This is a genomic window from Nocardia brasiliensis IFM 10847, assembly GCF_000710915.1.
GTDB classification, from domain to species: domain Bacteria; phylum Actinomycetota; class Actinomycetes; order Mycobacteriales; family Mycobacteriaceae; genus Nocardia; species Nocardia brasiliensis_A.
In genome coordinates, this window is the sequence record NZ_BAUA01000009.1 from 1 (window position 1) to 57,671 (window position 57,671).

At 67.5% G+C, this 57,671-nt stretch carries 42 protein-coding genes (1 of these 42 running past the window's edge); 10 read left to right on the top strand and 32 right to left on the bottom strand.

The window, feature by feature from the left end:
* The 3 genes from NBRGI_RS43310 to NBRGI_RS02000 all read right to left on the bottom strand — a co-directional run.
* A partial coding sequence (locus NBRGI_RS43310; RefSeq protein ID WP_036557075.1) for a WXG100-like domain-containing protein occupies positions 1-8,166 on the bottom strand: 8,166 nt, incomplete at its 3' end.
* Between the two features lie 23 nt (positions 8,167-8,189).
* Positions 8,190-8,513: a hypothetical protein gene (locus NBRGI_RS01995; RefSeq protein WP_014981734.1), complete on the bottom strand. Its 324-nt coding sequence runs from the start codon at positions 8,511-8,513 to the stop codon at positions 8,190-8,192.
* Between the two features lie 452 nt (positions 8,514-8,965).
* Positions 8,966-9,742, bottom strand: coding sequence for a MerR family transcriptional regulator (locus tag NBRGI_RS02000; RefSeq protein WP_029892533.1), 777 nt, complete (start codon positions 9,740-9,742; stop codon positions 8,966-8,968).
* 281 nt (positions 9,743-10,023) lie between these two features.
* Between NBRGI_RS02000 and NBRGI_RS02005 the strand changes: the two genes are divergently transcribed.
* From NBRGI_RS02005 to NBRGI_RS02035, 7 genes are all read left to right on the top strand, one after another.
* A complete protein-coding gene (locus NBRGI_RS02005; protein WP_029892534.1) occupies positions 10,024-11,595 on the top strand; it encodes an amino acid permease in 1,572 nt (523 codons plus the stop codon).
* Between the two features lie 101 nt (positions 11,596-11,696).
* Positions 11,697-14,018 carry a serine/threonine-protein kinase gene (locus tag NBRGI_RS02010; RefSeq protein ID WP_029892535.1) on the top strand — a complete coding sequence of 774 codons (2,322 nt, stop codon included), beginning with the start codon at positions 11,697-11,699 and terminating at the stop codon, positions 14,016-14,018.
* A 56-nt stretch (positions 14,019-14,074) separates the two neighbouring features.
* On the top strand, positions 14,075-14,518 hold the full coding sequence (gene dtd, locus NBRGI_RS02015; protein WP_029892536.1) for a D-aminoacyl-tRNA deacylase: 444 nt from the start codon (positions 14,075-14,077) through the stop codon (positions 14,516-14,518).
* 244 nt (positions 14,519-14,762) lie between these two features.
* Complete coding sequence (locus NBRGI_RS02020) at positions 14,763-16,286, top strand: hypothetical protein (protein ID WP_029892537.1); 1,524 nt, start codon at positions 14,763-14,765, stop codon at positions 16,284-16,286.
* 214 nt (positions 16,287-16,500) lie between these two features.
* The gene (locus tag NBRGI_RS02025; RefSeq protein WP_029892538.1) at positions 16,501-16,959 is read left to right on the top strand and encodes a hypothetical protein; all 459 of its coding nucleotides are present in this window, start codon (positions 16,501-16,503) and stop codon (positions 16,957-16,959) included.
* The gene (locus NBRGI_RS02030) at positions 16,956-17,384 is read left to right on the top strand and encodes a DUF4254 domain-containing protein (protein ID WP_029892539.1); all 429 of its coding nucleotides are present in this window, start codon (positions 16,956-16,958) and stop codon (positions 17,382-17,384) included. Before NBRGI_RS02025 ends, NBRGI_RS02030 begins: the two co-directional genes overlap by 4 nt.
* Before the next feature lie 41 nt (positions 17,385-17,425).
* Positions 17,426-18,217, top strand: a complete 792-nt coding sequence (locus NBRGI_RS02035; RefSeq protein ID WP_029892540.1) for a class I SAM-dependent methyltransferase — start codon at positions 17,426-17,428, stop codon at positions 18,215-18,217.
* A gap of 556 nt (positions 18,218-18,773) precedes the next feature.
* On the opposite strand, the gene map is transcribed toward NBRGI_RS02035, so the two are convergent.
* The 9 genes from map to rpsH all read right to left on the bottom strand — a co-directional run bounded on the left by map (position 18,774) and on the right by rpsH (position 24,349).
* Positions 18,774-19,571, bottom strand: a complete 798-nt coding sequence (gene map, locus NBRGI_RS02040; protein WP_029892541.1) for a type I methionyl aminopeptidase — start codon at positions 19,569-19,571, stop codon at positions 18,774-18,776.
* Positions 19,572-19,621: 50 nt separating this feature from the next.
* Positions 19,622-20,167 (bottom strand): adenylate kinase, encoded by a 546-nt coding sequence (locus NBRGI_RS02045; RefSeq protein ID WP_029892542.1) that lies wholly within the window; start codon positions 20,165-20,167, stop codon positions 19,622-19,624.
* Positions 20,164-21,486: a preprotein translocase subunit SecY gene (secY, locus tag NBRGI_RS02050; protein WP_014981723.1), complete on the bottom strand. Its 1,323-nt coding sequence runs from the start codon at positions 21,484-21,486 to the stop codon at positions 20,164-20,166. The genes NBRGI_RS02045 and secY overlap by 4 nt, the downstream gene beginning before the upstream one ends.
* A 181-nt stretch (positions 21,487-21,667) precedes the next feature.
* On the bottom strand, positions 21,668-22,111 hold the full coding sequence (rplO, locus tag NBRGI_RS02055) for a 50S ribosomal protein L15 (protein WP_014981722.1): 444 nt from the start codon (positions 22,109-22,111) through the stop codon (positions 21,668-21,670).
* 1 nt (position 22,112) lies between these two features.
* The gene (rpmD, locus tag NBRGI_RS02060; RefSeq protein ID WP_029892543.1) at positions 22,113-22,292 is read right to left on the bottom strand and encodes a 50S ribosomal protein L30; all 180 of its coding nucleotides are present in this window, start codon (positions 22,290-22,292) and stop codon (positions 22,113-22,115) included.
* The gene (gene rpsE / locus NBRGI_RS02065; protein WP_014981720.1) at positions 22,293-22,958 is read right to left on the bottom strand and encodes a 30S ribosomal protein S5; all 666 of its coding nucleotides are present in this window, start codon (positions 22,956-22,958) and stop codon (positions 22,293-22,295) included.
* Between the two features lie 28 nt (positions 22,959-22,986).
* Complete coding sequence (rplR, locus tag NBRGI_RS02070; protein ID WP_014981719.1) at positions 22,987-23,394, bottom strand: 50S ribosomal protein L18; 408 nt, start codon at positions 23,392-23,394, stop codon at positions 22,987-22,989.
* Between the two features lie 2 nt (positions 23,395-23,396).
* Positions 23,397-23,936: a 50S ribosomal protein L6 gene (gene rplF, locus NBRGI_RS02075; protein ID WP_014981718.1), complete on the bottom strand. Its 540-nt coding sequence runs from the start codon at positions 23,934-23,936 to the stop codon at positions 23,397-23,399.
* Positions 23,937-23,950: 14 nt separating this feature from the next.
* Entirely contained in the window at positions 23,951-24,349 is a 399-nt protein-coding gene (gene rpsH / locus NBRGI_RS02080) for a 30S ribosomal protein S8 (RefSeq protein ID WP_014981717.1), read from the bottom strand.
* Between the two features lie 585 nt (positions 24,350-24,934).
* Between rpsH and NBRGI_RS02085 the strand changes: the two genes are divergently transcribed.
* On the top strand, positions 24,935-25,141 hold the full coding sequence (locus NBRGI_RS02085; protein ID WP_014981716.1) for a hypothetical protein: 207 nt from the start codon (positions 24,935-24,937) through the stop codon (positions 25,139-25,141).
* A 578-nt stretch (positions 25,142-25,719) separates the two neighbouring features.
* On the opposite strand, the gene NBRGI_RS48900 is transcribed toward NBRGI_RS02085, so the two are convergent.
* The 7 genes from NBRGI_RS48900 to rplN form a co-directional block, all read right to left on the bottom strand.
* Positions 25,720-26,073 (bottom strand): DUF6086 family protein, encoded by a 354-nt coding sequence (locus NBRGI_RS48900; RefSeq protein ID WP_029892544.1) that lies wholly within the window; start codon positions 26,071-26,073, stop codon positions 25,720-25,722.
* 77 nt (positions 26,074-26,150) lie between these two features.
* Positions 26,151-26,471 (bottom strand): hypothetical protein, encoded by a 321-nt coding sequence (locus NBRGI_RS02095; protein WP_063726216.1) that lies wholly within the window; start codon positions 26,469-26,471, stop codon positions 26,151-26,153.
* Positions 26,472-26,530: 59 nt separating this feature from the next.
* A complete protein-coding gene (locus tag NBRGI_RS46025) occupies positions 26,531-26,932 on the bottom strand; it encodes a hypothetical protein (RefSeq protein WP_235210822.1) in 402 nt (133 codons plus the stop codon).
* Between the two features lie 63 nt (positions 26,933-26,995).
* The gene (locus tag NBRGI_RS02100) at positions 26,996-27,181 is read right to left on the bottom strand and encodes a type Z 30S ribosomal protein S14 (RefSeq protein ID WP_014981705.1); all 186 of its coding nucleotides are present in this window, start codon (positions 27,179-27,181) and stop codon (positions 26,996-26,998) included.
* Positions 27,182-27,185: 4 nt separating this feature from the next.
* Positions 27,186-27,752, bottom strand: coding sequence for a 50S ribosomal protein L5 (gene rplE / locus NBRGI_RS02105; RefSeq protein WP_014981704.1), 567 nt, complete (start codon positions 27,750-27,752; stop codon positions 27,186-27,188).
* Position 27,753: 1 nt separating this feature from the next.
* Positions 27,754-28,071: a 50S ribosomal protein L24 gene (rplX, locus tag NBRGI_RS02110; protein WP_014981703.1), complete on the bottom strand. Its 318-nt coding sequence runs from the start codon at positions 28,069-28,071 to the stop codon at positions 27,754-27,756.
* 2 nt (positions 28,072-28,073) lie between these two features.
* Complete coding sequence (gene rplN, locus NBRGI_RS02115; RefSeq protein WP_014981702.1) at positions 28,074-28,442, bottom strand: 50S ribosomal protein L14; 369 nt, start codon at positions 28,440-28,442, stop codon at positions 28,074-28,076.
* A gap of 325 nt (positions 28,443-28,767) precedes the next feature.
* On the opposite strand from rplN, the gene NBRGI_RS02120 reads away from it, so the two are divergent.
* Positions 28,768-30,825, top strand: a complete 2,058-nt coding sequence (locus NBRGI_RS02120) for a M13 family metallopeptidase (RefSeq protein ID WP_029892546.1) — start codon at positions 28,768-28,770, stop codon at positions 30,823-30,825.
* Positions 30,826-30,920: 95 nt separating this feature from the next.
* Entirely contained in the window at positions 30,921-32,960 is a 2,040-nt protein-coding gene (locus tag NBRGI_RS02125; protein ID WP_029892547.1) for a M13 family metallopeptidase, read from the top strand.
* Here NBRGI_RS02125 and NBRGI_RS02130 read toward each other — a convergent pair.
* From NBRGI_RS02130 to NBRGI_RS02190, 13 genes are all read right to left on the bottom strand, one after another.
* Entirely contained in the window at positions 32,950-34,098 is a 1,149-nt protein-coding gene (locus NBRGI_RS02130; protein ID WP_029892548.1) for an MAB_1171c family putative transporter, read from the bottom strand. The genes NBRGI_RS02125 and NBRGI_RS02130 overlap by 11 nt on opposite strands.
* 87 nt (positions 34,099-34,185) lie before the next feature.
* On the bottom strand, positions 34,186-35,964 hold the full coding sequence (locus tag NBRGI_RS02135) for an MFS transporter (protein WP_029892549.1): 1,779 nt from the start codon (positions 35,962-35,964) through the stop codon (positions 34,186-34,188).
* Between the two features lie 106 nt (positions 35,965-36,070).
* Positions 36,071-37,168 carry an MAB_1171c family putative transporter gene (locus NBRGI_RS02140; protein ID WP_148310648.1) on the bottom strand — a complete coding sequence of 366 codons (1,098 nt, stop codon included), beginning with the start codon at positions 37,166-37,168 and terminating at the stop codon, positions 36,071-36,073.
* Entirely contained in the window at positions 37,165-38,241 is a 1,077-nt protein-coding gene (locus tag NBRGI_RS02145; protein ID WP_029892551.1) for an MAB_1171c family putative transporter, read from the bottom strand. Before NBRGI_RS02145 ends, NBRGI_RS02140 begins: the two co-directional genes overlap by 4 nt.
* Before the next feature lie 82 nt (positions 38,242-38,323).
* Entirely contained in the window at positions 38,324-39,088 is a 765-nt protein-coding gene (locus NBRGI_RS02150; RefSeq protein WP_029892552.1) for an ABC transporter permease, read from the bottom strand.
* Positions 39,085-39,855, bottom strand: coding sequence for an ABC transporter permease (locus tag NBRGI_RS02155; RefSeq protein WP_029892553.1), 771 nt, complete (start codon positions 39,853-39,855; stop codon positions 39,085-39,087). The genes NBRGI_RS02150 and NBRGI_RS02155 overlap by 4 nt, the downstream gene beginning before the upstream one ends.
* Entirely contained in the window at positions 39,852-40,835 is a 984-nt protein-coding gene (locus tag NBRGI_RS02160; RefSeq protein WP_051727433.1) for a daunorubicin/doxorubicin resistance ABC transporter ATP-binding protein DrrA, read from the bottom strand. Before NBRGI_RS02160 ends, NBRGI_RS02155 begins: the two co-directional genes overlap by 4 nt.
* 116 nt (positions 40,836-40,951) lie before the next feature.
* Positions 40,952-44,071 (bottom strand): nocobactin polyketide synthase NbtC, encoded by a 3,120-nt coding sequence (gene nbtC / locus NBRGI_RS02165; protein ID WP_036557086.1) that lies wholly within the window; start codon positions 44,069-44,071, stop codon positions 40,952-40,954.
* Complete coding sequence (locus NBRGI_RS02170) at positions 44,064-45,392, bottom strand: polyketide synthase (RefSeq protein ID WP_029892556.1); 1,329 nt, start codon at positions 45,390-45,392, stop codon at positions 44,064-44,066. The genes nbtC and NBRGI_RS02170 overlap by 8 nt, the downstream gene beginning before the upstream one ends.
* Positions 45,389-46,153, bottom strand: a complete 765-nt coding sequence (locus NBRGI_RS02175; RefSeq protein WP_029892557.1) for a thioesterase II family protein — start codon at positions 46,151-46,153, stop codon at positions 45,389-45,391. Before NBRGI_RS02175 ends, NBRGI_RS02170 begins: the two co-directional genes overlap by 4 nt.
* 36 nt (positions 46,154-46,189) lie before the next feature.
* The gene (locus tag NBRGI_RS02180) at positions 46,190-52,330 is read right to left on the bottom strand and encodes a non-ribosomal peptide synthetase (RefSeq protein ID WP_029892558.1); all 6,141 of its coding nucleotides are present in this window, start codon (positions 52,328-52,330) and stop codon (positions 46,190-46,192) included.
* A 53-nt stretch (positions 52,331-52,383) separates the two neighbouring features.
* Positions 52,384-55,830: a non-ribosomal peptide synthetase gene (locus NBRGI_RS02185; protein ID WP_029892559.1), complete on the bottom strand. Its 3,447-nt coding sequence runs from the start codon at positions 55,828-55,830 to the stop codon at positions 52,384-52,386.
* A 158-nt stretch (positions 55,831-55,988) separates the two neighbouring features.
* Positions 55,989-57,671 carry the end of a non-ribosomal peptide synthetase gene (locus NBRGI_RS02190; protein WP_029892560.1) on the bottom strand. It continues 2,637 nt past the right edge of the window, so 1,683 of the gene's 4,320 nt are visible here — the last part of the coding sequence; its start codon lies off the right edge, out of view; the stop codon is at positions 55,989-55,991.

Here is a 57,671-nt window from a genome sequence, read left to right on the forward strand (position 1 = left end):
CGGGACCGGCAGGCTCGGTGGGACAGGAATCTGCGGCGGCGTCGGCAAGTTCGGGGGTGTCGGGGTTTCCGGCGGCACGGGCACGGTTGGTGGCGTGGGCGGCCGCGGAGGGACCGGAGGCGGGGGCGGCAGGGGTGCCGGAGGGCACGAGGGAGTGGGCGGGTGCGGGGTGGTGGGCGGGTGCGGAGTGACCGGTGGGGTCGGGGGTTGGGGCGGGGTGGGTGGGGTCGGAGGTTGGGGGTCCGGGACGGGCCAAGGGAGTGGGGCGGAGTGCAGGGGTTCAGGGAAGTCGAACTCGTAGTCCCTGGGTGGGTGTGGGATGTGCGAGCGCAGTGCGCGGCCCGGCAACTGTGGGATTCGAGACGAATCGTCTTCAGAGGTACGAACTTTCGGCGGATCGTCATCGTCGCCGTGGTTCGTGCGCGACTCCGTGCCCGGCTGCGGCGCGTGCTCGTCCGGCACCCTCGGCGTTCGCGTCTGCGGCGCACCCGTTTCCATCGAGTCGGTCCCGTCCGAAATCTCTTCGTTTCGGCCCGGACGCACCGACGGATCACGACCGTTCGGCGACTCGCCACCGGTTGCGGCTTCGCTGGCAGCCCGTGGATCACCGTCCGGCAGTGGCACCGGAGCGGTCCGATCCCGGCCCGCCGACCGCCCCTCGCTCGCGCCGGGTCTCGCAGGTGGCTCGATCCCGGGGCCGGTATCGCGCTGCTCGAGTTCGGCGAACCTGTCGGCTATTTCGCGGTGGGCGGCGTCCAGGTGGTCCATCAGTCGCTGATGTTCGGACTGGGCTGCGAGGTCGGTGCGAACGCGGTCGAGCCGGTCGAGGGTGTGGCGCAGCTGGGCGTCGGCTGCTGCGGCGTGGCGGCGGTACGCCTCGTCCACCTTGACCAATTCTCGCGAGAGTGCGTCATCGATCCGTGCGCCCGGATCGGCCGAATCAGGTTCGAGCGCAGCCTCATGCGCATCCAGCGATTCGTTCAGCTCGCGACCGACCCGGTCGAGCCGGTCGAGGACCCGCTGCAACTCGGCGTCGGCTTCCTCGGCGTGCCGCCGATACGACTCGTCGAGCGCGGCCAGCTCACGCGCCAACGCTTCATCGATCCGCGTGCGCGGATCGACCGAATCCGCCCGAGCGTCAGGCACACCCAATTCACGGCCGATCTGCTCGAGGCGGTCGAGCACCTGCCGGAGTTCGGTGTCGGCCCATTCGGCATGCCGTCGATACGCTTCGTCGACCTTCGCCAGCTCCCGTGCCAGCGCCGCGTCGATTCGCGAAACCGGTTCGGCCGGATCGGCTTCCGGCGTGTGGTCAGGCGTTTGCAGCGGCTCGTTCAGCTCGCGCCCGACCTGCTCGAGCCGATCGAGCACCCGCTGCAACTCCGCGTCGGCTTCCTCGGCATGTCGCCGATACGACTCGTCGAGCGCGGCCACCTCACGCGCCAACGCTTCATCGATGCGCGACGATCGTTCCGGCGCGTTCTCGGTCGGCGTCTCCGAAACCGGTTGCCGCCCCGGATCTACCGGCGACTCCTTCACGGACGGCGGGCTGCCCGTTTCGGGCGACGATCCGTCCCGGATGGGTGCCGTGCGATCAATCTCACCCTCTGCCAGGGGTTCTGAACTCTTGTCCGTCCGTGCAGGATCGGCACCGTCGCGATCGACAACCGCGTCGAACCGCGCCGCGATATCGCGCCTGTGCTGCGCCAACTCGTCCATCAAGCGCTGGTGTTCGCGCCGCGCCCACTCCTCGTTGTGTCGAAGCGCTCCGTCCAACGCCTCGGTCTCGCGACGCAGCACTTCCTCGATGAACGACCGCGGTTGTTCCGGAGCGCGTTGCGTCCCCGCGGCGCCCGAAGCACGCTCCCGCGCAGAACTATCCGAGTTGTGCGTCGGTTCGGCGGAAGTCGGCCGATCGGGCGAGACCGGCGGCACCTGCGCACCGCCGGAACTCGGCCGGCGGGGCGGCGGGTCGGTGGCGGGCAGCGCGGTCGTGGGCGGATCCCCATCAGGCCCATCGAGCGGCGTGCCGGGCCCCTCGCCCGGCCGGCCGCGCTGCGCACCACCCGAAAGCTGTTCCGGCGCAGCATAGAACTCGTCGGCCAACGCGGCGAGGTCGCGGATCTGTGCCGCCCGCTGGCGGACCTCGTCGCGCATCTTCGCGATTTCGGCGGCCAGTTCTTGCGGGTTGAGCCCCTCGTGCTTTTCGATCTTGCCGTCGCGGTAGGCCTCGTACACCTTGCGGAAGGTGGCATCGTCGGCGTCGGCGAGGTCCACGCCGACCAGCCGGGCCCAGTCCCGGTTGGGATCGGGCCGGTCACTGGAGTTGTCACTGTCGCGATTCGAGGTGCCGTCGCCGTCCTGCCGACCGGGATGATCGGCGAGTGTCTGACCGAAGTCGAGCGGATCACCCGACTGCATCGCCTCGCGGATGATGTCGCGCAGCGCGTGGATCGCCTCGGGATCGTGGATGGGCGGCTCACCGGTGACGCGCGGGTCGGCGGAGAGGTCACCGCGCGGCACGTCGGAGTAGGGGTCGATCCGGATCAGGGCGCCCGCGTACTCGGTGAGTGCGTTCTTCAGCAGATCCTGTTTGCCGTCCCGCTCTAGCTGCGCAAACAACTTTCGGAGTTTCTTCGGATCGAGGCTGTTCGAGTCCAGGCCGTGCACCAACCGGCCCGCATCGTTCTTCCGGTATTTCGGCGGGAACAGCTCGGACGGCTCGACCCCGAGCCGCTTCGCCAGCTGGTCGCGTGCCGCGACGAAAGCGGCGGGGTCCAGATCACGCAGTTGCTTGGCATACGCCACGAGGTCGGCTACCTGCTGTGCGCGCAACGCATTTCGGAACGAGCTGTCGGTCAGCGCGTCGGCGAGGCGTTGCGGGCTCAGCTCGGCTTCGGGAATGCCGAGGCGGGTGGCCAATTGGCTGCGCGCGTCGCTGATGTCGTTGAACGAGGCGATATCGTTCATCGACTGCGCGAAGTCGGCCAGCGCTTCGATCTGTCCGGCACGAACGGCGTTGTCCAGCCTCAGATCCGAGATCGTCCGTGCCAGCCGGTCCGGATGCAAGGCGTCGGGTTGCAGACCGAGTGTCCTTGCCACGTCCACCAGATCCGCGAGGATCTCCGGGCGCGGCCGGGGGTGGGCTTCCGGCGCGTCCCCGCCAGCCGGCTCGGTGCGGGGTGCGGCGGTGTCGTCGACCACCACCGGCCGCCACTGACCGTCGCTGTCGCGCAACAGGGTTACCGCCAGATCGCGGCCGTCGACGCGTTCCCGGTGGTGGTAGACATCGGGGGTGCCGACCGGTTCCAGATGGATGCGGCCGTTTCGATCGGTCCGGGCCTTATGGAAATCGACCTGCACCTCACCGCGATTCACCGCCTGCGCGAGGTCGGGATGCTCGGCGAGCACCCTGGCCAGCGCGGTTGCACGGTCCTGTGGCCCGTCGATGACCACGAGCCGATCGGGCACACCCTCGCCGACCGGAATCCGCACGACCTGGTCGCCGAACGGCTGTCCGACTGGCGGCTGTTCGTCGGACGCGGGATACAGCCGGATCTCGGCGGCATCGGCGAACTCCGCCAGCCGGTCGGCGCGCGCCTGGTTCGCGGCCCGCAGTTCTTCGATCCGCTGGATGGTCACGGAGTCGATGTCGAGCCCGAACATCTGCGCCCAGGTGGACAATTCATCGCGGAGCTGATCGCGGCGCAGCGCATGTTCGAAGTAGGCCCGCGGTCCCTGATCACGGCCGAGTTCGTCGTCGTCCGGCCCGATATCGCCCCACTCTTTGAGCGGGTCCGCGCCGTTGCCGACAGGGGTGTAGTTCTGCACACCCGGCATGCCGTCGAAAGCCGCGTTGATCTCCTTGAGGAAGCGGCCCATCGGGTTCTCGTCGAAGAAGCTGACTTCGTCGGAGTATGGAATGGGCTGACCGGCAGGGTCGGGTTCCCCGTGCCGGGTGGGGCGGCGATCGCCGCCGTCCTCGTCGAATTCGTCGTCATCCCAGTAGAAGTCGGCGTCGTCATCGTCGCGCTTGCGCGCATCCGGTCCTTCGAGTTCACCCGGCGGCCGGTTCCGATTCTCGCCAGCCTCCAGCGGAGGCCGCGAATCCTGGCCTGCCACATCCTCTCTGGTGTACGGCCGGGTCTGTTCCTCGTTGAAACGCCGATAAGCGTCCGCGAGGCCTTCGACTGCCGCGGCCTCGCGCAGGGTGCGGTATTCCTGCTCGTCGATCGTTCGGCGCACCGTCGCCGGATCGTCGTCGGGAAGCTCGAAGCCCAAACGATCTGCCATGTCCGACAGCGATTCGTCGGCGGGCGGCGGGCCGTCCGGCTCGGCTATGGGCTCCGGCGCCGGCGGTTGCTGCGCCAGCAGCTCGGCCTCGGCTTCGGAGATCAGACCCAGCCGTGCCATATCGTCGACGATCCGGCGACGTTGTTGCGCATCGGAGACGGTGAGCGCGTCGGTCAAGACCGCCCTGGCTTCGTCGGCCGACATCCGGCGGACCTCGAACAGGTCGGTCACGGTCTCGCGCACCAGGTCCGGGTCCGCGTCACTGACCCAGAACCGGTATTCCTCGCCATCCGCCGTGCGCGGCGGCACGAAATCGCCTGCCACATCGCGCTCACGTCCCGACAGCTGACCGAGGAGCGGGACGAGCTCGCGGTTCTTCCACATCGTCGCCCCCTCTTTCAGGATGCGAGCGACGTTGGGCGCGTTGCCCGCTCCCGGCTCGGGAGCGGGCCCCATCGTCGGGACGTCCGGGTTGGCCGGCGTGTGCGGCGCGGGGGCAGGCGGCGGATCGAACAGGTCCGGTGCGCTGGCAACCCCGTCACGCAGCGCGGTCTGCCCGCGACCGTCCTCGCCCGAGCCGGACGGATACTTCGGATTGTCGCCTTCGTAGCCGCGCACATGGGTCCGGTCCCGAAAGCGCTCCCACGCACGGCGAACCGCCGACTTCTTCTCGACCTCGCCCGAGCTCTCGCGGCGGGCGGGCGCCGCACCGTCGGCGGCAGGCACTGCACGCCAACGATCTTCGCCGTCCGGGCGCAACGCCAACGGCACTTGCTCGCCGTCGATATCGACCGTGTGCGGGCGGGCATCGTCGGCGAGCACGATCTCGTCCGGTTCGAGTACCGGCGAGTCATCGGAATCGTTGTCGCGGTGCGCATTCGGCTTCGCCTGCTCGCCCGGATCGTCTGGGGAGGCCGACGGCGGCAGTTCGCTCGGCGGCTTCTTCCCGCCACCGTTCGAGCTCGAAGCAGGTTCGACCGGGTCACTGTCGGGTGCGGGCGGACGATCGCCGACATCTACGGCGTGCAGTTCCGGAGCAGTGGGCACCGCGTCGGACTCGCCGTGCTGCTGCGGAATTCCGTTCTCGTCGAACAGGATCGTGCGAATGAGCGCAACGGGATGGTCGCCGTCCGGCAGGATCGGCGGGAAATCGTGCTCGAGCCCCGCCGTGAGATCGCGGACGACGATCGTCCCGTTCTCTTTGACCAGCACGTAGGCGTGTGCACCGACGTTGTGCTCGTCGACCGTGCCATAGACGTCCACCACCAGCGCGGCCACCCCGTCGGGCCGCTCGATCGGGTTGCCGTCGGCGTCGCGCAGCACGCTGCCGTCCGGCCCGGTCTCGTAAAGCAGAGCGTCGCGAATCACGTTGTGGTTCTCGACGTCTCGCAGCGGCGCACCGGCGGCTCGCTCGATTTCCGGCTGGGACACACCATCCAGACCGATTTCTCTGGTCGGCACCTCGATCACCGGGCTACCGGTGAGCTCCCGGATCAGTTCGAGGCTGCGGACCGCGCAGTCGCGTGGATGCTCGGCCGCCGGCTGTTCCGGACGCGACGCGGCCGGCTCGTCGGCGATGTGCCGGCCGGTATCGGTGGGCGCGGCTCGATCCGCGCGCGGTGTCGGGGCCGTCTCCGCACCGGCTGCGGCGGCCAGCGGCAACAGTCCTGCCGCGTCGAACGGATCACCACTGTCACCTCGCGCAAGGGGGGCGTTCTCCGAGACCGGTACCGCGCCATCGGTTTGCTGCCGGACCGAGGTGGAACCGTCCGCGACCGCGTGCCCCCGTGGCACAGGCTCGCCACTCGAGCCCGACTGCACGCCCGACCGGTGATCGTTGCCCCGCGCGGAACCATCGGCCAGGCCCGACCTGCGCTCACCGCCGGTACTTTCGCCACGGACCTCACCCGCGCGCGGACGATCAGTAGACGCACGTGCCTCGCCCGACGCTCTGCCGTCCGCGGCGCCGGCGCGCGGCTCCACCCCCGTACGCGGCTGTTCGACGCGCGGCGCCTCCGCACCCGCCTGCGGCCGGACGTCGCCGGCTATCGGCCGCAGCGGACTGGAAGGCCCGGGGCTACCACGGGTTTCACCTCCCGCAACGGTGCCGCTCGAACCCTGTTGCGCCGGAGCAGCACTCGGATGAGTAGCAGACATATGCGCGGGCGCGGTGGTGACCGGACCGCCGTCGGCCGGGCCGGTATGCGTCGTAACCGGGTCGTGGCCGGTAGCGGTGGCGTCGACGCGACCGTCGGAGGAGTGCGCTGCGTCCTGCGTCGCCGACCCAGCCCGCTGATCGGTGGCACCATTCGAATCGCCCTGCGCGGCCACGCGGTCAGCGTTCGCACTGCCACCTTCGGTAGGTCGCCCGGTGCTGCCGTCACCGGTCCGGGCCGCGGCGTCACCAGCCCGGCTCTCCGATGCCGCCTCGCTGTTCGCGCTCCGAGCAGAATCGCCCGATCGGCCCGCGGAATCGCGCGACGCCCCGCTGTCACTGTCCCTCGATGCTCCACTATCGCTTTCACCCGAAGCGCCGCGATCGCTTTCGCCCGAAGCGCTTCGGCCGCCTTCGCCAGACGTTCTGCCGTCACCCGCAGAACCCCGCTCTGCCCCGTCGCTACCGTGCTGCCGACCGGCGTCCGCACCGGCTGCGCGGCCTTGCCCCTCAGCTCCCGCAGGACGTGTCGCACTGCCGTCACCAGCGGACCGATTGCCATCACCAGCCGCTCTGCTGCCGTCACCTGCCGCAGCCCTACCGTCACCGGCCCCGGCGCGACTACCATCACCTGCCCCGTCAGGCCGATATCCGACGCGCACACCGTCGGTCGACTGCGTACCGCCGGGACCATTGACCGCATCGGCGAAGCGTGTCCCGAAATCCGGCCTGCCGAACATCTCCGGCCGCATACTCCCCCAAGCATGCTGTGCTCCAACCTTGTTCACAGCCGACATGGCACCGTTGGAAGCGCCTGCGGTGAACATCCGCCAGTCGACCTGGGTGTTCTTCAGGTTGTTCCAGGCGTCGCCCCATCCGTTCTTCGCGGCATCGATCCCGAACTGGGTGCCGGTCGCCGCGACGAAACCCGCGCCCGCGCCGACGAGACCCGCTGCGGGACCGGTGATCGCGGCGCGCATCCACGGCTTCATCTCCGCGCTCAGCTTGTTGCCGAGCCAGTCGCCGAACGGGCCCGCCGCGGCGCCGCCCGCGGCCGAGCTCACCGCGGTGACCGCGACCTGTTCCCAGTTGATGTTCTTGCGGTGCCCTTGGTCGACCTGCCACTGCTGGACGCCCAGCTCCTGCAAGGTACCGAGCATCGTGTCGATCGCGACATGCCGCAGCATGAATTTCGCGAACTTGGACGCGACGAGTTTGCCGACGTGCCGGATGATCGCGGCGACAACCCGCTGACCGATGATCCGCACGGCCACCCGGGTGAGCCCGATCGCGGCCGCCTCGACCGCGGGCGCGGTCGGCGGAAACAGCCATGCCGCAGCGAGTTCGGCCGCCAGCAGGCCCAGCGAGGACCAGTACATCAGTTTGGCGTACTCGATCTCGGTGCCGACGCTGTTGGCGGATTCGCCGATCTGATCGAACAGCGTGGCCAGCTTCTCCAGCGACTGATCCTTCTCCGACCCGTCGCCGGAGCGCATGCTGTCGAAGCCCTTGATCATCTCTTCGACGCCCTCGCCGACCGGATACGCGGTCAGCGAGGCACTTTTCGCGGCGTCGATGTCACCGAGGATGGTGCGCAACTCCGCCGCGGCGGTGTGCCAGTCCTGGGCCAGGGCCCACATCTGGTCCTCGTTGCCCTCGGGCCACTCCATGCCGACTATCGGCTCGAGCCATTCGAGCCAGCCGGGCAGTTCAATCATTGTGGGCTATACGCCAATTGGGCTCAGTTGAAGCCGTCGCGGTTGCCGTTTTCCATCTTCTCGAGCAGCTTGGCGCTCTTGGTCTGGCCGGAGGAGAAGTTGTCGAGCGAGCCCGCGATATTCGTCGCACCGGTGATCATGTTGTCGCGCGAGGAGGTGTAGCCACCGGCGCCGTCCGGTCCGTTCGCGAAGTTACGACCGAGTGTGTCGTTGCCCCAAGGGTTTCCGCGTGCGTTGAGAGAAGCCTGCAACGTGTGCAGTACCGCGTTGATCCGGTCCCGCGCGTCCCCGGTCTTCTTCGCAGCCTTGAAGAACAGATCCGAGTCGTATTGGACTTTGTCCGCCACCCGCGTTCCCTCCGCGCATGTGCGGTCGCCCGCACGTCAGCTCCTACGGATTCGACGATGACAGCCGATAGCAACTCGCCTGTTGCTCGGAAATGAACGGAAAGTGCCACGACAGTTACAGACAACGGGCGGGTACACCTGATCGTCTGCCATGCGAAATGTGCTATACGCGTTGATGTTCGGCGACAGGGCGGGCACGCATGCGAATCGGCCGCCGAAGACCGGTCAGCCCCGAGTGGGAGCGCCGGTGTCCCCTGCTTCCCCTCATCGGTGTTCGCACCAGGGGACACGGCGGCCACCCAGAGCCGACGGTAAGGCCCCGGGGACATGCGCAGAGATTGGCGTCGCTTTGGGCATGTCCCCAGGTCCTGAGACGACGTTACATCGGATAATGCGCCGCTGTCTAGCGGTAAGATTTGAACAGTGTCATCTCACCGCTTCGACCAGGGGCTTCACCGTCCGGACAATTCGTCGCCCAGTTCCGGAATATCCCGCTCCAGATACCGCGCGATGAATCGGCCTACGAGATCCGCAGCCGCTTGACCAGGAAGTATCCGGGCATCGGCAACCCGCTCGGCGAGCTCGTTCCGATCCGCCACAGTGCGCCCGGACTGCCGGAACGCCTGCCACGCGGTCCGCTCGAAGGTGTCGGCGAATCGACGGGCGATGCGGTCGCAATCCCCCTGCAACCGCTCGACCTCATCGAGCGCCTGCACCGGCGTCGCGCCCGCCGAGCACAGCTGCTCGACGATCCGGAGCAGCGGACGGTCGGCCACTCGATAGGTGGCGGCGTCGAGCGGCTCATACAGACCGGCCGCGACCACCCGGGCGAAGCCGTTCGGCACGTCCCGATACAGGTCGGCGAGTTCGGTTGCGGCAATTAATGTTTCGTCGACGTCGGCGGTCGGCGCCGCCGGATCGGGCAGCGCGGCGGGCACGCCCGGGTGCGCGTGCGGCTCCTGATCCGGCACCCCGAGCACGTCGCCGAGATCGTCCCCGCGATCCCAGGCTTCGAGCAGTTCTCGGATGCCGTTCAGCTTGATCCCGCGATCCAGCAACCTGCCGATGGTGCGCACCCGGTTGAGGTGCTCGTCGCCGTAGAACCCGGTCCGCCCCTTCACCTGCGGCGGCGGCAGCACGCCCCGCTCGTGATAGACGCGCAGACTCCGCACGGTTGTCCCCGCCTCGCGCGCCAGCTCGTCGATAGTGAACTCGGTATCCGCTGCCATACCTCAAGGAAACCACACCGAAACAAGCTTGTTCACCGACCTGAGGTGCGACGCCTCACCCACACCGCCCCCTGAGCGACCCCGGCGGGGCCCGTCCGGCCGACCCGGATACACCGTCGCAACCTCCGCGATAACGCTTGCCGCGCAACGGTTTGCCACCCGATTGCCGAATATGAAGATTTCATTTCATGAGATGACAACTGGCCGCAGCTATTGAACGTGCCGTTATCTAGCGGTACGTTACTCAGCGATATGACAGCCGTCACAGGGAAGGCAACCCCATGACCATCGTTCGACCGCCGGCCGAGGTGCAGCAGCAGGCCGCCGCCGCGCGTGCCCTGCACGCCGAAGACGTGGGCTATCACAAGGCGCTGCGTCCACGTCAATTGCAGATGATCGCTATCGGCGGTGCCATCGGCACCGGTTTGTTCCTGGGCGCCGGCGGGCGGTTGAGAGATGCCGGGGCTGGGCTTTTCCTCGCGTACGCCGTGTGCGGTGTGTTCGTGTTCTTCATCCTGCGGGCGCTGGGCGAGCTGATTCTGCATCGTCCGTCCTCGGGTTCATTCGTGTCCTACGCTCGCGAGTTCTACGGCGAGAAACTGGCCTTCGGTGTCGGCTGGATGTATTTCTTCCACTGGTGCATGACCGGCATCGTGGACATCACCGCGATCGCCACCTACGTGCACTACTGGGGCAGTTTCCAGGTCATCCCGCAGTGGACCATCGCCCTGGTCGCGCTGGCCCTGGTCGTCTGCATCAACATGGTGTCGGTGCGCTGGTTCGGCGAGATGGAGTTCTGGGCAGCGCTGATCAAGGTGATCGCGCTGGTCGGGTTCCTCATCGTCGGCACGGTCTTCCTCGCACGCCGCACCCCGATCGAGGGCAACAGCACCGGGATCAGCGTGATCAGCGAGCACGGCGGTCTGCTGCCCAACGGCCTGATCCCGATCGTGTTGTGTACCACCGGCGTCATCTTCGCCTATGCCGCGGTCGAGTTGATCGGCACCGCCGCCGGTGAGGCGGAGAACCCGGCCAAGATCATGCCGCGCGCGATCAACTCGGTCATCGCCCGGATCGCGCTGTTCTACGTCGGATCGCTGGTGCTGCTGTCGCTGCTGCTGCCCTACACCGCGTTCAAATCCGGGGAGAGCCCGTTCGTCACGTTCTTCTCCAAGATCGGGATCGACGGCGCGGGCACGATGATGAACCTCGTGGTGCTGACCGCGGCGTTCTCCAGCCTCAACGCCGGACTGTATTCGACCGGACGGATCCTGCGGTCGATGGCGATGAACGGCAGCGCCCCCGGCATGGCGGCGCTGATGTCGAAACGCGGTGTGCCCTATGTCGGCATCCTCGCCACCGGCGCGGTCGCGTTGATCGGTGTGGGGCTCAACGCCCTGGTCCCGGAGAAGGCCTTCGAGATCGTGCTGAACATGTCCGCACTCGGCACCGTCACCGCGTGGGCCGCGATCGTGCTCTGCCAGCTCAAGCTGTGGGCCTGGTCGCGCGAGGGCCGCATGGAACGCCCCGCGTTCCGGCTGCTCGGCGCGCCCTACACGAGCATCGCGACGCTGGTGTTCCTCGCCGCGGTCGTGCTGCTGATGCTGTTCAGCGACAGCGATGTGCAGCGCGGCGCGGTCATCGCGATGGTGGTGATCATGGGCCCGACCCTCGTCGGCGGCTGGTACCTCGCGCGACGCCGGGTCATGCACGTCGCCGCAATGCGCGAAGGCTATACCGGCGCGTTCCCGGTGGTCGCGGAGCGGCCGCTGGAACATCGTGATCTCCGTATTACGGATTCCACCCGCACAACTAACGCCACTGTTACGTCCGATGAGGCAGAATCGCGCTGAGACCGATGAGTCCGCCCTGTTCGGTGCGCCGATATCGCACGGCGCCGCCGAACGGGGCGGGTTCGGTCCCGGAATTGTATTCGTGGTGCGGAGAGGGTCGAATGCCGGAACACCTCAGTGCGTCCGACAACATTCGCCCGGTCCCGCCGGAGACGACACTGACCCGCGATCCCACCGAAATACCGCATCGGGCACCTTCGCCGTGGGCCACCCGGCGCGCGTCGGCGAACGAGACCGATCAGTGGTCACCGGAGGCGGAAGCGGCGCTCGGCTCGGAGACCATGCCCAGTTCGGGTCCCAGCGTCCGGTCCCGGCCCAGCGTGCGCAGGCTGAGCGCGGGACTGGTCGAACTGCCCCAGGTCGATCAGGTCGACCCGGCCGGGGCGATGCTGTCCGATCCCGAGGTGCCCGAGGACAAACGCTTCTGCTGGAAATGCCAGAAGCCCGTCGGCCGCTCGTCCGGCACCCAACGCGGCGCGTCGGCGGGCACCTGTCCACAATGCGGCTCGCCGTTCAACTTCCGTCCCGCGCTGAACCCGGGCGACTTGGTGGCGGGCCAATACGAAGTCCGGGGTTGTCTCGCCTACGGCGGCATGGGATGGATATACCTGGCCCGCGATCGAAATGTCAGCGATCGCTGGGTGGTCCTGAAAGGACTGCAGAACCCGCTCGATTTCGAAGCGCACGTCGTCGCGCTCGCCGAACGGCAGTTCCTTTCCGAAATGTCGCATCCGGGGATCGTGAAGATCTTCAACTTCGTCAAACATCGTTCCGCCGACGGAATTTCCTCCGGATACATCGTGATGGAATACATCGGCGGCCAATCGCTGAAGACCATGCTCGACCGCCGGGCCCCGGAACGCCTGCCGGTAGCCGAAGCCATCGCCTATGTGATGGAAGTGCTGCCCGCGCTGGATTATCTGCACTCGTTCGGCCTGGCCTACAACGATCTGAAACCCGACAACATCATGGTCACCGACGACGAGGTCAAACTGATCGACCTCGGCGCGGTCGCCGCCCGGGAATCCGGCGGCAGCCTGTACGGCACCTTCGGATATCAAGCGCCCGAATTCACCAGTACCGGACCGACAGTGGCCTCCGATATCCACACGGTCGGGCGCACGCTCGCCGCACTCACCCTGCCGATCCCGCTCGAACGGCTCGGCCCGACCATCCCCGCCATCCCGACGGCCGACGAGGCGCCGGTCCTGCGGCGCTATCCGTCCTTCGAGCGGCTGCTGCTGCGCGCGACCGACGCCGACCCGGAGCAGCGTTTTCCCTCCGCCTACGCGATGTACCGGCAACTCGCCGGGGTGCTCCGGTCGGTGCTGGCCGAGGACACCAACCACGAATACCCGCAGACTTCGGCCGTGTTCGGTTCGCCGCGTGGGGATTTCGGCATCGAAGCGCTGATCCGACAGACCGAGGGCGTCATCGAGGGAGTGCACGCCGCCCCGACCCTCGACGCCGCGAGTGTCATTGCCGCGCTACCGGTTCCGCTGATCGACAGCGAAGATCCGAGCGCGGAATTGCTTTCCCCACTGCTGCACGGCGATTCGCAACAGGCTTTGGACACGCTGCGGCAGAGCGCCGCCGATATGAGTGCCGGGGTCATCGGCACGCCGGCGACCTTCGAGCTGGAAGGCACCCTGACCGCGGTGCGCGCGCACCTCGATCTGGGCGAGGTCGAGCAGGCGCGGCAGTACCTCACCCGGCTGGCGCCCGCCCATCGGGCGGACTGGCGGATCCAGTGGTACACCGCCATCGCCGACCTGTCCTGCGCCGAATATGTGCTGGCCCACGCGCATTTCGACCGAGTACACGCGATGGTCCCCGGCGAGATCGCACCGCTGCTCGCCCTGGCCGCCACCGCGGAACTCGTCCTGCAGTCGAGCCCGGCGATCGAGGAGCAGGATCGGTGGCGGCAACAGGCCACCGAGCGCTACCGTTCGGTCTGGCGCAACACCCACGGCGTGGCGAGCGCGGCGTTCGGGCTCGCGCGCGGGCTCGCCGCCGCCGGCGACATCGACGCCGCGGTGTCCACGCTGCAACAGGTGCCCGATTCCTCGCGCCACCACAACACCGCGAGAATGACCGCGTGCCTGCTGTCAGCGACCCGGCCGGTGGCCGACCTGACCCGGGCGGATCTCGACGCGGCCGTAGCGCACGTGCACGCGCTGCCGGACGACCCGCGCCTGACTCAGCTGCGGGCCATCGTGCTCGGCGCGGCCCTGTCCTGGGTGCAGGCGGGCGGGCAAGCGGAACCGCGCACCACCATCCTCGGCTGCCCCTTCACCGAGGCGGGCCTGCGTGGCGGGTTGGAAGCGGCCCTGCGCGCGGTCGCGCGAACCACACCGAGCCGATTGCACCGCTACGCGCTGATCGACCTCGCGAACGACATCCGTCCACGCTCACTCTGGTAGTGCCGCCGAGCACCCCGCGGCCCGCCCGAGGCGCCGGCCCGGCATGATCAACGGCTGTGCGAGTCCTGCTGCAACGAGTCCGCTCCGCCGAGGTGACCGTCGACGACGAGGTGGTCGGCCGGATCCAGCCGGCCGCGACCGGTGCGCCGCACGGCTTGGTCGCGCTGGTCGGCGTCACCCACGGCGATACCGAGGCGGCCGCGAAAGCACTCGCCGACAAGGTGTGGCGGTTGCGCATCCTCGACGGCGAGCGCTCGGCCGCCGACCTGAGCGCCCCGATTCTGGTGGTCAGTCAATTCACGCTCTATGCCGACACCGCCAAGGGGCGTAGACCGTCCTGGAACGCGGCCGCACCGGGAGCCGTCGCCGAACCGCTTGTCCACACGTTCGCGCAGGCCCTGCGCGAACTCGGCGCTACCGTGGCGACCGGACGGTTCGGCGCGCACATGCGGATCGAACTGGTCAACGACGGACCGGTCACCCTGTTGCTCGAGGCGTGACCCTCGGCGCCGCTCACCGGCCCTGAAGACGACGAATACCGCAAAGCCGTCAGCACTTTCGCGCACCGACCAGCGCACCTCGGCCACCCGGGCGGCTGCGTCCGGTGCCGGAATCCGGTGGCGAACAAGGACATGAGGAGCCAGAACGCCGCAGGCCTGGACAACCTGGTGCGCCCGGCCGACAACCGTGACAGACTCGTGCACGAATGATGAGTGGCTCGATGCCGCCGGTTAGCGGAGGATCATGCTGGAAACGAGGGGCTCGATGGATCTGGGCGCGTTGGAGCGTCAGGTCGCCGCGGATCGCTATGCGGCGCTCGATCGTTCGATCGAGGCGGATCTTCGGCTCGCGACCTCGCTGAGTGAACTCGCGAAAGGCTTTATCGCCACCAAGACCGACGGGTCGGTCCGCGACCGGACCCGAGACGCCCTCGCGCCCGCCGAGGAGGCGGTCGGCATCCGGCTGCGGTTGCTCGCCACCGGGCAGGTGTTGAATGCTCGCCTCGCCGGCGAGCTGAACGAGGCGCTGCGCGCGGTCGAATTGGCGGCCCGGCACAGCGGCCGTCGTGAGCTGGCGACCACCACCATTCGGCGCGCCTGCGACGCCTACCGGCAACTGGCCCGGATCCATCCGGAAGTCGCCGGGCTCTGCGCCGACGGCCTGTCGAAATGCGGTGTCTGGCTGGGCCGTCTCGACCAGGACGCCGCCGTGGCGGCGACCGGGGAGGCGGCGCGCATCCGCAGCGCGCTGGCGGCGGCGAATCCGGAGCTGTCCGGTAAGTACCTGGCCAGCTTGAGCACCCTGCTGCGCACGCTGATGGTCGGCCGGTCGCGCAAGCAGGCCCTGTCGATGTACCGCGAGCGCTATTCCGCGTTCACTTCGACGAACATGTCGATCCGCTTGCGCGCGTGTGGGATTCAAGACCTCGACCTGACCCCGAAGTCGTACAAGGCGCTCACCGAGCTCGGTTGCCGCACCCTGGAGCAGGCGGGGCGGCTGACCCAGCAACAGATCCTGTTCAAGTCCTCGGGCGATCTGTCCACCGTCGAAGAACTCAACTGGAAGCTGGCACTGGTCGGCCTGCGCCCGCTGCTGCCCGGCGCGGAGCCCGATCCGCCGTCGATGCCGGTGCAGATCGGCACCAGCTTCGGCGCGCTGAGCGTGTACTGCCCGACCCCTGACGCGATCGCCCAGATCCGGGCGGCGATCATCGGCGCGTACGCGACCGATGACGCCTATCCGCTGGATCGGGCCAGCTACTTCGGTGAACGCGACGAACACGTGAAAACCACCGACGCCGAGATGAACACGGCGGACAAGCTCGGTGACGACATCGTGCTGATCGACCAGCCCTACGGTGGCTGGGTCACTGTGATGAGCCTGCACTGGGAACTGACACCGGTCGCGAAACATCCACTGGCGATGCGACTTTCCCAGGATTGGCCGGTCGCCGCGATCACCGTGACCGAACACATCGCCTACGAGCTGTGCTGGTACGAGCACGGCGTCGCCACCCAGTACGCCGCGCTCGGCCGCCCCGCCGGACAGGAGCCACTGGACAAGCCGCTCGCGCCGCTGGACTTCAAGATGCTGGCGGAACTGAACGCCGACCGGGCGACGGAGACCAAGCTGCGCGCCGCGTTCGGCAACACCCAGATGTTCGCCAACCTCACCTACCTGCCCTCCAGCGGGCTGCGGCAGATCAGCGCGACCACGCCGCTGGCCGAACACGGCGACCGCGCCCTGTTCTTCCGCACAACCCCCTGACCGGGGGTTGTTCAGCCCACTGGATGAGCGGAAAACACCAGGTAAACGTCATCGCGGCGAACTTAACGAGAACTAATTGAACGCAACAGTTACCGCCGTCCCTCGGGGTGCTTCACTGAGATCACGCCAGAACGGTGTCCCAGGTCACTCCCAGTGCCTATGGCGTATCGGCTCCGGCGGCTTCACCAGACAACGATGCTAGTCGAGGCTCCCCATGGACCAAGTGGCGTTGGCGGAAACTCCTGCCGCCCGATGCGCCTATTACCGCCACACCTGCGACCTCCCCGCCGGATTTCATCCGGAGATCGGCCGGATCACCGTCCGGGCCGGTTTCGTCGGCGCCATCACGATGCCTGCCGCGCTGGGTAAACAGGTACACGACGATCTGATACGCCATCGAAATCCATTGGGCCCGATCATCTCTCATGTTCGATCCAAACGCTGGACGTTTCTGATCCGTCCCGACCTGCCCGACGACGTCCGTTTGTTCGCCGAACTGTTCCGGCTCAACGTGTCCATCGTGCCGATCGGCGGTGAGATCGCGCTCCCCTCCCCCGGTTACCCCGGTACCGGTTATCGCGAGTGGATTGTGGCTCCGGAGAACACCTTTCGTCCCTCCGGTGTCTCGATCGTCAATACCGTACGCTCCTGCCGGAACATGGGGTCCCGATGACGACGGGCCAGCTCCCCGCCAAACATCAAGTGCTGCAGGCCTGCCGGGGTGATCATCCGGAAGACAACCCGCTGCTGCGGTGCGCGCACGAGCTGACCACCCTGCACGAGCGGCGGATCAGCGCCGATCGCCAGTCCGCGGACGAAATCGACGCGCTGCGTGCGAGTTTGGTGCGCGACATCGATCGCTGGATCACGGTCCAGTTGCCGCCCGCGCACGGCGCCGCCCATGTGCACACCGAAACGGTCGGCGCGGTGATCGATCGGCTCGCCCAGTTCACCGCCAACGCCTACGCCGCACTGGCGAGCGCGTCGGAGTGGGACCTGTGGGATGCCTGGCAGCGGTTGGCCGAACTGGCCGTCGGCTACGACGACCTGGCCGCCGAGGTCTGCGCCGGCGTACGACGGCTGCCGGGCGCGTCGTAAATGTCCCCGCGCGCCCGCCGCACGGATCTATGGTTGGGCGCATGGGGAATACGACTGATCGAGAAACGGACAAACGTGCCCTGCGTGCCCGGCGCGCATCCTCTTTTGGTACCCACGCGGCAGCCTATGCCGAACACCGGCCCGACTACCCGCTCGCGGCGGTCCAGTGGGCTTTGAAACCCGTTCCGACGGTGCCCGCGCCGGTCGTCCTCGACCTCGGCGCGGGTACCGGCAAACTCACCGAGGGCCTGCTGGCCGCGGGCGCCACCGTGATCGCCGTCGAACCCGACGACGGCATGCGCGTCGAGTTGATGCGTCGGCTACCCGGCGTGCGGGCGTATGAGGGTACGGCCGAGGCGATTCCGCTGGCGACCGGATCCGTCGACGCGATCGTGGCCGGGCAGGCGTTTCACTGGTTCGATCAGGACCGAGCTTTCCCCGAGTTCGCCAGGGTGCTGCGCCGCGGCGGCGTTTTCGCGGCCCTGTGGAACACCGACGACAAACGCGTCGGCTGGGTCGCCGGTCTCGCGGACGTCACCCGGACCGACGCCTCCACCACGGCGGTGGAACCCGGCGATTCGGCGCTGCCCGCGCATCCCCTGTTCGAAGACTTCGTGAGCGCCGAATTCCCGCATTCCCAGCGCCGGACCGCCGAGACGCTGGCCGCCACCATCGGTACCCATTCGCACACGCTGGTGGTGTCGGCGCAGCAGCGGGCCGAGGTGCTCGGCCGGATCGTCGACTATCTGCGCAGCAGACCGGAGACGGCCGAGGGTGAATTCGACCTTCCCCTGATCACTTTGGTGCTGCGCGCCCGGCTACGCGGCAACTGACCCGCGACACTGCGACGACCTGTCTTGCCCGAACCTGTTGCGCCGGATCGGGCAAGACGGGATGTCCGTCGTTGCCTGCGGCGGCCCGGCATTACCTGCCCCGGCCGAATCCGCATGCCAGCGGCCCTTTCCGGATGCGCCGAGGCTTCGGTGTTTCGTGGGCATCGGCCCCAACTACGTGGTGCGCCAAGCAGATTCGAGTAGTTCCCTACTCACGTGCCACCGTCCATCCCGGACATACGCTGACAGCATCGTTCGACACACCGAGGAATCAGGACCGACTGTCGACCTGATTCACCGCCGGGCAGCGTCGCCCGGACCACCACGTCACGGCCAGGCGCAGTAGGCGCAAGGAACGACGTCACCGATCCAGCGCGGCAGCTGGGTAGCGTCCAGATCCAGCGACAACAAACGTGTCGCCGGATCGCGCGACGTAATCATCCGGACCTCGAGTCCGGTGTCGGTGCGATCGCGTCCTCGCCACGCGAGACTGGGGAACCGTGCATACCCGCCGCAGGCACGGCTCGATCGGATCGAGCCCGGAAACGTTGCCCGATTACTCCGGGCGGAGGGTGAGAATGCGGGGACCGTCCTCGGTGACCGCGACCGTGTGCTCCCAGTGCGCGGCACGCGACCCGTCGATGGTGACAACGGTCCAATCGTCTCCGAGTACCTGGGTCTGTGTAGTGCCGAGGGTCAGCATGGGCTCGATCGCGAGCACCGAGCCGACCACGAGCTTCGGGCCCTTACCCGGGGCGCCCTCGTTGGCGAGGAACGGATCGAGATGCATCTCCCGGCCGATGGCGTGCCCACCGTAGCCGTCGACGATGCCGTAGGCGCGACCGTGTTTCTGCTCCGCCGCGCGGGTGCCGAGTTCGATGGCGTGCGAGACGTCGGTGAGACGGTTGCCCGGCAGCATGGCCTCGATGCCCGCCTCCATGGACAACTTGGTGGCCTCGCTGAGCAGCCGGTCGGCCTCGATGATGGTGCCGACGCCAAACGTCCACGCCGAATCGCCGTGCCAGCCGTCGAGGATGGCGCCGCAGTCGATGGAAACCAGGTCGCCCTCGGACAGGATCTCTTCCGCGGTCGGAATCCCGTGCACCACACGGTCGTTCACCGACGCGCAGATGGATCCGGGGAAGCCGTGGTAGCCCTTGAAGGACGGCACGGCGCCCGCGTCACGGATCACCTGCTCGGCCACGTCGTCGAGTTCGAGAGTGGAGACACCGGGCTTGGCGGCCGCGCGCACGGCAACCAGGGCGCGACCGACGATCGCACCGGCAGCCGCCATGGCGTCCAGCTCACCTGCCGTGCGGAACGGCACTACCTTCTTCTTGCGATTGAAGACCACGCGGCCTCAGCGCTCCATCGTGCGCGGCAACAGTGCCCCGGCGTCGGTCATCAATGGCCCAGGGCCCGCAGTGCGCGCGCGTTGACCTCGTCGACCTCGCCGACGCCGTCCACCGAGACGACCAGACCGTCGTAGTGCTCCAGCAGCGGCTCGGTCTCCTCGCGGTACACCCGCAGCCGGTTGCGGATCACGCCTTCGTTGTCGTCGGCGCGACCACGCGAGAGCATGCGCGCGACCACCGTGTCCTCGGGCACCACGAAACACAGCACCGCGTCGAGCTTGGTGTCCATGTCCTTGAGGATCTTCTCCAGCGCGTCGGCCTGGTCGACCGTGCGCGGGTAGCCGTCCAGCACAAAGCCGTTCACGGCGTCGGGCTCGTTCACCCGGGCCTCGACCATGCGGTTGGTGACATCGCTGGGCACGAGATCGCCCGCGTCCATGTACTTCTGCGCTTCGCGACCCAGCGGGGTCTGCTGGCTGATGTTCGCGCGGAACAGGTCTCCAGTGGAGATGTGCGGGACGCCCAGCTTTTCCGACAGCAGGACGGCCTGGGTGCCCTTGCCGGCACCAGGCGGACCGAGGAGTACAACTCTCACTTGAGGAACCCTTCGTAATTTCGATTCATCAGCTGGCTTTCGATCTGCTTCACGGTGTCCAGACCGACGCTCACCATGATCAGCACCGCGGTGCCGCCGAACGGGAGGTTCTGGGTGTTAGCGGATGCGCCGATATCCAGGAACAGGTTCGGCAGCACGGCAACGAGACCGAGGTAGATCGAGCCGGGGAGGGTGATACGGCTCAGGACGAAATTGAGGTAGTCGGCGGTGGGCTTACCCGGGCGATACCCCGGAATGAAGCCACCGAACTTCTTCATCTCGTCCGCGCGTTCCTCCGGGTTGAAGGTGATCGCGACATAGAAGTAGGTGAAGAACACGATCAGACCGAAGTAGATCGCGATGTAGACCGGGTTGCCCGGAGACACCAGGTACTTGTTGATGATGTCCTGCCACCAACTCGGATCCGGGTTGTTGCGCGCGGAGGTCAGCTGAGCCACCAGGTTGGGCAGATACAGCAGCGAGGACGCGAAGATCACCGGGATGACACCGGCCTGATTGACCTTCAACGGCAGGTAGGTAGAGGAGCCACCATACATCTTGCGGCCGACCACGCGCTTGGCGTACTGCACCGGGATCCGGCGCTGGCCCTGCTCGACGAAGATGACGGCGACGATGATCGCGAACGCCGCGACACACACCAGGCCGAACACCAGTCCGCCGCGGCTGTCCAGGATGGACTTGCCCTCGGTCGGGATGCGGGCCGCGATGCCGGCGAAGATCAGCAGCGACATGCCGTTGCCGATGCCGCGCTCGGTGATCTGCTCGCCGAACCACATGACCAGTGCCGCACCGGCGGTCATCACCAGCACGATGATGATCATCGCGAAGATGCCGTTGTCGGCGATGATGTCTTTCTGGCAGCCCTGCAGCAGCTGACCGCGCGACGCGAGCGCGACCAGACCGGTGGCCTGCAGAATGGCCAGGGCGATGGACAGATACCGGGTGTACTGCGTCATCTTGGTCTGGCCGGACTGGCCTTCCTTGCGCAGTTCCTCGAACCGCGGGATGACGACGGTCAGCAGCTGGATGATGATGCTCGCGGTGATGTACGGCATGATGCCGATCGCGAACACCGAAAGCTGCAGTAGCGCACCACCGGAGAACAGGTTGATCAGCTGGTAGATACCGGCGTCTTCACCGCCGGACACCTGCTTGACGCACTCCTGGACGGCCTTGTAGTCGACACCGGGGGACGGCAGCGCGGCACCCAACCGGTACAGCGCGATCAACCCCAGCGTGAAGAGAATCTTCCGCCGTAAGTCCGGAGTCCGGAAGGCCGATACGAAGGCGGAAAGCACAGATCCTCCTGGCGAACGACATGGTCAGGACATGGTCATTTCAAGCAATACCCCATCGCCGACGAATCGGCATGTGGGGACGCTGAAAACCATGGCGAGGCTTGGCAGACAACTATTGAACTCTAACAGTGGCACCGGACGAGCTCTCACTCGTCCGGTGCCACTGTTTGTCAGAGTACCGTCAGCCCAGCTCGGTGACAGTGCCACCGGCCGCGGTGATCTTTTCCTTCGCCGCGCCGGTGACCTTGTCGACGGTCACCTGGACCGCGACGCCGATCTCGCCGTCGCCGAGGACCTTCACCAACTGGTTCTTGCGAACCGCGCCGGCCGCGACGAGCTCGGCCTTACCGATCTCGCCACCCTCGGGGAACAGCTTGGCGATAGCGCCGACGTTCACGACCTGGTATTCCGTGCGGAACCGGTTCGTGAAGCCCTTGAGCTTGGGCAGCCGCATGTGCAGCGGCATCTGCCCACCCTCGAAGGCGGCCGGAACGTTCTTGCGAGCCTTGGTGCCCTTGGTACCGCGGCCCGCGGTCTTACCCTTGGAACCCTCACCACGGCCGACCCGAGTCTTCTCGGTCTTGGCACCGGGCGCGGGACGCAGGTGATGCAACTTGATGGTCATGTCAGACCTCCTCAACTGTCACGAGGTGGCGCACGACGTTGATCAGGCCGCGGTTCTGCGGGGTGTCCTCGCGAACCACGGTCTGCCGGATCTTGCGCAGACCCAGCGTGCGAAGGCTCTCACGCTGGTTCTTCTTGGCGCCGATCGTGCTCTTGATCTGGGTCACCTTGAGATCGGCCATTTACCTGGCACCTCCCGCAGCCTGGGCGCGCGCACGCAGCATGCCCGCAGGGGCAACGTCTTCCAGCGGCAGGCCACGGCGAGCCGCGACCTCTTCGGGACGCTGCAGCATCTTGAGCGCGGCAACGGTCGCGTGCACGACGTTGATGGCGTTGTCGCTACCGAGCGACTTCGCCAGGATGTCATGAATGCCGGCGCATTCCAGCACGGCACGAGCCGCACCACCGGCGATCACACCGGTACCGGGAGACGCCGGGCGCAGCATGACCACACCGGCCGCCGCCTCGCCCTGCACCGGGTGGGTGATGGTCGAGCCGATCATCGGAACGCGGAAGAAGCCCTTGCGAGCCTCCTCGACACCCTTCTGGATGGCCGCCGGAACTTCCTTGGCCTTGCCGTAGCCGACGCCGACCAGGCCGTTGCCGTCACCGACGATCACGAGAGCGGTGAAGCTGAAGCGACGACCACCCTTCACGACCTTGGAGACACGGTTGATCGCGACGACGCGCTCGAGCTGGTTCTTCTCGGCAGCGTTGTCCCGGCGGTTGTCGCCGCCGCCCCGACGGTCGCGGCCACCGCCGCGGTTATCGCGGTTGTCGCCACCACCAGCAGCGCCATTCTGTCCGGCGGGTCCGTTGCCGCCGTCACGCCTCTGACGTCCCGGCATCAGACGTTCCTTCCGTTGTTCTTGATCATCAGAATTTCAACCCCGCTTCGCGAGCGGCGTCGGCGAGCGCGGCGATGCGGCCGTGGTAGTCGTGGCCACCACGGTCGAACACGACGGCGTCGACACCGGCAGCCTTGGCACGCTCGGCCAGCAGTTCGCCGACCTTCTTGCTCTTGGCCGACTTGTCGCCGTCCAGCGCGCGCACATCGGCCTCGATCGAGGACGCGGCGGCGATGGTCTTGCCGACCGAGTCGTCGACGAGCTGCGCGTGCAGGTGCCGCGAAGAGCGGTTGACCACCAGGCGCGGACGCTCGGTGGTGCCGACGACCTTCTTGCGCAGACGGAAGTGACGGCGGGTCTTCGACAGACGACGCGTCGTGGACACGTCCTTGCCGCGCGGCTTGCGCTTGGCGATCTGATTTTCGGTTTGCGCCATGATCACTTACCCGTCTTTCCGACCTTGCGGCGAACGACCTCGCCGGCGTAGCGGATGCCCTTGCCCTTGTACGGGTCGGGCTTACGCAGTCCGTGGATCACGGCAGAGATCTGGCCGACCGCCTGCTTGTCGATTCCGGACACAGAGAACTTGGTGGGCGACTCCACCGCGAAGGTGATGCCCGCCGGGGCCTCGATCGGCACCGGGTGGCTGTAGCCCAGGGCGAACTCCAGGTTCGAGCCCTTGGCCTGCACGCGGTAACCGACGCCGAAGATTTCCATCTTCTTCTCGTAGCCCTTGGTCACACCCTCGACCATGTTCGAGATCAGGGTGCGGGTCAGGCCGTGCAGCGCGCGGCTCTGGCGCTCGTCGTTCGGGCGAACGACCTCGAGCTGGCCGTCCTCACCCTTGGCGACGGTGATCGGCTCGGCGACGGTGTGCGACAGGGTGCCCTTGGGACCCTTCACCGACACCTGCTGGCCGTCGATGGTCACCTCGACGCCCGCCGGGATTGCGATGGGCTTCTTGCCAATACGCGACATTGTCCTACCTCCGCTTACCAGACGTAGGCGAGGACTTCCCCGCCTACACCTTGCTTGGCCGCCTGGCGATCGGTGAGCAGACCGGTCGACGTGGAGATGATCGCCACGCCGAGGCCGCCCAGGACCTTGGGCAGGTTGGTGGACTTCGCGTACACACGCAGACCCGGCTTCGAGACGCGACGCAGGCCCTGCAGGCTGCGCTCACGGCTGGGGCCGTACTTCAGATCGACGACCAGGCTCTTGCCCACGGTCGCGTCTTCGGTGCGGTAGTCGGCGATGTAGCCCTCGCGCTTGAGGATCTCGGCGATGTTCGCCTTGAGCTTCGAGTGCGGAGCCTTCACCTGATCGTGGTACGCCGAGTTGGCGTTGCGCAGACGCGTCAGGAAGTCTGCGATCGGATCAGTCATGGTCATGGTTCGACCTTGACACCTTTCTCGCTGCGGTTCCCATGCAACGTCGACGTACAAAACTGCACGTCAACCGTGGGCCTACAGCAATTCGGCGGTCCGGCCGACACTTGTCGACCGGATTGAGTTCTCGTGAGAGTTCTCGGTGCCCGGGCCGTCCCACATGTCGATGCAGACAACCACACCCAGGACATGCGGACACAGAGGTGCCCAAGCAACCGGTCTAGTGTAGACAAACCCCAGTTGGCCACCAAATCCGGGTCGGATCGGGACCTGCGGTCGGCTCGATGTTCGCAGCCGTCCGATGAACCGTGGTTGCCGATCATCACCTCGCCCGGCAATCCCACAGCTTCTCGGACACGGCCAGATAACAAAGGCGCGGCAAGCGGGATGATCGCAAACCGCCAGGTCCGCGATGCCGGGCCGCAGCAACCTCCAGAGGACACCTCAGCGAATATCACGTGACCTCTGTTGTCCAGGTCACAAAACGGGACATACTACGTGGGACATCGAGTGACCGGCGTAACGATTCGAACACAGGTCACGGTGTACCTACCGAACCATCCGCTACATCGTCGAGGAGGACCGCGGGTGAACGTCCTGGTCGAAATGACCGCACTGACCCTGAGCCGCCCCACCGCCGAAGCCGGCGCCACCGAACGGGCCGCCTGGTACGAGGCCAAAGCCAACCTGCACACCTACCTCGCCGGCCAAGGTGGTGCCGACGCCGCGCGCGAGACCGCCCTCGCCGCCCGCGCCCACCAGAGGTCGCTGGAACTTCTGGGTCAGCAGAACTGAACCCCGGCACTCAGCTGCCGTGCACCGCCATAGGGCACGGCAGCATGTGCCAATTCTCTGGCGCCCGGTCTTCCCGAAATACCGAACCTGGCAGAGAAGTAACCGAAGTTCTTACTGCGTCTCGCCTTAACGAGCCCTCGCGCGTCCCACCCTTCGCGAGCCGTTGCCGCGCCCAGCCTTTCGCGAGCCCTGGCCACGCTTAGCCCTTCGCGAGCACAATTACCACGCCCGGCTTTCCCGACCCCTTGCCACGCCCGGCCCTTCGCAAGCCCTGGCGCACCCGCCCCTTCGCGAACCCTTGCCGCCTCTAGCCCCGTGGCGCGTCCAGCCTTCGCGAGTTCTACCTGCGCCGCACCCTTCGCGAGCCCTTGCCGCGTCTCGCCTTCGCGCCGCCGGACCACGGATCCGACGCATCCTGGACACCGCCTCGCCTCCACCGTCGCGCGCACGAGTAGCCGCCGCATCGGCCGCAAGCACCCCCGCGCCTCCGTGGCTCCAGCGCATCACCCATGTCGCGCACTGGACAAGCGATCACCAGGTAATGGTGATGGCCACCTCTCGGCCGATGCCGCAACAGGTCAACGAGCCATTGGTAGCCCGCGCGCCCAGTCGTGAAATTCCCGTTCCTCTTCGATGCTCGGGCAAATATCCCGCCCACCTCGCTCCAGGATCACAAGAGATGGCGCCAAGACACCCCCGACCAGCGCCTTCAGTACCGGATTACTACTCGTGAAATACGTTTCGTGCATCAAGTTCACGAGTTCGCCGAAAACCTCGATATCGATGCTCCACATATCGGACGCCAACGCCCTGAGCCCAGCGGGCACCCCCAGAACTGATGCAACCTCCTGGAGCATCCGTACGTACAGGTCCCCAACCCGCAACGACGGGCTCCAGACCGTCTCATCACTAATCTCGAAAACGCAGCTCATCGATAATCTGTCGCCACCCAAGTCACCAAAACCTCGCAACCGAGTCTCCGCTCACGACTCCGGCTCCAGTCCTATACTCACGTATCTGCACGAGTTCGAAAGTACGGGTCAGAATCGGTACGAATTCGAACGTTCCCCCAGTCCCCAACCACCGAGTAGATGCCTTCCGAATTTGTCAAAGAGTCGATATTGCCCAGATCTTCGGTACCAGTGGCGTCCTTATACTTCCGAAACGACCGATCAACCCATTCGACACCGAGCACTTCACCAAAAACTAGATCCCCATCCGTGTAGCAATACTGCTCGCCGGCGATCGGCCGATGATATTCAGGATGTTCCGGCGTCAGCACAGCTTCCAGCACAAAGGTGATCTCGGAATCACTCTGGACGATGTCCATGACATAACTGTCCTCCAGATAGAGGCCAGCAAGGCTCGGATAGTCGGTATAGTCTCGCGTCAAGGCAGGTCCCAATCGATCGACGTGTGGTTATCCGGACTCTTACGCGTAACAGGGTTTCCATATGGATCCGTTCGCTGACCAGTCGCGTCTCTGATCTCGACATGCGGATCTCCGCTTCCGGGCGCCCGGTCGCTCCCCTTCTTGATTGTCATCCGCACGATTCCATTCTCGTCGGTATATTTCATCGGTCCGTTCTCGGTCTGAGATTTCGTCCAGCCCTGCCTCTTCGCAAACTCTTCGAGCTCGCTTGCCTTGGGAGTTCTCTCCTTGAATAGATCCTCGAGTTTCCTTGGTTTGAATGGGTTCCAGGAACCGACCGTCTTTCCCAGACGATCCCACAGATCCTTGACCTTCGAGTTCTGAACTCTCGCAAGAATTCTGGAGACGCCGAAAGGCACGGTCTCCGAGGAGACCGTGCCTTTGCGGGTGTTCAGTTGGGTGCGCTCACGTGGAGCGCGGGCTCACCAGGAGCTCTTGTGCACGCCCGGGAGCTCACCGCGGTGCGCCATTTCGCGCAGGCACACGCGGCAGAGGCCGAACTTGCGGTAGACCGCGTGCGGGCGGCCGCACCGCTGGCAGCGGGTGTACGCGCGGACCGCGAACTTCGGCTTGGCGTTGGCCTTGTTGACCAGTGCTTTCTTAGCCATGGGCTCAGTTCTCCTTGAACGGGAAGCCGAGGTGCTTGAGCAGCGCGCGGCCTTCTTCGTTGTTGGTCGCGGTGGTCACCACGGTGATGTCCATGCCGCGCGGGCGGTCGATGGAGTCCACGTCGATCTCGTGGAACATCGACTGCTCGCTCAGGCCGAACGTGTAGTTGCCGTTGCCGTCGAACTGCTTCGGCGACAGGCCGCGGAAGTCGCGGATACGCGGCAGCGCGATGGAGACCAGACGGTCCAGGAACTCCCACATGCGGTCGCCGCGCAGGGTGACCTTCGCGCCGATCGGCATGCCTTCACGCAGCTTGAACTGCGCGATCGACTTGGTGGCCTTGCGGATCTCGGGCTTCTGGCCGGTGATCAGCTCGAGGTCCTTGACCGCGCCGTTGATCAGCTTCGCGTCGCGGGCGGCGTCGCCGACACCCATGTTCACGACGACCTTGACGACGCCCGGGATCTGCATCACGTTGGCGTAGTCGAACTCGCTGTTCAGCGCGTCCTTGATCTCCGCGCGGTAGCGCTGCTTCAGCCGGGGCTGAACCTTGTTCTCAGTTGTCGTCATGTCAGATGTCCTTCCCGTTGTTACGGGAGATCCGGACCCGCTTGCCGCTCTCTTCGTCGGTCCGGTAGCCGACGCGGGTCGGCTTGCCATCGGAATCGACGACCATCACGTTGGAAACGTGGATCGGGGCTTCCTGGGTCACGATGCCGCCCGAGGAGGCGCCGCGCTGGTTGGCGGAGTTCGCGACGTGCTTCTTGATCCGGTTCACGCCCTCGACGAGGACCCGGTTCTGCGTCGGGTAGGCCTGAATGACCTTGCCCTTCGCGCCCTTGTCCTTACCCGAGATGACGAGCACGGTGTCGCCCTTGTGCACCTTCATGGTCAGAGCACCTCCGGCGCCAGCGAGACGATCTTCATGAACTTCTTGTCGCGCAGCTCGCGGCCGACCGGGCCGAAGATGCGGGTACCACGCGGGTCGTTGTCCGCCTTGATCAGCACGGCCGCGTTCTCGTCGAACTTGATGTACGAGCCGTCCGGACGACGACGCTCCTTGACGGTGCGCACGACGACTGCCTTGACCACGTCACCCCGCTTGACGTTGCCGCCGGGGATGGCGTCCTTCACGGTGGCGACGATGATGTCGCCGATACCGGCATAGCGACGCGACGAACCACCGAGAACGCGGATGCAAAGGATTTCCTTCGCGCCCGTGTTGTCGGCGACGCGCAGTCGCGACTCCTGCTGAATCACTTCAGCCTCCTTGACCTGGATGTATACGCACGCCGGATTGCCGACCCGACGGGCATGGTCCGTTGCCCTCCGGACGCGCGCCTGCCAGCGGTTTCGATGGATCTTGCGACCCGACCACTGGGGGTTCACTGCCGGATTGCGGGCATAGCTCCCGCAGGCAACCGGTCTAGTGTAGGCGGCCGCGCAGGTCCGGCCCAAATCGGGGTCGTGGATCGCGCCGCGCGGCCCGTCCGGCCAGCCGGGTGAGTCACGATCCGCGGCTACCCTCGAACCGAGCAAGATCAATAAGGAGACGCACCATTCGGCTCGACCGTACCGAAAGAGGATGCCCTTGAACTCGCCTGCTCGCCCGCGCCGCATAGATCGCCGCGTTTTCCTCGCCGCGCTGGGTGCGATACCCGCCGTCGCGGCGCTGACCGCGTGCACCCAGCGATCGGAGGGATCGCACGTCGAGCTCACCGGCGTGGACCTGGCCGGCGCGGATCCGGCGATCCGCGCGCAGGACGATCTCTACCGCAATGTGAACGGCCTCTGGTTGCAGCAGTATCAATTGCCGCCGGACAAGTCGTCGTTCGGTGCGTTCGACGAGGCGAACGATCGCACCGAGCAGCAGTTGCGCGGCATCGTCGAAGGCATCTCCGAGCCGCGCGCCGGCTCCACCGAACAGCAGGTCCGCGATCTCTACGACGCCAGGCTCGATCGCGCCGAGATCGAGCGGCTCGGCACGGCGCCGATCACGGACCTGCTCGCCTCGATCGACGGGGCGGCGACCAAGCCGGACCTGGCCCGGGTGATGGGCGCGCTGCCGATCGACGGACTGATCGGCCTGCAGGTCGTGGTGGATCAGAAAGACTCGGGCGCCTATATCGCGCAACTGAGCCAGTCCGGCATCGACGGCAATCTGGACGAGCAGTACTACCGCAAGCCCGAGTACGCCGAGCAGATGGCGGCGTACCGGACATATCTGGAGCGCATCGCGGCGGGCGCGGGCCTGGCCGACCCCGCGGGTACCGCGCAGCGGGTGTTCGACCTGGAGACCAAAATCGCCGCGGGCTATTGGGACAGCGTGCGCGACCGCGATCCCGATACCACCTACAACCTGCTCAGCTGGACCGAAATGACCGGTCTTGCACCGCAATTCGATTGGGAGCCGTGGCTGGCGGGCAACACCGACCGGCCGAAGCAGCTCTTCGACAAGGTGGTGGTCCGGCAGCCGTCGTTCCTCACCGCGGCGGGCCAGTTGTGGGCCGAGGTCGATATCGCGCAGTGGCGGGAGTACCTGCGCGTGAGTGTGGTCAAGGACTTCGCGCAGTATCTGCCCAAGGCGGTCGCGGACCCGGCATTCGAATTCACCGGCAAGGCATTGCAGGGCCTGGACCAACGCCCGGAGCCGTGGCGCGAGGGACTCGCCACGGTCAACCGGTATCTCGGCGAACCGTTCGGCAAACTGTATGTGGCCGAGCATTTTCCGGCGGCGGCGAAAGACCGCGCCAAGGCGTTGGTCGCCGATCTGATGGACGCGTATCGGCAGAACTTCACCGACTCCTCGTGGATGTCGCAGCAGACGAAGCAGGCCGCGATCGCCAAGCTGGACAAGATAGTCGCCAAGATCGGCTACCCGGATCGCTGGATCGACTACGCCGAATTGCGCATCACCAAGGGCAAGTTGATCGAATCCATCAGGGCAGCACATACTTTCGAGGTCAAGCGCGCGTTCGCCAAACTCGGCACCCCGGTGGACAAGACGGAATGGGGCTTCCCGCCGCAGACCGTGAATGCCATGTACGACCCGAACGCCAACCAGATCACCTTCCCCGCCGCGATCCTGCAATCGCCGTTCTTCGACGCCGACGCGGTGGCCGCGGTCAACTTCGGCGGCATCGGCGCGGTGATCGGCCACGAGATCGGGCACGGCTTCGACGATCAGGGCGCCAAGTACGACGGCGACGGCAATCGGCGCGACTGGTGGACCACCGAGGACACCGCGAAGTTCGAAGCCAAGACCCAACAGCTGATCGGTCAGTACGACGCGCTGGTGCCGCAGGGCCTCGACCCGGGCAAGCACGTCAACGGCGCGCTGACGGTCGGCGAGAACCTGGCGGACCTGCGCGGATTGCAGATCGCACTGGCCGCGTATCGCGCCGCGGCCCGGCGCGACGGCAAGGAGCCCGACGTGAAGACGGTGTTCCTGTCCTGGGCCCGGATCTGGCGGCAGCGCGCCACCAAGCAGTACCAGGAGATACTGCTCGTCAAAGACGTGCACGCGCCCAACGAGTTCCGCGCCAATCAGGTGGTCCGCAATCTCGCGGAGTTCTACACCGCCTTCGGCGTCACCGAGAGCGACAAACTGTTCCTGGCGCCGGACCAACGCGTCAGCCTCTGAGATGGAAAGCCGGGTAGCGCCCATGGCAGGTAGCCTCGGGCGAACAAGTTGGGCCTGACGAGGATGCGGCGGGCCGCATCGGGAGAGGAATCCTCGTGACACGTCTCGGACAGCTGGATCGCCGTGCGTTCCTGATCGCGCTCGGCCTGGTGCCGGCCGCGGCCGCGTTGGCTTCCTGCTCGAGCGACTCCACACAGACGAGCAAGACGCTCACCGGTGTCGACCTGGGCGGCGCGGACGAGGCGATCCGGCCGCAGGACGACCTGTACCGGCACGTCAACGGGAAGTGGCTGCGCGAGTACCAGCTGCCGCCGGACAAGCCCGCCTTCGGTTCGACGAGCGAGGCCGCCGAGCGCACCGAACAGCAGTTGCGCGAGATCATCGACGGCATCAAGGATCCGAAGCCGGGTTCGGAGGAGCAGCAGATCCGCGATCTGTACGACGCGCGGGTGGACTGGGACGAGATCGAACGGCTCGGCATGAGCCCGCTGGCCGAGCTGTTCGACAAGGTCGACAAGGCGGCGACGAAGGCCGACCTGGCCAAGGTGATGGCGGAGCTGCCGATCAGCGGGTTGATCGGCATCGGGATCAGCATCGACCGGAAGAACTCGAACGCCTACGTGCCCTCGGTAGGGCAGTCCGGTCTCGGCCTCGGTGAGCAGTATTTCCGCAAGCCCGAGCACGCCGAGGTGCTCGCGCAGTACCGGGTGTTTCTCGAACGTATCTGCGCGGGAGCGGGTTTCCCCGATCCGGCGGGTATGGCGCAGCGGGTGTTCGATCTGGAGAAGCGCATCGCGCCCGCGCACTGGGACAACGTGCGCAACCGCGATGCCGACGCCACCTACAATGTGTTCAGCTGGGCCGAGATGACCGCTCTCGCACCGGGTTTCGACTGGGATCCGTGGATGGCCGGGAACACCGACCGCCCACGCGAGCTGTTCGCGACGATGATCGTCGCCCAGCCGTCGTTCATCACGGCCGCGGGGCAGCTGTGGACCGAGGTCGACATCCCCACCTGGCGTGACTTCTTGAAGCTGAGCGTGCTCCGCAACTACGCGCCCTATCTGCCGAAGGCCGTGAACGACGCGAACTTCGAGTTCAAAGGCAAGGTGCTCAACGGTCAGGACGAGCGGCCGGAGCGCTGGAAGTACGGCGTCGGGATCGTCAACGAACATCTCGGCGAGCAGCTCGGCAAAGTGTATGTGGAAAAGCACTTTCCGCCCGAGGCGAAGCAGCGCGCGAAGGAAATGCTCGATGACGTGATCGCCGCGTACCGGGATAATTTCACCAACTCCTCGTGGATGTCGCCGGAGACCAGGAAGGCGTCGCTGGCGAAACTGGACAAGATCGATCCCAAGATCGGCTATCCGGACAAATGGGTCGACTACTCGCAGCTGAAGATCACCAAGGGCAAGTTGATCGAATCACTGCTCGCTATCAACACTTTCGAGAGCAAGCGCGCGTTCGCCCGGCTCGGCGGGCCGGTCGACAAGACCGAGTGGGGCATGTCGCCGCAGACGGTGAACGCCTACTACCAGGCGACCTCGAACCAGATCGTGTTCCCCGCCGCTTATCTGCAGCCGCCGTTCTTCGACAAGGACGCGCAGTCGGCGGTCAATTTCGGTGCGGTGGGTGCGACGATCGGTCACGAGATCGGTCACGGATTCGACGATCAGGGCTCGAAATACGACGGCGACGGCAACCGGCGCGACTGGTGGACGCCGGAGGACCGGGCGAAGTTCGACGCGAAGAGCAAGCAGCTCATCGATCAGTACAACGCCCTGGTGCCGGAGGGCCTGGACCCGAGCCAGCACATCAACGGGGAGCTCACGGTCGGTGAGAACCTCGCCGACCTGCGCGGACTGCAGATCACGTTGGCCGCCTTCCGCATTTCGGAGAAGCGCCGTGGGGTCGAGAATCCCGACTACCGGTCCATGTTCCTGTCCTGGGCGCGCAGTTGGCGGGAAAAGCAGACCAAGGAGCTGACGGTCCGGTACCTGGCCACCGATACCCACTCCCCCGCCGAGTTCCGCTGCAATCAGGTGGTGCGCAACCTGGCGGAGTTCTACACCGCCTTCGACGTGAAAGAGACGGACAAGCTGTTCCTGCCCCCGGACCAGCGCGTCACCTTCTGAGCCGGGCCGGCTCGACATACGGCAGCCATTTCCCGGATTTGCGCGACGCCCGCCGTTCGGGTGCGTTTGTGTCGCGCGCCCGCGACCATGCGCGCGACAGCGCGAGCAGGTTCGCGAGATTGGTGGCGCGATCATCGGCAGGCGGCAGAATGGGCGGGCCGGGAACGTGATTCGTGCCCGGCGCGCCCCGGCGTTTCCGGTCGACAGCCGCGGCGATTCGCATCACATAGCCGCGCATAGGGTCTGAATGGTCCGAATCGGCTACGGGGGCAAAGTATTTCAATTGCATGAGGGCATCGCCGATCTCGACGGTCATCCGGTACAGCCGGGACGCGGAGTCCTGCTGGTCGAAATCCGCCGCATGCAGCACCACCTCGGGCACCGCCGTGGTGAGGTCCTGCCATAGGGGCCGTAGTCGACGGCAGTGGCGGCTGGTCCGGTCCCACTCGGCCCGGCGCACCAGTGCGTGGATCAAGGGGATCGCGACCAGCGAGATCAGCGAGAGTGCCGCGAGAAAAGTGCCGATCACCAGCATTGGTCGCGGCGCACCCAGCGACGCGCCCGCCGCGGCTCGCAGCGCCGAATCGAGTGAGGTGCCGACGCAGTACGCGCCGAAGGTCAGCAGCCCCAGGTAGGTCAGCTTCTCGTGCCGGGCCGGACCACCGCTGCGGAGTTCCCGCAGGCAGGCGCGCACGAGCAGCAGGCCGATCCCCGCCACGGCCACGCCGACCACGGCCCACAGCGCGCCCTCCCAGTCGAGCGCCCGATGCAGCGGCACCCCCGCCGCCTCGACCGCCGCGCAGGCCAGCCAGACGATTCCGGCGATCGCCGCGCAGGCGTTGTATCTACGCTGGCGGCTGCGCACCGTGCGCGGCTCGGCACCGTTGAGCAGCATCGTGAACCCGAAGCAATAGGACAGGCCCAGCATGCCCACGGCGAAGAACACCCGCTGGCCGAACTCCGGGTAGCCGAGCCCGGCGACCGACACGTACCCGAGCAGCGAACCGAGATCCCAACTCAGCGCGTGGTTTATCAACCGATCCGCGATCGTGTCACGCACGAGCGACCATCGGCCCCCGACCACCAGCGCACCCAGCACGACGACGATCGCGATGCATGCGGGTGGTGCGGAGTCCATCGGAGTCCAGCCTAGATTCCCCCGGCCGCACGGACCACCGGAATCCGCTGTGGCACACACCCGTCGACGTCCCGGCGTCGACCGTTCTCACCGTGCGGCGACCGGAACCTGTTCGGTCAGTTCGTCGGCTTCGGCGAGCTCGGCCTGCTCGTCGTGCACGTACTTGTTACCCGCGAAGTACGAGGCCACGGCAGCCAGGAGCATCATGACCGCGGCGGCCACGAACACGACGACGAGGCCGGTGTGGAACGGGCCGGTCAGCAGGTTCGGGAAGAACTCCTGACCGGTCAGGGTGTCGGCGTTGACGCCGGGCTTGGCCAACTCGCCGGTAGGGCCGAGCAATTCCTGGATCGGGTTGAAGCCGAGGAACGCGGCGAACATGCTGGCGACCGGCGGCATCCCGGCGACCTCGGCGGCGGCGCTCGCGGACACACCCTGCGCGCGCAGGCCCGTGTCCAGCGCCGAGGGCAGGCTGGCCGCGAGACCGACGACCATGAGCGAGAAGAAGATTCCCATCGACAGCGCGTTGCCGCCGTTGAACAGGGTGCCGCGCATACCGGAGGCGGCGCCGCGTTGCGCGGCGGGCACGCTGGACATGATGGCGGCGGTGTTCGGTGAGAAGAACAGCCCGCTGCCGATGCCGTTCAGCAGCACGATCAACGCGAAGAGCCAGTAGTCGAAGTCGACGGGAATGATCAGCAGCAACAGGAACGTCGCAGCCGAGATCAGCGCGCCGCCGGTGGTGAACAGGCGGGAACCGTAGCGGTCCGACAGCCATCCCGAAATGGGCCCGGCCGCAAGGAATCCCACGGTCAGCGGCAACAGATAGATGCCCGCCCACAGCGGTGTCGACTCGAAGCTGTAGCCGTGCAGCGGCAACCAGATGCCCTGCAACCAGATGATCAGCATGAACTGCATGCCGCCGCGGCCGATGGACACCATCAGGTTGCTGAAATTGCCCAGTCCGAAGGCCCGGTTGCGGAACAAGCCGAGGTGGAACATCGGATCGGCGACCTTGCTCTCCACCACGCAGAACACGCCGAGCAGTGCGATACCGCCGAACACCGAACCCAGCACCCACGGGCTGGACCACCCGGTCGCGTGTCCGCCGTAGGGCTGGATGCCGTACGTGATGCCGGTGAGCAGCGCGGTGAGACCGAGCCCGAAGGTGATCGTGCCCGCCCAGTCGACCTTGCCCGCCGAACGGATGCCGACCTCGTGCAGCGAGCGGTAGGACCAGAACGCGCCGAGCACGGCAATCGGCACGCTGACCCAGAACACCGCGCGCCAATCCCATTCCGACAGCACGCCACCGATGAGCAGCCCGAGGAACGAGCCCGCCACCGCGGCGACCATGTTGATGCCCAGCGCGGTACCGCGCTGTTTTGCCGGGAAGGCGTCGGTGAGGATGGCCGCGGAATTGGCGGTCAACATGGCACCGCCGACGCCCTGCACCACGCGCCAGATGATGATCCACATCGCGCCCGCGCCGCCGTGGAACGGATCGAAGGACAGGGCCAGCGCGCAGATCGCGAACACCGCGAAACCCAGGTTGTACACGCGAACTCGGCCGAAGATGTCGCCGAGCCTGCCGAACATCACCACCAGCACGGCCGTCGCGAGCAGATAGCCCATCAGCATCCACAGCAGGTAGCCGACATTGCCGGCTTCCAGCGGGTTCAGGCCGACGCCGCGAAAGATCGCGGGCAGCGAGATCAACACGATGGACGAGTTGATCGCGGTGAGCAACACCCCGAGTGTGGTGTTGGTCAGCACGATCCACTTGTAGCGCGGATGGTCGCGGTCGTAGCGCAGCCTGCGGCGGATGGTGTTGACCTCGCCCAGATCGAGATCGGTGGATGGCATCGGCACGGCGTCCCCTCGCAAGTCATTATCTCCGCAAACTATATAGTTAGCTGATCTAACTATCAAGGGCGTTCGAAGGTGATGGCCGACGAAGTAGCCGGCCCGGCTAGGACGCGAGGCGTCCGCCCGCCAGGATCACGCGGGCGGACGCCCATTCACGCGAGAGCGCAAGCAGATTGCGAAGTTCGGTAGTCCGGTCACCGGCTGGGAAACGCACGGCATGCCGCGGGTACGACGGCGGCATACCGTGCAGCTTCTGGCGGGTGGCCTCGGCGATACCCCGCGCGTAGGCGCCGAGGTCCGGGGTCTCGCCGGGCTCGGGGTCTGGCACGAACTGCTTCAGATGCAGCAGTGCATCACGGATCTCGACGGTCATCCGATAGAGCCGCGCATTCGAGCCAGGATGCTCGGCGTGTGCCAGTGGCAGCACCACCTCGGGAACGGCGGTCGTGAGGTCGTGCCACATCGGACGCAACTGCCGACAGCATCGACCGGCCCGATCCAGCCCCGCATGGACAAGTACCGCGTCGACCAGCGGGATCGAGATCAGCATGGCCAAGATCGCGAGCACGGTGAACGAACCCACCGCCCACCCGGCGCTCATGTGCTGCGGCGACACCCCGGAGAGCGTGCACAGCGACCGGTACCCGGAGGCGATGGCGGTGTAGAGCGCGACCGCGAGCAACGCACAGTAGGTCGACTTCTCCCGGGTCGTCGTGCCGGGGATGCGGAGATCTCGAACGCACGCACGACCGAGTAACACCGCGATGACGATGAGACACGCGTCGACCGCCATCCACAGCACCCCGTCCCAGTCCACAGCCGGCAATACCGCTGAGAACCAAGCCATCTCGTTGGCCGAGGCGCAGCACACCACCACGAGCCCGGCCGAGGTGGCGATCGTGTCGTATCGACGCTGCCGCCGCCATCCTTCTCGCAGATCCCTCCCGCCGAGTGTCACGACGAACCCGAAAGTGTTGGACAGGGCCAGAAAACCGACGGCCATGAACACCCGCTGCCCCAGATCTGGATAGCCGATGCCTGCGACGAACGCGTACGCGGACACCGCGCTGACATCCCAGGTCAGCGCGCGATTGATCAGACGATCGGTGAGCGTCTCGTTGACCAGGCACCAACGACCGCAGACCACACCCAGCACGAGGACGACGATGATCGTCGTGAACACGGGCGGCGCGGAATTCATCGGCGCCGATTGTAGGTCGCGTCCGACGGCCACACCCGGGCCAGGCCGAGCAGCATCCGCAGTTCCGAGGTTCGGTCGGCGGGACGCGGCAGTACCAGGGCGCCGGGCCGAGTGGCCGGCGGCGCGCCTCGTGCCTTCGCGCGACCGGCCCGGGCCAGCACCAGTGCGTAACCCCGGTTGTCGGACGGCCCGGGTACCGCTGCGGTGTCCGGCACATACGGCCGCAGTTGCAGCAGCGCGTCCCAGATCTCGACGGTCATCCGGTACCGGCGGTGCGCGGGATCCGGATCCGCCGAGTCGTCCTGGGCCAGCACCACTTCCGGCACCGCACTGGTGAGGTCACGCCACATCGGGCCGAGGCGGCGGCAATGCCTGCTCGCCCGGTCCCAGCCCAGCCGGGCGGACAGGACATCGATCAGCCGGACCGAGAGCAATGCGGTGGCGCCGGCGAAGGTGGCGAAAGTGATGATCGTCCACACCCTGCCCGGCTCGGCGGGAGGTACGCCGAACAGCGTGCGGACACTGCCGATGGTGGAACCGCAGGTCCAATAGACGGCAAGCACGAGCAGCGCGCCGAACAGCAGCTTTTCCCTGATCGTCAGGCCGCCGGAGCGCAACTCTCGGATACAGGCGTGCAGCATCATGTATCCGGCGATCCCGCCGGCGAGCGAGACCATCGCCCACACGGCGGTGGCCCAGCGGAAGGGCAACAGATCGTCGAGGAAGGATTCGGCCAGCACGAGGGTGGCCGCCGCGACCGCGGCCGTGGTGTCGTACCAGCGCTGCCGGTCGCGCTCCGTGTACCGGGCCTGGCCGTCGAACAACAACCGCGCGAACCCGTATGCGGCGGCGCCCGCCATCAAGCCGCAGCCCAGGAACAATCGCCGCCCCAGCTCCGGCGCACCGGCCGCGTTGGCGATGCCGTGCAGCAGAAAGCCGCCGATCTCCCAGCTCCACAGGCGATTGAGCAGCCGGTCCATGCTCGAGTCCCGCACCAGCAGCCAGCGCCCGGCCGTGACGATCGCGGCGAACACGCCGACCGCCAGGATCAGCAGGGCAGGTACGGAATTCATCGTCGACGACTGTAACCGGCGGGTGCACTCGTCCGGCCGGCCTGCCGAGCCGAACTCGCGGCAGCCGGACGAGTGCGACCGATCAACTCTGCGCGGCCTTGCGGTACCCGCGGACGGCCAGTGCCCCGAAGACCAGCACCAGGCCGACCGACCACGCGACGGTCTGCAACAGCGGAACCGCGACCGGACCGCCCACGGTGAATCCGCGCATCGCCTCGACCGCACAGCTCATCGGCTGGCCGCGCACGATCGGCTGCAACCAGCCCGGGTAGTTCTCGATCGGGACGAAGCCGGAGTTGAAGAACATCGCGAGCAGCACGACCGCGGCGAAGATCTGCACCACTTTGTCGCCGATGCTGCTCACGCCCACCACGATCACCATCGGCGTGAAACCCGCGATGACGATCACCGGCACGATCAGCACCCCCAGCACGCCCAGCAGGCCCTGTTCGAAACGCAGCCCGAGGACGACACCGACGATGAGCACGATCGCCGTCGCGGCCACTGCGCGCAGGCATTCGGCGAGCAGCCGGCCGATCAGGCCCGCGGAGCGGTTGATCGGCAATACCCAGAAGCGCCGCAGCAGACCGCTTTCCCGTTCGCCGTACAACGAGAGACCGGTGCCCATCGCCCCGTACATCGCGCCGGACACGGCGATCATCGGCACGAAGCCGTAGATCGCGTCGGTGCCGTCGCCGATGTCGAGCGACTTGCTCAGCACCAGATCGAACATGAGCAGCAGCAGGATCGGCAGCACCAGCGTCGTGGTCACCACCTCCTGCTGTCTGCTCCACCGGCGCAGCAGCCTGCCGGTTTCCACCAGACTCTGATCGACCAGGGTGCTCATCGCCGCCGTCCTTCCACCCGCACCGCCACGATCATCGCCGCGATCAAGAGTCCGGCCACCCAGAGCGCGGCGACCGTGCTGGTCGAGGTGAAACGTCCTTCGGACAATTCCCGCAACGCGCCGGCCACCTGCGATACCGGTTGGTTGCGCACGAAAGGCTGGATCCATCCCGGAAAACCTTGCGCGGGTACGAAACCCGTCGACATCATCAACAGCAGCAGTTGCGGTGCGAACAACACCGTCGCGCCGAGTTCCGGATTGGCCGTCGCGGTGCCGAGCGCGTCGGCGGCGACCACCACGGCCGCGCCGAACGCCAGGATCAGCACCAGGAACGCTACCGTCGCGCCCACCCCATGGAAGCGAAATCCGAAGAGCGAGCCGATGGTCAGCGCGCCGGCCAGTGCGGCGAGGGCGCGCACCGAGTTCGCCGAGATCCGGGCGGCGGGCGGCACCCACGGCGGCACCGGCATGGACCGCAGCCGAGTCCCCATGCCACCGGCCACTTCTCGCGCCGCCCGGTCACCCGCGAACATCGCGGTGAAGAACATGGCCTGGACCGCGATCAACGGCAGCAGGTACTGCGCGTAGTCGATGCCCGTCGCCTCCATCGAACGACGCAGTGGCACATAGACACAGACGAAGAAGGTCAGCGGCGCCGCGAACGCGAGGATCAGATCCCCCTCCCGCACCGCGGCGCGAATACCGCGACCACTCAACGCGGTCCATTGCATGCCGTTCGGCACCCGCAGGACCGTGCCGGCGGTCATGCGGTGGCCTCCGCGGCGGGCTTGGTGAGCTCGATGAACACCTCGTCGAGCGAGGGCCTGCGCAGCGCGATATCGATGAGTTCGATATCGGCCTCGGTGATCCGGCGCAACGCCTCGCCCAGCGTGGCCGCACCGTCGGGCGCGGGCAGCGAGACCCGGTCGGCGGACTCGGCGACGGTGATCTCGCCGAGCCCGGTGAGCGCGGTGACCACGGCGGGCAGCTCACCCGGATCGGCCGGGACCACCTCGCAGTAGCTCGCGCCGGTGCGCGCCTTGAGCTGGTCGGCGGTGCCCTCGGCGATCACGGTGCCCTTGTCGACCACGATGATGTTGTCGCTCAGCACATCCGCCTCTTCGAGGTACTGCGTGGTGAGCAGGATCGTGACACCCTGCTGCTTCAGTGCGCGCACGAGACCCCAGAGGCTTTGCCTGCTCACCGGATCGAGGCCGGTGGTCGGCTCGTCGAGGAAGACCACCTGGGGCGGACGCACCAGCCCGCAGGCGATGTCGATGCGCCTGCGCATGCCGCCGGAGTACTGGCCGACCCGGCGATCGGCGGCCTGCTCCAGTTCGAATTGGCCGAGCAGTTCGTCGGCGCGCGTCTTGGCCTCCTTGCGCCGCAAGCCCATCAGGCGGCCGAACAGCACCAGGTTCTCCCGGCCGGTCAGCATTTCGTCCAACGCCGCGTATTGGCCGGTGAGCATGATGGACGCCCGGACCGCGGCGGCGTCCCGCACGACGTCGTACCCGGCCACGAGTGCCCGCCCCGCATCCGGCTTGGTGAGCGTGGAGAGCACCGACACCGTGGTGGTCTTGCCCGCGCCGTTCGGGCCGAGCACGCCGAGCACACTGCCCTTCGGCACCTCGAAACTGATGCCGCGCAACGCTTTCACCTCGCCGAACGACTTCTCCACGCCCTCGACGACGATCGCGGTATCGGCCGAAGCCGTGCCCGCCGCCGTATCCCTGCTCGAATTCACCGTGCTGCTCTCCGTCCTTGCTGCGTACGAATCGTCGTTGATGCCTGTGAATCCCGATCAGGGCGGACCCGGCCAGCGCCGAGTCCGCCCGTTGTCTACCTGCCCGAGCCGGGCGATCAGCCGAGCAATGTCACCACCTCGTCGAGGGACGCGCCGCCCAGTATCGCGGTGACCGGCAGCTCACGCTGCAGTTCGACCTCGATGCGCTTGCGTAAGTCCAACGCCTGCAACGAATCCAGTCCGAGGGCGACGAGTGGCACGGAGCCGTCGATGGTCTCGGTGGTGTCCATGCCCATCACCGCGCGCAGCGCGAACCGCACCTGCTCGGCGGTGTCCGGTGCGGCGACCTGAACGGCGACGGGCTGGGGCTCTGGCGCCACGGGCGCCGGGGCCGGATCGGCCGGTACTTCGCCCTGCTCCGCCGGTAGGTCGCCGAGATCCAGCGTGCTGAACAACGGGTCGAATCCGAAGGCGGAGAACAAGGTAGCGAGCCGGTCCCAGTCCGCGGTCGCGATGATGACGTTCTCCGCGCGCGTGGTGACGCCCGCGGCGATCGCGCTCGCGGGTTCCATCGGCCGCAGGCCGGTGCCGCTGATCGCCGCCAGCGCGTCCGCCTGATCCGCGCCGACCGCACGCCACAGACCCCACTGCACCGACGTGCTCGCGATGCCCTGGCTGCGGTGCCGCGCCGCTGCCGCGTCGAGCATGCGGTTCACCGCGGCGTAGGCCATGTGGCCGCGACCGCCGATGGTGGCCGACAGCGACGAGCACAGCACGACACGGCCGTTCGGCGTGCGCGGGAAGTGCTGGACCAGGTGCTCGAGTGCGACGACCTTCGGGGCCGCCGCCTCGCGCACCGACGCGGGCGTGAGTTCGGCGGCCGCGACGTAGTCGACGGCCGCGTGCACGATCAAATCCGCTGGTGTCGAACGATATTCGTCGGCCAGCGCGCGCACCGCCGCCTCGTCGGTGACATCGCAGCGCCGCACGACCACCTCGGTGGCACCGAGCTGTCTGATCTGCTCGATCCGCGCGAGTGCGGTGGCGGCACCGCCCGACCTGCTCAGCAAGGTGATCCGGCCGGCGCCGTCGCGGGCGAAGCGCTCGCAGAAGTCCAGCCCCAGTTTGCCGGTTCCGCCGACGATCACGACCTCACGCAGGTCGTCCGCGCCGAGTGGCGACACGGTCGAGACATCTTCGGCGACGAGCCGTTTCGCGTAGACGCCGCCGTCGCGCAGTGCCAGCTCCGGCTCCCGTGCGGTGTGCAACGCCACCATGAGCGCCTTGGCCGTGTCCGGAAGCGACCGACCGGCAGCGAGATCCACGTGCCGGAAGGAGACGCCGAGGTGATCGGCGGCCAGGCACCGGAACCCGGCATGGGCGGCCGCGTGGAACAGATTCGGGACATCGGCCTCGAGCACTTGTTCGCCGCCGACGGTCACCAGCCATACGTCCCGCACCCCGTCGAGCCGGGGCAACCGCGCGCGATCGCCCAGGAATTCGGCGAGTTCGGCCACCGCGGCGTCGGTCGTCGGGTCGTCGAGTTCCGGCAGTACGACGACCGCGGTATCGAAAGCCGTTCCGGCACTGTGGGTAGCTGCCTCGGGATCGACGATCGTCACCCCGTGCAGCGCGGCGGCGTCCCGCAGCGCCGCGACCAACTCGGCGCTGCGACCATCGTGATCGAGCACCGCCATGGTGCGCGGCGGCACCAGGGCCCGGCTGCGCAAGCGCACCCACTGCTCGACGATGCGCTGCGCGGGGACCGTACGCTGCCCGGCCACGGCGGAACTCGGTGCGGCAGTACCGGTGTTCGGTGCGGCAGTCCGCACCGCTGTGTGGTCGTAGGCCGCCCACAGGTGCTTCGGGTTCATCTGCGTATTCGGGAAGTCGAGCAGCGGCAGCCGCGGCGCGCCTGCCGAATCCGTACGCAGCGCGGACCAGTCGTAGCCGAGATCGCTCACCGCGACGAGTCCGAGATTGCGGGTGAACTCGCGCAGATCGGTGGCCGTCCGGCGCGAGGTGCCGATCGTCTGGAAGTCGCGCTGCTGCGCGACGGCGCTCAGGTTCTCCTGTACCGCGAGGAAAAGGGCCGGATGGTCGGCGATTTCGAGGTAGGTGTCGACGCCGCGTTCGGCCGCCAGCGCGATCGCCAGATCGAACCGGACCCGGTTGCGCAGGTTCCAGTACCAGTAGTCGCCCACCGGCAGATCGGGTGTGATCGCCGTGCCCAAAGTGGAACCGATGCATTCGATCTCGGTCGCGGTGAACTCCGGACGATCCAGTTTGGCGGCCAGCGAGTTGTCCAGGAAGCTGTCCCGGAACTCGGTCACCACGGAGGTGTGCGCGGGGTAGCCGACGCGAATCTCCTTGGCGAACTTGCCTTCCGCGGTCAGATCGGCGACCACCTGTGCGACCGTACGGCGCTCGCCGCCGATGGCGAGCACGTGCGGGGAATTGATCACCGACAGCTCGGCCCAGCCGGAGTGCCGCGCCAGGATGGCCTCGCATTCCTCGCGATCCACGCCGACGACGGCCATCGAGTACTTGTCTTCGCGGTCTTCCTGTTTGGCGATCGTGTCCACCAGACCACCGCGCAGCGTCACCACCCGCACGGCGTCGGCCAGCGTGATCACGCCGGACACCACACCGGCGGCGAGTTCGCCCTGACTGTGCCCGACGGTGACCCCCGGAACCACACCGGCCGCGCGCCACATCGCGGCGAGACCGACCATCTGCATGAACAGCGCGGGCTGCACGACACGCAGCAGGTTATGGCCCGGCTCCGATTCGGCGAGCAGGTAGGACCGCGGCGACAGCTCGAACAGGTCCTGGAAGACCTCTTCCGCCTCGTCCACCGCGGCGCGGTAGGCGGGCGAGTTCTCGTAGAACATCCGGCCCATGCCCGCGTATTGGCTGCCCTGGCCAGGGAAGATGTAGCCGATCTTGCGAGTCTTGGCGGCACTCCCGGTCGTGATGACGGCCGCGTGCGGCTCGCCCGCCGCGACGGCGCGCAACGCTTCGACCAGCTCGGTGCGCTCGGTGACCATGGCCAGCGCGCGATACCGCCGCGCCACCCGGGTCCGGAACAGCATGTCGGCCACCTGATCCGGGCCCACCGTGGGATGCGCCTCGAGGTAGGACAGGATGGCCGCGGCTTCGCGGCGCAACGAGTCGGGCGCGTCCGAGGACAGCAGCACCGGGATGCTGCCGTCCGGCAAACGATGGCTAGACATGGATCTCCTCCTCCAGCACGGGCATCGCGATGACCGCGTGCGCGTTCGTGCCCGCGACGCCGAATGACGAGACGGCGCCGTAGCGCACTCCGTCGTGGGGCGTCCATTCCGCCAACCGATCGGCCAGGCGCAGCCCGGACTTCGCCCAATCCAGCTGTGTGGTCGGGTTTTCCGTGTGCCTGGTCGGAGCGATCTGTCCGTGCAAACCGCTCAGCAGCACCTTGATCAGGCCGAGCATGCCCGCGGCGGCCTGCGCGTGACCGAGGTTCGATTTGACCGAACCGAGCAGCGGACGGCGGTCGCCCTCACTCGCCGCACCGTAAACCTCTGCCAGCGCGGTCAATTCGAGTGGATCGCCGACCGCCGTGCCGGTGCCGTGCCCCTCGATCATGCCCACCAGCTCCGCCGGGATACCCGCGGCACGCACCGTTTTCGCGATCAGCTGCGCCTGCGCGTCCGCGCTGGGCACCGCGATGGGTGCGCCCGCGCCGTTATGGTTCACCCGGGTGGCCAGAATCCGCCCGTAAACCCGGTGGCCGAGCTCTCTGGCACGCGATTCACGTTCCAGCACAACGACACCCGCGCCCTCACCCCAGAGCGTGCCCAGGGCGTCCGCCGAATACGGTTTGCACTGTCCGTCCGTGGACAGCGCGTTGGCCTTGGCGAATTCGAAGAAGCCGGCGAGCGAGCCCAGCACGCAGACACCGCCGGCCAAGGCCCAGTCGCATTCCCCGTTGCGGATCGCCGACGCGGCGAGGTGTACCGCGGACAGCGATGACGCGCACGCGGTGTCCACCGTCATCGACGGACCGGACAATCCGAGGGCATGTGAGATCCGTCCGGCCACCGCGCCCAGCGCGGCGCCGGTCGCCCGATATCCGGTGTGCTCGTTGGCCTCGTCGCCGCGCGGGCCGTACTCGGTGTAGGAAGCGCCCATGTAGCAACCGATTTCCGCACCGGCCAGGCTCGCCGGGTTGATGCCCGCGTTCTCCAGCGCTCGCCACGCCACCCGCAGCGCCACCCGCTGCTGCGGATCCATCGCCACGGCCTCACGCGGCGTGATGCCGAAGAACATCGGGTCGAACTCGGCCGCGCCGTCGAGGAATCCGCCCGCGTCGCGTACCTGGCTCCAGCCCTCGGTGCCGGACGCGGCCATCAGCTGCTCGATCGGCCACTGCCGGTCACGCGGAAACGGACCGATCAGGTCGCGCGATTCGGCCAGCGCGGACCAATATCCGGCCAGGGTGTCGATGCCGCCCGGCGCCTCTACCGCCAAGCCCGTCACGACGATCGGGTCGTCATCGATCCGCTGTGCGCTCATCGGGTCGCCTCCGCCGAAACCAGCTCGGCGGACAGAATTTCCGCGATGCCCTCGACATGATCGTTGAGATAGAAGTGCCCGCCGTCGAACATCGTCACCGCCAGTTTCTGCTCGGTGTGCTGCTGCCAGGCGAACAGATCGCCGATACCGACGAACTCGTCCTCGCTGCCGCCCATCACATGGATGCCGGTGCCGACGGTGACGTCCTTGCCGCAGGAGTAGGCGTCGAACGCGCGGTAGTCACCCTTCAACGCGGGCAACGCCATACGCATCAGCTCGCGATTCGCCAGCAGGTCGGCGCCGGTGCCCTGCAGGCCGCCCACGTGATCGAGCAGTTCGTCGTCCTCGGTCGGGTGCGGTGGCATATCGGCGACCTGCCACGGTGCGCAGGCGCCGGAGACGCCGAGTAGCCGGACGGGCACGCCCGCGGCGTCGGCCAGCCGGGCGAATTCGAAGGCGACCATGGTGCCCATGCTGTGGCCGAAGATAGTGATCGGCACGCCCCGGTTGAATGGCGACCGCGCGAATTCCTCGAACGCGTCCGCAGCGGTCTCCTGAATGGTCTCGCGCACCGGTTCCTGCGCCCGATCCTGGCGGCCGGGGTATTGCAGCAGCACCACATCGAAATTCGTGCTCAGGGCCTTGGAGAAGGGTCGGTACGTCGAGGCGCCGCCGCCCGCGTGCGGACAGATCACCAGTGGTGGGTTGTCCGCGGACCGCGGTTTGTGAAACTTTCGGATCCAGCCCGGTGTACTAGCCATTACTTGATCTCCTGCCTGGCACCGCAACGCGGTGCGTCACTGCCACATCCGTCGCATGACCAACATCCCCAGGTCCGAATCGTCGAGAACCTCGGTGTCGCCGATGCGGTGATCGGCATCCTCGGCGATGGCGCGCAGAGTGTTGGTGAAAGCGGACTCGATGATCTGAACGTCGTTGTCGTCGAAGGAGTCCTCGGCGTAGAAGACGACGACCTGAAGGGGTTCGCCGGGGAACAGCAGGTCCGCGGGGAAGATCATGATCAGCAGCGCGTTGTCGGTGGCGCCACGGCCTTCGAACGACACCAGCTCCAGTTGCTCCGCGCCGAGCAGCCGCACCAGTTCGTCGCGGCCCGACGGATAGGACTGGAACACGAACATGCTGTCGAACAGCCTGCGCGCGCCCGCGGCCCGATTCGCCGAGGTGAGGCGGTACTGCTGGAATTCCATGAGTTCGGCCCGCCGGCGCTGCACATCGGTGAGCCGGTCTCGCCAACTCTGCTCGGCGGGTAGCTCGATGGCGACCGGCACGGTGTTCACGAAGCAGCCGATCGCGTTGTCGACCTCGTCCAGATCGGCCGGACGGCCCGATACCACCTCGCCGAAAACCGCTGCGTCGCCGCCGGTCACGTAGCGCAGCACGTTGGCCCAGGCCAGCTGGCAGATCGCGCTGAAGGTGGTGCCGGCCGTCGCGGCCAGCTCGGTCAATGCGTCGGCGACCGCGGCGTCGACCGGGAAGCGGTGCGCCACCGGCACTTCGGAGCCACCCGGCACCCGGTTCGGTGCCACCACACAGGGCTGCACGCCGGCCAGGTATTCGTTCCACACGGCCTCGGTCGCCTGTTCCCGGTCCTCGGTGAGCCGCAAGAACTCGGCGAAAGTGGCCGGGTTGCCCAGGGGTTCGGCGGTGCCGCCGCTGGCGTAGTCCGCGAAGATCTCGCGCGGCAGCAGCTGTCCGGACCAGCCGTCGGTGAGGATGTGATGCGAGGCGAGCACCAGCATGTGCTCCCCCGCCGGCAGGTGCACCACGGTAGCCCGCATCAACGGCCCACGCGACAGATCGAACACACCCGCCTGATCGGCGTCGAGGAATTCCAGCAGCCGCTCCTGGGCGTCCGGCTTCGACGCGAAATCGACCTCCTCGACCAGGAATTCCATCCGCTCGGCGACGACGGCGTACGGCTGCCCGGCGTGCGACACCGAAATGGCGACGCGCAGGTTCGGATACCGATTCAGCACGTTGTTCAGCGAACGAGTCAGTCGCGCCACGTCGAGCGCGCCGCGCACGGTGATGGTGGTCTGCACCGTGTAGGCGTCGCGTCCCGCGCTGCTGATCGCCGTGAAATACAGCCCGGCCTGCAGGGGCGCAAGGGGATACACGTCCGCGTAGCGGCCGTAGAGCGACTGCCAGCGGTCGAGATCGAGCTGCGTCACGTCGCGCGCCAGTACGTCGCTCGGGGTCAAGCGTCGCGCGGGGTCCTCGCGCACGGTTTTCGCCAGCTCACGCAACGCGCCGGTCCACAGATCGGCCAGTTCCCGAACGTCCTGCTCGGACAACGGGCCCGACGGGTACCGGAACGACGCCCGCAGCACCGGATCGTCGTTGTCCAGCAACGCGACGGTGTTGATGTCGAGCAGCGCGGGCGCGGGCATGGTCGCATCGGCATGGCCGCCGAGGTAGCCGAATTCCGGTGCGGCGTCCCATTCCTGGACCCGGCCCGCCGCGTCGGGGACGGCAAACCGGCCCATGTAGTTGAAGCTGAGCTGCGGCGGCGCGGCGGCGGCCAGTTGCGGCGCGGTGTCGGTGTTCAGCCGCCGCAGCAGACCCCAGCCGATGCCCGAATCGGGTACCGCGCGCAGCTGCTCCTTGACGGCCTTGACCGCACCGACCATGTCCGGCTCGGCCGCAACGGTGAGCGCGACCGGATAGGCGGTGGTGAACCAGCCGACCGCATTCGCGAGATCGACTCCGGCGAAGAGGGTTTCGACGCGACCGTGCCGCTCCATGGTGAGTTTGACCGGGTCGGCGTCGCGCTCGCGCGCCTGCCGGAACTGCCGGGTCGCCACGGCAAGCGCGGCCACCTGGATGTCGAGGAAGTCGCAGCCGAAGGCCTGCGCCGCGGTGGTCATCAGGTAGTGCGTGTCGGCGGTGTCCAGCTCCGCGGTGACCTCGCGCACCGTTGCCACGGTGTCCACGGCGGCATCGAACGCGCGGTCGCCGAGCAGCGGATCGGCGCTGTCCGCGATCGCCTGCCACCACGGCAACGTCTCGACCACCGAGTCCGCCTGGGCCAACTGGACCAACCCGGTATTCCAGGCCTGCACCGACGTACCCAGGTCGGCCGCCGAAAGTTCTTCGGCCGCCCAGAGTCTGCGCAGGTCCTCATGGATGACGCGCCACGAGACGCCGTCGACCACGAGATGGTGCAGCACCAGCAGCAAGCGTCCGGCGGTGTCATCGTCGGTGTGCACCCAGGCCGCACCGACCATCCGGCCCGCCGCGGGATCCAGTTCCTCGGCGATTCGGCGCAGTTGCTCGTTCAGTACGTCGGTCGCAGTCGATTCCCATGTGGCACGGACGATTTCGATGTCGTGCAGGACGGGTCGGGCGAACGGCTCGTCCGCGTGCGGCACGTAGTACGCCGTCCGGCCGTCCGGCCCGGTCGCCAAGCGGGCGCGCAGCAGCGGATGCCGGTCGATCAGCCCGTCGAGCATCGCGCTGAGCCGCGCGAGCGTGCTGCCTGCCGGGGTCACCACCGCCGTCGCCTGGCTGTAAGCGGCGTAGTCGGTGCTCTGTTCGGTCAGCAGGGTCGCAATCGGGTTCAGCGGAATCCAGCCGGTGCCGTCGCCGGATTCGACCAGTGCGGGCGCGGTCGACAGGTCGAGCGGTTCGGTGGCGGCGGCGATGAGCGCGATGGTGCGCGCCGCGAACAGCGCGCTGGTGCTGATCAACAGGCCGCGCTTCTTGAGGGCCGAGGCCATCCGGATCGCACTGATGGAATCGCCGCCGAGCGCCAGGAAATCGTCGTCGGCGCCGAGCTCGACCTGCGCGGTGAGCCCGAGGACCTGCCGGATCACCTCGGCGACCGCCTGCTCGGCCGGATCACGCAGCGCCCGCCCGCGACCGGTGTCGCCGCCGAGATCCGGCACCGGAAGCGCCTTGCGGTCCAGCTTTCCGTTCGCGGTTAGCGGCAGCGCCGCCAATTTCACCAGCGCCGTGGGGATCATGTATTCGGGCAGCCGATCGGCCAGGAAAACCCTGATGTCCCCGGCATTCTCGGCCTCGGCACCGGACTCGAACGCCGATCCGGCCTCGGGCACATAGTAGGCGACCAGTGCCGCGTCGCTGTCGCGGTTGATCGCGATCGCCGCGGCCGCGGCGATGCCCGGCACCTGGCGCAGCACCGAGCCGACCTCGCCGAGTTCGATGCGGTGACCGCGCACCTTGACCTGATCGTCGATCCGGCCGAGATACTCCATGCTGCCGCTGGGATGCCAGCGCACCACATCGCCGGTGCGGTACATCCGCGCGCCGGGTTCGTCGGCGAACGGGCAGGCGACGAAGGTCGCCGCGCTCAGATCGGATCGGTGGTGGTAGCCCTGAGCGAGTTGCACTCCGCCCAAATACAATTCACCGGTCACCCCGGGCGGCACCTGCCGCAGCCGATCGTCGAGCACGTAGACCGTCGAATTCCATTCCGGTTGGCCGATCAGCGCCGACCGGAACTCCGCGGGCTTTGCCAGTGCGCCCGCGAAGTTCTCGTGCATCAGGTCCATGGCGGCCTCGGTCGGCCCGTAGAGGCCCAGGACGGTGCCGCCGAACACCCGGCTCGCCTCCTCCACCAGCGGTGGCGGCACCGCCTCGCCCCCGAGGTAGACGAAGCGCATGGACTGCAGGCGGGCCGGATCGGGCTCGGCGTCGAGGAAGGCCCGGGTCACGCTGGGCACCAACGAGATCTGGGTGATCTGGTGCCGATCGATGATGCCCGCCAGCGCCTCCACATCGGCCTGCCACCAATCCGGCGGCGGCAGCACCGTGGCCGAGCCGGTGCACAGCGCGTTGACCAGTTCGAAGACCGAGACGTCGAAGCCGATCGGCGCCTTCTGCAGGATGCGCTCCGCGCCGAAGCCCAGGTAGTCGCGCATCCACTGGACATGGTTGACGACGCCGCGGTGGTGGTTCACCACGCCCTTGGGCCTGCCGGTGGTGCCCGAGGTGTACAGCAGGTAGGCGGCGTCGAACGGATGGATCGGGCGCACGAGTTCGTCGGCCCGGATCGCGCTGTCGTCGAGCTGCGCCGCGGCCGCGCGCTCCGCCTCGTCGGCGAGGTCCAGGATCGGCACTCCCGCAATGCATTCCGGGTCGAGCGACCGCTCGGGACGCGCCGAGCGAACCAGCAGGGCGGGTTCCGCGTCGCGGAGCATGAACTCGATCCGATCGGCGGGGTAGCTCGGATCGATCGGGACGTAGACGGCGCCGGTGCGCAGCACCGCCGCGAACACCACGGGCAGCCATTCACTGCGCTCGGCGAAGACGCCGACCCGATCGCCCGCGCGCACCCCGCGTTCGAGCAGCCGCCGGGCGAAACGGTTCACCCGCGCGTCGAATTCGGTGTAGGTCAGCTCCAGCTCGCCGAAGATCACCGCGACCCGATCGGGGTACCGCCGCGCGGATTCACGAATCATCGCGTCGACGCTGTCCGCCGCGATCGGCACCGCAGCACCGCGCGACCAGCTCTGCACCGCGGCGCGATCGGCCGCGCTCAGCACGAGCAGATCGTCCACCCGGCGCTCCGCCGTGGCGGCGGCCAGCGTCTGGTCGATGTAGTCGTGCAGCCGCTCGATCGTCGACTCGTCGAAAAGATCGGTCCGATAGGTGATCTGCACGTCGACCCGGTCGCTGTGCAGGAATGCCTCCACGGCGATCGGCAGCAGCGAGGCGCCGTGGTCGGCCAGCTGCCAGCTGGTGACCGCGCCGGGCAGCTGCGGTCCGTCGATCTTCTGATCCAGGAACAGCACCATGGTGTCGAACAGCGCGGAGCCCACATTGCCGGTCGCGCGGTTGATCGCGCGCACCACGCCCTCCTGCGGGAAGTTCTTGTGCCGGAACGCTTCCGTGGTCACCGCACGCACATAGCCGACCAGCTCGGCGAAGGTGCCGGTCGAACCCGCGCCCTCCCCCAGCGGGTTCAGCCGCAGCGGGAGCATGTTGCTGAAATTGCCGATCAGCAGTTCCATACCGGTTTCTTCGCGGTTGGCGACCGTGGTCCCGATCACGATGTCGGCTTGACCGGTAACCTGGCGCAACGCAACGTAATACGCGGCGAGGAACACCGAGAACGGCGTCGTGCGCAGCGCCGCGCTGAGGTTGCGCAGGTTGGCGTCCGCCGCCGCACCGAGCAGCCGGTCGAGACGGCTACCGGTTTCGGTGACCAGCGCGGGACGCCGGTTGTACGGCAGCGGCAGCTCGGGCACCTCGCCGTCGAAGCGACTCGCCCAGAACTCGCTGTCCACACGGTGATCGGCGGTCTCGAAGCGGTCCTGCTCCCACTCCGCGAAGTCGGCGACCTGACGACGCAGCGGCTCGACGGTGATCGCGCCGGTCAGCGCCTCGCGATAGAACCGCTCGACGTCCTTCGACAGCGCGGGCAGAGTCATGCCGTCCCAGGCGATGTGCTGGATCACGACGATGACGACCAGCCTGCGCGCGTCGACGCGCACGAAATCGAGCCGCATGGACGACTCGTTCGACAGGTCGAAGGTCTCGTGCGCGGCTGCCGCGACCCGAGCGTCGAGGGTGCGCTGCGCCTCCTCGGCCACGAGACCGGTCAGGTCGAATTCGCGGACCCGGGGCGCGAGTTCGGGATGAATGCGCTGGTAGGGGTTGCCGTGCTCGTCGTTGTGATAGGTGGTGCGCAGCACCTCGTGCCGCTGCACCAGGGCCAGAAAGGCTTGTCGCAGTGCGTCGTCGACGACCTCGCCCGCGAAGGTCAGCGCCAGGCACAGGTTGTACGCGGTGCTGTCCGGCGAGATCTGCTGGTGCGCCCACACATAGCGCTGACCGAAGGACATGGCCGCGCGGGACGGGTCCCGGCGCTGTGGCACCGTGGGGGTGCCCGCCAGGCCCTCGGCGGCGAGCCTCGCCCGCATCGCTTCCTGCAGGTCTTCCAGCGATCGCATCTACGTCAAACCAATCTTTTCTCGAAACAACCGGTGCGGCAACACATTCCGCGCTACACCAGGGCCGCCGGCGTGGGCAGGTCGATCTCGGCCAGCTCGAGCAGGATGCGCGCCACCTGGACCAACCGGTCCGGTGCCGGCTCGGCGGCGAGCAGACCCGCGCTGATCCGGCGCACCGTGCGACCTTCGAGCACGCCGGTGACCCCGAACCCCCGCACCGCGAGCAGACCGCGGATCTGACCGGTGAGCGTGGTCGCCAGGATCGAGTTGCCGCCGACGTCGAAGAAGTCGGCTTCGACGCCGAGGCGATCGACGCCGAGCACCTGGGCGGTGATGTATTCGACCGCGGCCTCGACCTCGTTCGCCGGAGGCACATAGACATTGCCGGTGGCGGCGTCGTCGGCGAACCGGGCCCCCACCGCCGCGCGATCGAGTTTGCCGTTGGCGGTCAGCGGGATCGCGTCGAGCACCTCGACGACCTCGGGAATCATGTAGCCGGGCAGCAGTTCGCGCAGTTGCTCGGCGATTTCGGCGGGCTCGACCGGCGCGGCGGCGGTCACCGCGGCGGCGAGCCGGCCCGAGGGCGTGATCAGCGCGACGGCCTCGCGGACCGCGGCGAGCCCGTGCAGCGCCGACTCGACCTCGCCGAGTTCGACCCGATAGCCGCGGATCTTGACCTGGTGGTCGGCGCGGCCGAGGAAATCGACGGTGCCGTCGGGCAGGTAGCGGGCCAGATCGCCGGTGCGGTACCAGCGCACGCCGTCGACCTGAACGAAGCGGTCCGCCGTGCGTTGCGGGTCGCCGCGGTAGCCGTCGGCGACGCTCGTGCCGCCGATCCAGAGTTCACCGAGCACCCAGTCCGGGCAGTCCTCGCCGCGCTCGTTCACCACGCGCAACTGCACGTTGGCCAGCGGCGTGCCGTAGGGCACGTTGACCCACGCGGCCGGGAAGTCGTCGGTGACCTCACAGACGGTGGAGTGGATCGCGGTCTCGGTGGTGCCGCCGAGGCCGACGAAGCGCAAGCCCGGCACCAGCGCGCGCATCCGCTGTGCGAGTTCGGTTTTCACCTTGTCGCCGCCGGTCAGCACGAGTCGCAGCGAACGCAGCTGCTGAGGCGAGGCGAGATCGAGCAGCATGCCGATCAGGCCCGGCGCGCAATTGAGCACGGTCACACCGGACTCCGCGACGAGGGTGGCCCACGCGGCGGCGTCGCGCTCGGTCTCCGCGTCGACACAGGAGAGGGCCCCGCCCAGCGACAGCGGCGCGAAGATGTCGTACACCGACAGGTCGAAGCTCAACGCGGACAACCCGATCAACCGATCGTCCGGGCCGAGATCGAAGCGGGCGCCGATCGCGTCGATGGTGTTGGCGGCCGCACGGTGGCTCACCTCGACGCCCTTGGGCTCCCCGGTCGATCCGGAGGTGAACAGCACGTAGGCGACGGCGTCCGGCGTCGTGGCCACCGGCCGGTCCAGGCCGGGCCCGGTCAGCGCGTCGGTGAGCGCGATTCCGGTCACTGTGTCGGGCAGGGTCCGGGCATCGTCGACGATCGCGACCCGCACGCCACCGCGCGCGAGGATCCGATCCCGGCGCGCGCTCGGCTGATCGACGCCGATCGGCAAGTAGGCCGCACCCGCGGCGAGCACACCGAGCACAGCGGGAAGCTGGCGGTGCCCCTTCGGCACGACGACGGCCACGGTGTCGCCGGACGTGACCCCGGCATCGGCGAGCGCGCGGGCGACCGCGAGTGCCTGCGCGGCCAGTTCCCCGTAGCCGGCCGATCCGCCGTCGCGCCAGCGCAGCGCGACGCGGTCCGGATGCTGTTGCGCGAGTGCGAAGAACGCGTCGTGCAGGGTGCGCGCGCCCAGCTCGGCGGCGGTGTCATTGACCGAGTCACGCACCGCGCGTTGCGGTTGCGGCAGCGGCAGCGCCAACTCGGCGGACCAGTCCGCGTCCGGCCGCACGAGTGCGGCGAGCGTGCTGCGGAATTCGGCGAACATCGCCTCGGCGACGCCTTCGGGCAGCGCGTCGCGGCGGATGTCCCAGTTGACGAGCAAGCCGCCGGCGAGCTCGACGACCTGCGCGTCCAGGTCGACCTGGGGTCCCTGCGACAGGATCCAGACCGGTTCACCGAACACGCGAGTGACGCGCTCGGAGAACAACTCTCCCAGATCCAGGCCCGAGGTGAACACCACCGACGGGGTGACCGGCGCACCGCGCAGCCTGCCCAGATCGCGCAGTACGTCCAAGCCCTCGTAGCCGGAATGCACGGCCGAGGTGTGCAGTTCGCGCTGCAATCGCTTCGCCCGCGCCACCATCGATTCGGTGGTGCGCGCGTCGACGTCGACCAGCACGGAGTTGGTGAAATCGCCTACCACGCGGTCGATGTCGTCGTGCAGCGGCTCGCGCGCGAACAACGGCAGGTTCAGCAGGAAGCGCTGCTGCGCCGACCAGCGCGCGATGGTCTCGCTGAACACGGTGGCCAGCGCGACGGCGGGCGTCACGCCGTTGCCGTGCGCGTACTGCTGCAGCCGCGCCTTTTCTCCGGCGTCGAACCAGTGGTGCAGGCGGATGCTGCGCGACGGGTCGGGCCGTTCGTTCTCCGGCACCACCGGCAGCGACGGGATGTCGGGCAGGGTCGGCGCCTTCTGCGCCCACCACTGCGCATCGGCGGAATTGTCCGGGGCGGTCCGCGCTTTGGCGGCGAGGTATTCGCGGAAGGTGAAACCGAGCGGCTCGAGTGCGTCGTGGTCGGCTTCGTAGAGCGTGGCGAGGTCGTCCAGGATGCGACGGTAGCTCTGGGCGTCGGCGGCCACCATGTCGACGTCGAGGTGCAGGCGATGCGCGCCGCCGGGCAGCACCGTCACCGCGATGTCCACCACCTGGCCCGCCGCGACGTCCATGCGCTGGTGGCTCTTGTCCTGGCGGATGCCGTCTAGCGCGGTCTCGACCTCGGCCTGGGAATGCGCGCTCAGGTCGAGGGTGTGGCAGACCGGCGCCAGCGGCGCGGGCAGGATCCGCTGCGTGCCGCTGTCCAGGAACTGGGCCCGTAGCATGGCATGGTGCGCGACCAGGCGTTCGGCCGCGCGCCGCATGCGGTCGGCCTGCAGGCCACGGCCGTCGAATTCGACGTAGAGGTGTGCCGCGACCCCGCCGAGCCGCTGATCCTGCCGACGACCCACCCAGTAGGCGTGCTGCATCGTCGCCAACGCGAATTCGTCCGTCTCGGTAGCGGTTTCGGCGGCCAGAGCGGACGCGGGCGCGATCTCCTCGACCGCCTGGCTCACTCCCAGCAACTCCGCCCAGCCGGAGATCGTCGGATTCAGCGCGAGGGCCGAACTGCGCACCTCGTAGCCCTGTTTGCGCCATTTGGCGGCCAGGTGCATGAGCTTCATCGAATGCATGCCCAGGCTCACCAGATCGTCGTCGTAACCCACCGTTTCGGGTGCTACACCGAGATCTGTCGCCACCATGTCGCGCAGTTCAGCCTTGCCGAACATCAGACTCCTCACCAGCCGAGAAACAGCCCATCGGACCGCAGAGGCAAGCCTTGCCTAACCTCAAGGCATCGTAACCCACGGAGGGCACCCAGAGGCAGAGTGTGGTTTGCCTAACCTATTTGCAATGTCTAGTCACCGGCACATAGCCGGTTACCGACTCACCCAGCGGCGAGTTCGGTCAGTACCGCGGCCCAACGGTCGACCCGGACGTCGGTGTCCGCTTCGTCCAGAACCGCCGAATTCACGTCGAATTGGGCAACCAGCGACGGCCTGCCGTCGCGCGGGACGACCGCCGTCATCACGTCGACCGTGAACCGCACCGGCAGATCCGGGTGACCCGCGATGCCGAACTCGGCGGTGAACTCCGCCAGCGGTGCGGGCGACCACGGTCCGGAACCGAAGCTCAGCACGTCGAACCGGCCCAGATGGTTGAGGCGAAGTTGGCCGCGCGCCTCGAGCGTGCGCTCGCCCAGCGGCAGCGGCCCCGCCCCCGGCGTCCAGCCGCCGAGTTCGGTCACCGGCACCAGGACCGTCTCCTCCACCGTGAACCACCCGACCTGACGGGTGTCATCCTCGGCGGGCCTGCCGTGCGACTCCCTGGTCAGCGCGACTCGGCCCGCGGTGTCCGCGCTGTCCGCGAAGGTCCGCGCGCAGGCCAGGATCAGCATGTCCTCCAACGAAATTCCCGTCTCGGCACACCGGGCGAGGATCTGCTCGGTGTGCTCGGGACCGAGCTCGCGCACCCGCTGGATCACCTTGGCCGCACGGTCGGTGGCGGGATCGGAGAACCGGCCGCCGAGGGCGGCGCCCAGAATCGGCAGCGGCGCAGCCGGCGCCGACGTCGAATCCGCTGCGCGGGGTTGCTCGTTCAGCGGGAGTTCGCCCTGTTCGAGCCTGCGCAGGTCGTCGACGAGGATCAACCAGGAGACCACGTCGACGGCGAGGTGATGGATGGACAGCAGCAGGCGGCGCCGACCCGGCCCACCGTCGAGCACGGTGGCGGCGAGCATTCGGCCCGCCGCCGGGTCGAGCCGGTCCACGGTCTCGGCCAGGCGCGCCGCAGGGTCGGCCACGGTGTCGGTGCGCACCGAACAGGTTGGCGCGTCGACGGATTCCTCGACGATCAGCACCGGGGTGTCGTGCGTTTCGGTGTCCAGGCGTGAGCGCAGGGTCGGGTGCGCCGCAGCCAAGGCGCGCAGCCGCGCGTCGACCAGCTCGACCGTCGCGTCGTCGGGCAGCGTGATCACCTGGCTCTGCGCGAGGTAGCGGTAGTCGCCGTTGGCGATGATCTCGTGCGCCAGTGCGGTGAGCGCAAGGACAGTACCCGCGGGAGTGTGCGCGGCCTCGGCGACGTCGTCGGCCGTGGCGGTGTCGAGCGTGCGCGCGAGTTCGCGCAGATCACCAGCGGCGACAACGTCTTTCGCGGTGACCCGGTATCCCGCGCCGCGCAGCCGGGACACCAGGTCGATGATGCCGATGCTGTCGATGCCCAAGTCGGCCAGATTGTCCAGCACGCCGACCGTCGCCGTACGCCCCTCGCCCATCGCGGCGATCAGCCCGAGCAGGGTGCGTTCGGTCTCGGTGGCGGGCTCGGCCACGACGGCATCGGTGACCGGTGCGTGCAGTAATGCCGTCGCGGCGTGCACATCGAGTTTGTCGTTGCGGTTCAACGGAATCTGTTCGACGTGCACGATCCGGGTCGGCACGAGGAACCGCGGCAGGCGCTGCGCGAGGGCGGCGCGGATCTCGGCGACGGACAGCTCGGCGACGACCAGGGCGCCCAACCGGGTTCGGCCGTTCTCCACGAAAGCCAGTGCGGCGGCGTGCGCCACGCCATCGAG

Excerpts from the sequence above, each read along its gene's own strand:
- NBRGI_RS48900 (WP_029892544.1), bottom strand. The coding sequence starts at position 26,073 with ATGAGCTGCGTTTTCGAGATTAGTGATGAGACGGTCTGGAGCCCGTCG.
- rplF (WP_014981718.1), bottom strand. The coding sequence starts at position 23,936 with ATGTCGCGTATTGGCAAGAAGCCCATCGCAATCCCGGCGGGCGTCGAG.
- NBRGI_RS02140 (WP_148310648.1), bottom strand. The coding sequence starts at position 37,168 with ATGAATTCCGCGCCGCCCGTGTTCACGACGATCATCGTCGTCCTCGTG.
- NBRGI_RS02035 (WP_029892540.1), top strand. The coding sequence starts at position 17,426 with ATGGGGAATACGACTGATCGAGAAACGGACAAACGTGCCCTGCGTGCC.
- NBRGI_RS02135 (WP_029892549.1), bottom strand. The coding sequence starts at position 35,964 with ATGCCATCCACCGATCTCGATCTGGGCGAGGTCAACACCATCCGCCGC.
- NBRGI_RS02180 (WP_029892558.1), bottom strand. The coding sequence starts at position 52,330 with ATGCGATCGCTGGAAGACCTGCAGGAAGCGATGCGGGCGAGGCTCGCC.
- NBRGI_RS02120 (WP_029892546.1), top strand. The coding sequence starts at position 28,768 with ATGCCCTTGAACTCGCCTGCTCGCCCGCGCCGCATAGATCGCCGCGTT.
- NBRGI_RS02025 (WP_029892538.1), top strand. The coding sequence starts at position 16,501 with ATGGACCAAGTGGCGTTGGCGGAAACTCCTGCCGCCCGATGCGCCTAT.
- rpsE (WP_014981720.1), bottom strand. The coding sequence starts at position 22,958 with ATGCCGGGACGTCAGAGGCGTGACGGCGGCAACGGACCCGCCGGACAG.
- NBRGI_RS02175 (WP_029892557.1), bottom strand. The coding sequence starts at position 46,153 with ATGGCTAGTACACCGGGCTGGATCCGAAAGTTTCACAAACCGCGGTCC.
- rplR (WP_014981719.1), bottom strand. The coding sequence starts at position 23,394 with ATGGCGCAAACCGAAAATCAGATCGCCAAGCGCAAGCCGCGCGGCAAG.
- NBRGI_RS02020 (WP_029892537.1), top strand. The coding sequence starts at position 14,763 with ATGCTGGAAACGAGGGGCTCGATGGATCTGGGCGCGTTGGAGCGTCAG.
- rpmD (WP_029892543.1), bottom strand. The coding sequence starts at position 22,292 with ATGGCCGATCTCAAGGTGACCCAGATCAAGAGCACGATCGGCGCCAAG.
- NBRGI_RS02170 (WP_029892556.1), bottom strand. The coding sequence starts at position 45,392 with ATGAGCGCACAGCGGATCGATGACGACCCGATCGTCGTGACGGGCTTG.
- rplO (WP_014981722.1), bottom strand. The coding sequence starts at position 22,111 with ATGACCATCAAGTTGCATCACCTGCGTCCCGCGCCCGGTGCCAAGACC.
- NBRGI_RS02130 (WP_029892548.1), bottom strand. The coding sequence starts at position 34,098 with ATGGACTCCGCACCACCCGCATGCATCGCGATCGTCGTCGTGCTGGGT.
- rpsH (WP_014981717.1), bottom strand. The coding sequence starts at position 24,349 with ATGACCATGACTGATCCGATCGCAGACTTCCTGACGCGTCTGCGCAAC.
- NBRGI_RS02000 (WP_029892533.1), bottom strand. The coding sequence starts at position 9,742 with ATGGCAGCGGATACCGAGTTCACTATCGACGAGCTGGCGCGCGAGGCG.
- NBRGI_RS02100 (WP_014981705.1), bottom strand. The coding sequence starts at position 27,181 with ATGGCTAAGAAAGCACTGGTCAACAAGGCCAACGCCAAGCCGAAGTTC.
- NBRGI_RS02155 (WP_029892553.1), bottom strand. The coding sequence starts at position 39,855 with ATGACCGCCGGCACGGTCCTGCGGGTGCCGAACGGCATGCAATGGACC.
- NBRGI_RS02010 (WP_029892535.1), top strand. The coding sequence starts at position 11,697 with ATGCCGGAACACCTCAGTGCGTCCGACAACATTCGCCCGGTCCCGCCG.
- NBRGI_RS02185 (WP_029892559.1), bottom strand. The coding sequence starts at position 55,830 with ATGTTCGGCAAGGCTGAACTGCGCGACATGGTGGCGACAGATCTCGGT.
- NBRGI_RS02150 (WP_029892552.1), bottom strand. The coding sequence starts at position 39,088 with ATGAGCACCCTGGTCGATCAGAGTCTGGTGGAAACCGGCAGGCTGCTG.
- nbtC (WP_036557086.1), bottom strand. The coding sequence starts at position 44,071 with ATGTCTAGCCATCGTTTGCCGGACGGCAGCATCCCGGTGCTGCTGTCC.
- NBRGI_RS02005 (WP_029892534.1), top strand. The coding sequence starts at position 10,024 with ATGACCATCGTTCGACCGCCGGCCGAGGTGCAGCAGCAGGCCGCCGCC.
- NBRGI_RS02030 (WP_029892539.1), top strand. The coding sequence starts at position 16,956 with ATGACGACGGGCCAGCTCCCCGCCAAACATCAAGTGCTGCAGGCCTGC.
- NBRGI_RS02095 (WP_063726216.1), bottom strand. The coding sequence starts at position 26,471 with ATGGACATCGTCCAGAGTGATTCCGAGATCACCTTTGTGCTGGAAGCT.
- NBRGI_RS02145 (WP_029892551.1), bottom strand. The coding sequence starts at position 38,241 with ATGAATTCCGTACCTGCCCTGCTGATCCTGGCGGTCGGCGTGTTCGCC.
- rplE (WP_014981704.1), bottom strand. The coding sequence starts at position 27,752 with ATGACGACAACTGAGAACAAGGTTCAGCCCCGGCTGAAGCAGCGCTAC.
- rplX (WP_014981703.1), bottom strand. The coding sequence starts at position 28,071 with ATGAAGGTGCACAAGGGCGACACCGTGCTCGTCATCTCGGGTAAGGAC.